At 47.1% G+C, this 51,129-nt stretch carries 46 protein-coding genes and 3 pseudogenes; 21 read left to right on the forward strand and 28 right to left on the reverse strand.

Going from position 1 to position 51,129, the window contains the following annotated elements; genetic code table 11:
- The first annotated feature begins 146 nt into the window (after positions 1-146).
- The 3 genes from CJP72_RS23515 (at position 147) to CJP72_RS23525 (ending at position 1,930) form a co-directional block, all read left to right on the forward strand.
- Positions 147-302: a hypothetical protein gene (locus CJP72_RS23515; RefSeq protein ID WP_238340155.1), complete on the forward strand. Its 156-nt coding sequence runs from the start codon at positions 147-149 to the stop codon at positions 300-302.
- Positions 302-1,234 (forward strand): S-4TM family putative pore-forming effector, encoded by a 933-nt coding sequence (locus CJP72_RS23520; RefSeq protein ID WP_162383673.1) that lies wholly within the window; start codon positions 302-304, stop codon positions 1,232-1,234. Before CJP72_RS23515 ends, CJP72_RS23520 begins: the two co-directional genes overlap by 1 nt.
- 141 nt (positions 1,235-1,375) lie before the next feature.
- Positions 1,376-1,930 carry a hypothetical protein gene (locus CJP72_RS23525; RefSeq protein WP_162383674.1) on the forward strand — a complete coding sequence of 185 codons (555 nt, stop codon included), beginning with the start codon at positions 1,376-1,378 and terminating at the stop codon, positions 1,928-1,930.
- Positions 1,931-2,162: 232 nt separating this feature from the next.
- Here the strand turns inward: CJP72_RS23525 and CJP72_RS23530 are convergent, their stop codons facing one another.
- Positions 2,163-2,474, reverse strand: coding sequence for a helix-turn-helix domain-containing protein (locus CJP72_RS23530; protein ID WP_162383675.1), 312 nt, complete (start codon positions 2,472-2,474; stop codon positions 2,163-2,165).
- A 99-nt stretch (positions 2,475-2,573) separates the two neighbouring features.
- Here CJP72_RS23530 and CJP72_RS23535 point away from each other — a divergent pair, with 99 nt between their 5' ends.
- Positions 2,574-3,143: a hypothetical protein gene (locus tag CJP72_RS23535; RefSeq protein ID WP_162383676.1), complete on the forward strand. Its 570-nt coding sequence runs from the start codon at positions 2,574-2,576 to the stop codon at positions 3,141-3,143.
- Positions 3,137-4,525: a DEAD/DEAH box helicase gene (locus CJP72_RS23540; RefSeq protein ID WP_162383677.1), complete on the forward strand. Its 1,389-nt coding sequence runs from the start codon at positions 3,137-3,139 to the stop codon at positions 4,523-4,525. The genes CJP72_RS23535 and CJP72_RS23540 overlap by 7 nt, the downstream gene beginning before the upstream one ends.
- 129 nt (positions 4,526-4,654) lie before the next feature.
- Here CJP72_RS23540 and gorA read toward each other — a convergent pair whose 3' ends face one another.
- Both gorA and CJP72_RS23550 read right to left on the reverse strand, forming a co-directional pair.
- Positions 4,655-6,010: a glutathione-disulfide reductase gene (gorA, locus tag CJP72_RS23545; protein ID WP_162383678.1), complete on the reverse strand. Its 1,356-nt coding sequence runs from the start codon at positions 6,008-6,010 to the stop codon at positions 4,655-4,657.
- A gap of 71 nt (positions 6,011-6,081) precedes the next feature.
- Positions 6,082-6,924, reverse strand: a complete 843-nt coding sequence (locus CJP72_RS23550; RefSeq protein WP_162383679.1) for a 23S rRNA (adenine(2030)-N(6))-methyltransferase RlmJ — start codon at positions 6,922-6,924, stop codon at positions 6,082-6,084.
- Positions 6,925-7,169: 245 nt separating this feature from the next.
- Between CJP72_RS23550 and prlC the strand changes: the two genes are divergently transcribed.
- Positions 7,170-9,212 carry an oligopeptidase A gene (gene prlC / locus CJP72_RS23555; RefSeq protein WP_162383680.1) on the forward strand — a complete coding sequence of 681 codons (2,043 nt, stop codon included), beginning with the start codon at positions 7,170-7,172 and terminating at the stop codon, positions 9,210-9,212.
- Positions 9,213-9,219: 7 nt separating this feature from the next.
- Positions 9,220-9,972, forward strand: coding sequence for a 16S rRNA (guanine(1516)-N(2))-methyltransferase RsmJ (gene rsmJ / locus CJP72_RS23560; protein ID WP_162383681.1), 753 nt, complete (start codon positions 9,220-9,222; stop codon positions 9,970-9,972).
- A 155-nt stretch (positions 9,973-10,127) separates the two neighbouring features.
- Here the strand turns inward: rsmJ and CJP72_RS23565 are convergent, their stop codons facing one another.
- Positions 10,128-11,330 carry an NAD(P)/FAD-dependent oxidoreductase gene (locus tag CJP72_RS23565; RefSeq protein ID WP_162383682.1) on the reverse strand — a complete coding sequence of 401 codons (1,203 nt, stop codon included), beginning with the start codon at positions 11,328-11,330 and terminating at the stop codon, positions 10,128-10,130.
- Positions 11,331-11,549: 219 nt separating this feature from the next.
- Here CJP72_RS23565 and CJP72_RS23570 point away from each other — a divergent pair, with 219 nt between their 5' ends.
- On the forward strand, positions 11,550-12,053 hold the full coding sequence (locus CJP72_RS23570) for an RrF2 family transcriptional regulator (RefSeq protein WP_162383683.1): 504 nt from the start codon (positions 11,550-11,552) through the stop codon (positions 12,051-12,053).
- A 35-nt stretch (positions 12,054-12,088) separates the two neighbouring features.
- On the opposite strand, the gene dtpB is transcribed toward CJP72_RS23570, so the two are convergent.
- Both dtpB and uspA read right to left on the reverse strand, forming a co-directional pair.
- Positions 12,089-13,561 carry a dipeptide/tripeptide permease DtpB gene (gene dtpB / locus CJP72_RS23575; RefSeq protein WP_162383684.1) on the reverse strand — a complete coding sequence of 491 codons (1,473 nt, stop codon included), beginning with the start codon at positions 13,559-13,561 and terminating at the stop codon, positions 12,089-12,091.
- A gap of 279 nt (positions 13,562-13,840) precedes the next feature.
- A complete protein-coding gene (gene uspA, locus CJP72_RS23580; RefSeq protein ID WP_162383685.1) occupies positions 13,841-14,275 on the reverse strand; it encodes a universal stress protein UspA in 435 nt (144 codons plus the stop codon).
- A 390-nt stretch (positions 14,276-14,665) separates the two neighbouring features.
- On the opposite strand from uspA, the gene uspB reads away from it, so the two are divergent.
- Complete coding sequence (uspB, locus tag CJP72_RS23585) at positions 14,666-15,001, forward strand: universal stress protein UspB (protein WP_162383686.1); 336 nt, start codon at positions 14,666-14,668, stop codon at positions 14,999-15,001.
- Between the two features lie 76 nt (positions 15,002-15,077).
- On the opposite strand, the gene pitA is transcribed toward uspB, so the two are convergent.
- Positions 15,078-16,574: an inorganic phosphate transporter PitA gene (pitA, locus tag CJP72_RS23590; RefSeq protein WP_162383687.1), complete on the reverse strand. Its 1,497-nt coding sequence runs from the start codon at positions 16,572-16,574 to the stop codon at positions 15,078-15,080.
- A 229-nt stretch (positions 16,575-16,803) separates the two neighbouring features.
- Here pitA and CJP72_RS23595 point away from each other — a divergent pair, with 229 nt between their 5' ends.
- The 6 genes from CJP72_RS23595 (at position 16,804) to CJP72_RS23620 (ending at position 25,151) form a co-directional block, all read left to right on the forward strand.
- Positions 16,804-18,000 (forward strand): aminoacetone oxidase family FAD-binding enzyme, encoded by a 1,197-nt coding sequence (locus CJP72_RS23595; protein WP_162383688.1) that lies wholly within the window; start codon positions 16,804-16,806, stop codon positions 17,998-18,000.
- Between the two features lie 142 nt (positions 18,001-18,142).
- Entirely contained in the window at positions 18,143-18,985 is an 843-nt protein-coding gene (locus CJP72_RS23600; protein WP_162383689.1) for a TnsA endonuclease N-terminal domain-containing protein, read from the forward strand.
- A complete protein-coding gene (locus CJP72_RS23605; RefSeq protein ID WP_162383690.1) occupies positions 18,972-21,098 on the forward strand; it encodes a transposase in 2,127 nt (708 codons plus the stop codon). The genes CJP72_RS23600 and CJP72_RS23605 overlap by 14 nt, the downstream gene beginning before the upstream one ends.
- A complete protein-coding gene (locus CJP72_RS23610; RefSeq protein WP_162383714.1) occupies positions 21,095-22,561 on the forward strand; it encodes an AAA family ATPase in 1,467 nt (488 codons plus the stop codon). Before CJP72_RS23605 ends, CJP72_RS23610 begins: the two co-directional genes overlap by 4 nt.
- Positions 22,562-22,605: 44 nt before the next feature.
- Complete coding sequence (locus tag CJP72_RS23615) at positions 22,606-24,171, forward strand: TnsD family Tn7-like transposition protein (protein WP_162383691.1); 1,566 nt, start codon at positions 22,606-22,608, stop codon at positions 24,169-24,171.
- Between the two features lie 44 nt (positions 24,172-24,215).
- Complete coding sequence (locus CJP72_RS23620; protein ID WP_162383692.1) at positions 24,216-25,151, forward strand: TniQ family protein; 936 nt, start codon at positions 24,216-24,218, stop codon at positions 25,149-25,151.
- Positions 25,152-25,307: 156 nt separating this feature from the next.
- Here the strand turns inward: CJP72_RS23620 and CJP72_RS23625 are convergent, their stop codons facing one another.
- Positions 25,308-25,589 (reverse strand): type II toxin-antitoxin system TacA family antitoxin, encoded by a 282-nt coding sequence (locus CJP72_RS23625; RefSeq protein WP_162383693.1) that lies wholly within the window; start codon positions 25,587-25,589, stop codon positions 25,308-25,310.
- A gap of 296 nt (positions 25,590-25,885) precedes the next feature.
- Positions 25,886-26,482 (reverse strand): annotated as a pseudogene (locus tag CJP72_RS23630) (transposase); the annotation flags it as partial.
- Between the two features lie 432 nt (positions 26,483-26,914).
- On the opposite strand from CJP72_RS23630, the pseudogene CJP72_RS23635 reads away from it, so the two are divergent.
- Positions 26,915-27,001 (forward strand): annotated as a pseudogene (locus CJP72_RS23635) (IS6 family transposase); the annotation flags it as partial.
- 119 nt (positions 27,002-27,120) lie between these two features.
- On the opposite strand, the gene CJP72_RS26420 reads toward CJP72_RS23635, so the two are convergent.
- The 7 genes and pseudogenes from CJP72_RS26420 to CJP72_RS23670 form a co-directional block, all read right to left on the reverse strand.
- Positions 27,121-27,384: a DUF202 domain-containing protein gene (locus CJP72_RS26420; protein WP_162383694.1), complete on the reverse strand. Its 264-nt coding sequence runs from the start codon at positions 27,382-27,384 to the stop codon at positions 27,121-27,123.
- Positions 27,384-27,770 (reverse strand): DUF202 domain-containing protein, encoded by a 387-nt coding sequence (locus CJP72_RS23645; protein WP_162383695.1) that lies wholly within the window; start codon positions 27,768-27,770, stop codon positions 27,384-27,386. Before CJP72_RS23645 ends, CJP72_RS26420 begins: the two co-directional genes overlap by 1 nt.
- Entirely contained in the window at positions 27,754-28,635 is an 882-nt protein-coding gene (locus CJP72_RS23650; protein WP_162383696.1) for a MurR/RpiR family transcriptional regulator, read from the reverse strand. The genes CJP72_RS23645 and CJP72_RS23650 overlap by 17 nt, the downstream gene beginning before the upstream one ends.
- A gap of 55 nt (positions 28,636-28,690) precedes the next feature.
- Positions 28,691-29,557, reverse strand: a complete 867-nt coding sequence (locus CJP72_RS23655) for an aldose epimerase family protein (RefSeq protein WP_162383697.1) — start codon at positions 29,555-29,557, stop codon at positions 28,691-28,693.
- Positions 29,558-29,559: 2 nt separating this feature from the next.
- A complete protein-coding gene (locus CJP72_RS23660) occupies positions 29,560-31,320 on the reverse strand; it encodes a sulfatase (RefSeq protein ID WP_162383698.1) in 1,761 nt (586 codons plus the stop codon).
- Between the two features lie 14 nt (positions 31,321-31,334).
- Positions 31,335-32,876, reverse strand: a complete 1,542-nt coding sequence (locus CJP72_RS23665) for a PTS transporter subunit EIIC (RefSeq protein WP_162383699.1) — start codon at positions 32,874-32,876, stop codon at positions 31,335-31,337.
- 247 nt (positions 32,877-33,123) lie between these two features.
- Positions 33,124-33,806 (reverse strand): annotated as a pseudogene (locus CJP72_RS23670) (IS6 family transposase).
- 251 nt (positions 33,807-34,057) lie between these two features.
- Here CJP72_RS23670 and CJP72_RS23675 point away from each other — a divergent pair.
- Both CJP72_RS23675 and CJP72_RS23680 read left to right on the forward strand, forming a co-directional pair.
- Positions 34,058-35,284: an anaerobic sulfatase maturase gene (locus CJP72_RS23675; RefSeq protein ID WP_162383700.1), complete on the forward strand. Its 1,227-nt coding sequence runs from the start codon at positions 34,058-34,060 to the stop codon at positions 35,282-35,284.
- 228 nt (positions 35,285-35,512) lie between these two features.
- Entirely contained in the window at positions 35,513-37,300 is a 1,788-nt protein-coding gene (locus CJP72_RS23680) for an arylsulfatase (protein WP_162383701.1), read from the forward strand.
- A gap of 457 nt (positions 37,301-37,757) precedes the next feature.
- Here CJP72_RS23680 and CJP72_RS23685 read toward each other — a convergent pair whose 3' ends face one another.
- From CJP72_RS23685 to CJP72_RS23730, 10 genes are all read right to left on the reverse strand, one after another.
- Positions 37,758-40,478, reverse strand: coding sequence for a sigma-54-dependent transcriptional regulator (locus CJP72_RS23685; RefSeq protein WP_238340156.1), 2,721 nt, complete (start codon positions 40,476-40,478; stop codon positions 37,758-37,760).
- A 392-nt stretch (positions 40,479-40,870) separates the two neighbouring features.
- Positions 40,871-41,548 (reverse strand): D-allulose 6-phosphate 3-epimerase, encoded by a 678-nt coding sequence (gene alsE / locus CJP72_RS23690; RefSeq protein ID WP_162383702.1) that lies wholly within the window; start codon positions 41,546-41,548, stop codon positions 40,871-40,873.
- A gap of 4 nt (positions 41,549-41,552) precedes the next feature.
- Complete coding sequence (locus CJP72_RS23695; protein WP_162383703.1) at positions 41,553-42,599, reverse strand: galactitol-1-phosphate 5-dehydrogenase; 1,047 nt, start codon at positions 42,597-42,599, stop codon at positions 41,553-41,555.
- Between the two features lie 26 nt (positions 42,600-42,625).
- Entirely contained in the window at positions 42,626-43,189 is a 564-nt protein-coding gene (locus CJP72_RS23700; RefSeq protein WP_162383704.1) for an SIS domain-containing protein, read from the reverse strand.
- A complete protein-coding gene (locus tag CJP72_RS23705) occupies positions 43,190-44,230 on the reverse strand; it encodes a galactitol-1-phosphate 5-dehydrogenase (protein ID WP_162383705.1) in 1,041 nt (346 codons plus the stop codon).
- A gap of 53 nt (positions 44,231-44,283) precedes the next feature.
- Positions 44,284-45,156: a PTS system mannose/fructose/sorbose family transporter subunit IID gene (locus tag CJP72_RS23710; RefSeq protein ID WP_162383706.1), complete on the reverse strand. Its 873-nt coding sequence runs from the start codon at positions 45,154-45,156 to the stop codon at positions 44,284-44,286.
- Positions 45,157-45,169: 13 nt separating this feature from the next.
- Positions 45,170-45,916 (reverse strand): PTS mannose/fructose/sorbose/N-acetylgalactosamine transporter subunit IIC, encoded by a 747-nt coding sequence (locus CJP72_RS23715; RefSeq protein WP_162383707.1) that lies wholly within the window; start codon positions 45,914-45,916, stop codon positions 45,170-45,172.
- 56 nt (positions 45,917-45,972) lie between these two features.
- Complete coding sequence (locus tag CJP72_RS23720; protein WP_162383708.1) at positions 45,973-46,455, reverse strand: PTS system mannose/fructose/N-acetylgalactosamine-transporter subunit IIB; 483 nt, start codon at positions 46,453-46,455, stop codon at positions 45,973-45,975.
- Positions 46,456-46,472: 17 nt separating this feature from the next.
- Entirely contained in the window at positions 46,473-46,862 is a 390-nt protein-coding gene (locus CJP72_RS23725; RefSeq protein ID WP_162383709.1) for a mannose/fructose/sorbose PTS transporter subunit IIA, read from the reverse strand.
- Between the two features lie 231 nt (positions 46,863-47,093).
- A complete protein-coding gene (locus CJP72_RS23730) occupies positions 47,094-47,258 on the reverse strand; it encodes an integrase core domain-containing protein (protein WP_446714988.1) in 165 nt (54 codons plus the stop codon).
- An 867-nt stretch (positions 47,259-48,125) separates the two neighbouring features.
- Here CJP72_RS23730 and CJP72_RS23735 point away from each other — a divergent pair.
- The 3 genes from CJP72_RS23735 to tal all read left to right on the forward strand — a co-directional run bounded on the left by CJP72_RS23735 (position 48,126) and on the right by tal (position 49,887).
- Positions 48,126-48,581, forward strand: a complete 456-nt coding sequence (locus CJP72_RS23735; RefSeq protein WP_162383710.1) for a hypothetical protein — start codon at positions 48,126-48,128, stop codon at positions 48,579-48,581.
- Positions 48,582-48,585: 4 nt separating this feature from the next.
- A complete protein-coding gene (locus CJP72_RS23740) occupies positions 48,586-48,879 on the forward strand; it encodes a hypothetical protein (RefSeq protein ID WP_162383711.1) in 294 nt (97 codons plus the stop codon).
- A gap of 63 nt (positions 48,880-48,942) precedes the next feature.
- Positions 48,943-49,887: a transaldolase gene (gene tal / locus CJP72_RS23745; protein WP_162383712.1), complete on the forward strand. Its 945-nt coding sequence runs from the start codon at positions 48,943-48,945 to the stop codon at positions 49,885-49,887.
- Between the two features lie 130 nt (positions 49,888-50,017).
- Here the strand turns inward: tal and CJP72_RS25890 are convergent, their stop codons facing one another.
- Together CJP72_RS25890 and CJP72_RS25895 are read right to left on the reverse strand one after the other, a co-directional pair.
- A complete protein-coding gene (locus tag CJP72_RS25890) occupies positions 50,018-50,524 on the reverse strand; it encodes a fimbria/pilus outer membrane usher protein (RefSeq protein WP_342212341.1) in 507 nt (168 codons plus the stop codon).
- A gap of 70 nt (positions 50,525-50,594) precedes the next feature.
- Positions 50,595-51,014, reverse strand: a complete 420-nt coding sequence (locus tag CJP72_RS25895) for a fimbria/pilus outer membrane usher protein (RefSeq protein ID WP_342212342.1) — start codon at positions 51,012-51,014, stop codon at positions 50,595-50,597.
- Positions 51,015-51,129 lie beyond the last annotated feature (115 nt).

A 51,129-nucleotide genomic window follows, 5' to 3' on the forward strand; every position in this document is an offset into this window, starting at 1 on the left:
CGGAACAATTTGAAAACCAGAATCTCGCTTAGGGTTGTGTCCACATTACGTGGGTAAGATCATTTCCCCTTGCGTTGCGAGCACTAGCCAGCGCTGTCCTAGGTTCTGTTTATGACCAGAAAAACTTTCAGGGAGACATAAATAACTTGAATCTAGATGACCGCTATAAAGTTTGGGAAAAAGCAACTACGGATGCTGCTCTGGCAGAGGAAGCAATCGCGTTGGAGTTCAGTGATCCGGTGGAGTCCGGTAAACGCTGGCAACAGGTTCTGGGCAATGATTTTCCGGTGGAGGCGGCGTAATGAACCATTACTTTGAAAATCAGAACCAACCCGAAATGATTAATTTGCAGGCTGCGCAGCGGGAGCTCTATTCAGTCGTGAAAAAATACCTAACGTACAGTTTTATGCTGGCCGTGTTTGTTCCAACTATGGCGTCTGCCATCTATCTGGTATTAAACTTCTTTCCGGGCTATACATTTCCGTGGCTGAAAATTTCCTTGACTGTTTACGGTTTTATTATGCTTTTTATTAATAATTTACTACTTAACCACATTAGCTCAATTAAAAAGATTGCAGCACGTATACAGGAAGAGTTTGACACTTGCTTGTTCGCGATGGAATGGAATGATGTGGTTGCAGGTAAACGTCCCAGACCGAATGAATGGGTTGAACCAAGCGACCGGCATCTGAAGAAAAACGGAAGCAGCAACCTGACCAACTGGTACCTGAACTATTCAATTGCTCTTCCCTCACCAGTAATGACACTACTATGCCAGAGTAAAAATCTTGGTTGGGATTCCCGATTGAAAATAATAATATCTAATGTGCTTTCCGTAGTTTTAGTGGTTAATGGCATCATGTTGCTGGTGCTTGCGATTATGATAAATCCACCTGTGGTTAATATCTTTTCACTTATTGCTCTGTTGGCTCCAGTTTATCAATTTTATTACCGCTATGTTAGTGAAAACAAGAAATCAGTTGCTCGTGCGGATGAACTTCGCCAGAAGGTTGAGTCTGAACTAGATAAAATAATAGAGTCAGGTGAATTTGATGAGGGACACCTAAAAAAACTTTCTAGGAATATTCAGGATCAGATATTTATCTATCGTTCATCTGGCAATCCTGTTCCAGACAGAATTCATCAGTATAACAGAGTGAAAGACGAAGAACGCTACGATAGTATATTTAATGTTTATGCAGAAAGAATGAAATTACTGACTCCTCTGATGTGAGAATATAACAATACGGTATGCTTTTCACAGCGTGTTGTGATGACCTACCCCCAGGATTAGATATAACACTCAGTTAGTAATGTCGATTTATTTGCCGATAGGCTTAAAAATTTTTAATCGTACAAGTAAGATTGGGAACAAATGGATATATTGAAATTCCTTTCAGAGATAGTTAAGTCGCTTGCTTGGCCAGTAACAATAATCGCGTTAGTTATCCTTTTGCGACAACCCATAATCGAGCTCATTCCATTACTGAGGCGCTTAAAGTACAAAGAGTTTGAGCTTGAGTTTTCTAAGGAGGTGTCTGAGCTAAAGGCCGAGGTTGAAGCCATTGCGAAAGAGAAATCCCCATCCACACCTGTAAACTCATCGCGTTTGCTTGACCTTGTTTCAGTCTCAACGCCTGCTGCAATAATGGAAGCGTGGTTTGAAGTTGAGTCAGCAGCGGTAAGTTCGGCAAGTTCGTTTTGGGGACATTCGGCAAATGACGCCTTAAAGAATATGCCAAAACTTGGTGAGTATCTGTTGCAATGTAAGGTCATTGATCGGACACAATTAGATGTTTTCAATAAGTTACGGCACCTACGCAACAAGGTTGCGCATGCACAGGACTTGAATCTTAGTGAAAATGATGCTCGTTCTTATGTCCAACTAGCATTAGATTTAGCTGATACTATTCGGGGGAGTAAGGTTTAACGAATTTTTCATTAATTTTTTAATTCAACTAAGTTAATTCTTTGATTAATCTACGATCTTTGTCCTTTAATTACAGCTAGGTCTAATCGTACCCAACTAAGTGGTAACTCCGACTGATTTTATATGAAACCGTGTAAGGAGAAGGTATGTCTGAGAGCCTTGATAAACTATCAGTTGAACACGAATACCTAAGAAGCTGAAATAACATTCAGAAATGATTCCTGTGAAAAATCTAAGACTGATTTTTCTTTAACATAGCAATCAATTCAATTTGTTGTTGCTCTGTCATTTTTGCTATCAGGCATGCTAACTCTGCAGTCGTTTCGTTCTCGCAAAAGAAGTAGTTAATTGGTACCCCAAGCTCATCGGCCATACGCTTGAGGGTATCAATGTCAGGAGTATGCCTCCCCTTCTCATAATGGTTCATGCGGCCGCTCGCTGAACTGGGTTCCATGCCAATTCGGATACCCAATTCCTTTTGAGTGATCCCAGCTTTTGTTCTGGCTGCTTTGAGCCTCTCGGGTATCGGGTTTGGGTGAGCCACGTATTCATCATCATTGCCTTAGAGTGCTTAAATTGTCTAAGTTTCGTAGGTTTCTGTATACTTAGCAATTCTAAGTTTGTTGATTTGGATTTTTTTACAATGAAGTCTGCAGTAAAGTTGCACCCCTTTATTTATAATTTATTGATAGAAAAAGATTTTGATGAGTTTGGTGCTACCCATCTCAGGGATGCTTTGCTGAAGATTACAGATGAGTATGCTGATGTGGCGGAAGCCAGAAAGTTCATCCGCCGACAACTTCTCAGGCTGGAATCCCTTGGCTTCATAGATAAAATTGAAACTAGTGGTGGGCGCTCCAAGACCTTGTACAAGAAAACAGAAAACTTTTATTCAACCACTTTCATACCAAGAAAATTGCCTAAGAATTCGCGCCTTATAGCTTTACCCACAAATGTGAAACCTTCCGTTTCGGATGTTGATCTTTTCCTGGTTGATCTGATGAAAGAAAAGATTGTTCATGAAGCCAAACTAGCCGTGATTCTTAGCGAAATTGAAGAATACCAGTCCCTTATGGAACGTTTTCCAACCAAAAAAAGATGCTTGATGGACCTCTTTCAGCAGGCAAAAAATCAGTCAGCAGAATTGCTTGGCAGAGTTACTGCTTTATCCAAAGTGCTTGGGCATCATAGTGATGAGCATCCAGTATGCTGAGAGAATGGCAGAAAGAATGTACTGAAACTGCGCTAAAAAAATATCAATCTGAATCGCGGCACTTTCTATGCCTTGCTAGTCCAGGTGCGGGAAAAACTGTGATGGCAGCCGAGGTTGCCAGGAGAATGCTTGAGCTCGATCTGGTAGACCTTGTCATATGCTTTGCACCTTCGACGGCTGTGGTCTCATCTGTAAAAAGTACCTTCTCACGCATTCTGGAAAGAAATTTTGATGGTGGCCTTGGGGCGGTTGGCGCTGCGTATACTTATCACAGTCTGATGTATTTCGATAAGAGCTTCTGGGACTCTTTGAAGCGGCATCGGGTATTGGCTGTTTTCGATGAAATACATCATTGCTCCGGTGATTCTTTGGAAAATGCCAATGTTTGGGGTGGGGAAATACTTACTCAAGTTCAACAATGTGCCAGTTATACACTGGCATTAACAGGAACTCCATGGCGAACGGATAATACACCAATAGTGCTTTCAAATTACACTGATCCGGATGGGGCTGTCAGTTGCGATTATGTATACGGTCTACGTGAGGCTATCGAAGATAATGTTTGTCGTAAACCTAAAATTGTCCTGATAAATAGTAGTGATTTGACTTTTTCATCAGATAAGATAATAAAAAATTTTGGTTCTATAGCAGATTTTCTGAGTGAAAGCATAGCTTCGTATCAATCAATAATTTGGCATCCTGATGCAATGAAATATGTAATCAAAGCAGGATGTGAAAAGCTTCGTGAAATACGAAAAGTTAATCCTGATGCGGGTGGTCTGGTTGTTGCTTCATCAGTCGAGCATGCGTACGAACTACTGAGTATTTTAGAGAACGAGTTTGGCCAAACCGCAACCATTGTGACGTATCACGATAGAAACGCCCTTTCTAAGATTGTGCATTACCGACATGCTGCTACTGAGTGGATCGTCAGTGTTGGCATGATCAGCGAGGGCACAGATATCCCCCGGCTTCAGGTTTGCTGCCACCTAAGCACTGTAAAAACTGAGCTTTACTTCAGGCAAGTACTGGGTAGGATTTTACGAGTGAACCAACACAAATATCAGGAAGCCTGGTTATTTACAATGGCTACTGATGAACTGACTTTATTCTCCGGTCGACTGGCTGAAGACTTACCAGAGGACTATAAAATTTTACATACACAACAGGATGAATGGTCATTACCCGTACATGAGGCATCCTCTGTATCTCAGGGCTTCATGCAAAGAAATGGTATAAAGAAATTCGGAGAAACAGATCTTAAAATGGAATTCATTGAAGCGGGTACATCTTCTTTTTCTATTCCAGATCATGCGATGAATTTAAAGATTGGCTCTTTGTATAAAAAAGTGATTGATGCATTTTTGTTTTCACCTGTTTAATCTTGGGCTTAATATGATGTAGAAAACAACGTAAAAGTAGAATATTAACCACTATTAATAGAAATAAAAAACTGGCTTGTTACGGCCAGTTTTCCAGAGTTACAAAGGTGTAGGTATGAGTTTTCTACACTAACCTCTCATAGTAACGAACTCTTCCGACGCGGTAGGGTGGATGGCGACAGTGTTGTCGAAGTCTTTTTTGGTTGCGCCCATTTTCAGCGCCACTGCAAAGCCTTGCAGCATTTCATCCATACCAAAACCGATACCGTGGATACCGACAATCTTCTCTTCCGGTCCCACGCAGACCAGCTTCATGCGGCACGGCTGACGGTGAGAGGTCACCGCCGTGTACATCGCGGTAAATGACGATTTGTACACTTTTACCTGCTCATCGCCGTACTGTTCGCGCGCCTGGGGTTCGGTCAGACCCACGGTGCCAATCGGCGGGTGGCTGAAGACCACGGTCGGGATGTTGCTGTAGTCCAGATGCTCGTCCGGTTTGTTATTAAACAAACGCTCAGAGAGGCGACGGCCCGCCGCTACTGCCACTGGCGTCAGCTCAACGGCACCGGTGTTATCACCCACTGCGTAAATGCCATTCACATTCGTGTTCTGGAATTTATCGACGACGATGTAACCTTTTTCATTGGTTTTCACGCCCGTTACCGCCAGATTGAGGTTATCGGTGGCAGGTTCGCGACCGATAGCCCAAATCAGACAATCCACGGTTTCGCTACGGCCATCTTCCAGTTCAAGGGTCAGGCTGCCATCGGCGTTTTTGACTACCGCTTTCGGAATGGCGTTGGTGTGAAGCTGAGGGCCTTCGGCATTCATCACTTCAACCAGCGTCTCGGTGATCATCGGGTCAAAGCTGCGCAGCGGCGCGTGTTTACGCACGAACAGATGCGTTTTCGCGCCCAGACCGTTGATCACACCCGCCAGTTCAACCGCGATGTAACCTGCTCCGACGACCGCAACACGTTCCGGCAGTGCGGGCAGTTCGAAGAAGCCGTCAGAGTCGATACCGTATTCCACGCCCGGAATGTCCGGATGGCTCGGACGGCCGCCGGTGGCGATCAGAATGTGGTCGGCAGTGATTGTTTCGCCATTCACTTCAATGGTTTTCGCATCAACAAAACGGGCAAAGCCTTTGATCACATCCACCTTATTTTTACCCAGCACGTTATCGTACGAGGTGTGGATACGGTCGATGTAAGCGCTACGGCTGGCGATTAACGTGTCCCAGTTGAATGCGTTGATCGTGGTGTCAAAGCCGTAGTCCGGACCATACAGGTGGATCGCTTCGCGAATCTGCGCAGCATGCCACATCACTTTTTTCGGTACGCAACCGACGTTCACGCAGGTGCCGCCCAACTCTTTGGCTTCAATTAGCGCACATTTTTGGCCGTACATGGCTGCGCGGTTAATGGAGGCGATACCGCCGCTGCCGCCGCCGATAGCGATGTAATCATAGTGTTTGGTCATGACTTTTGTCCTTAATCGTTGATTGCTGCGATTGTAGCGTGAGACGTAAAAGGTTCCACCGATGGCTGTGATTACTCCGGCACTACCCAGTTTACCGAGGTATGACCGGTGCCTGCCGGAACCAGTTTGCTGTGCAGCCACGGCAGCACGCTATTCATCTGCTGTTCCAGCTTCCACGGCGGGTTGATCACAATCATACCGGATGCCGTCATCCCACGTTGATCGCTGTCCGGACGGACGGCCAGCTCAATTTGCAGAATACGGCGAATACCGGTGGCTTCCAGCTCTTTGAGCATGCGTTTGATTTGCGCACGCAGGACGACCGGATACCACAGCGCGTAGGTGCCGGTGGCAAAACGTTTATACCCTTCACTGATCCCGCTGACGACGGCCTGGTAGTCCGTTTTCATTTCATAAGGCGGATCAATGAGGATCAGCCCGCGACGGGAGACCGGCGGTAATTTTGCTTTCAGCTGTTGATAGCCGTCGGCGCGTGCCACACGGGCGCGCTCATCTTTCTGAAACTCAGAGCGCAGCAGGGGGAAATCGCTCGGGTGCAGCTCGGTCAGTTGCAGGCTGTCTTGCTCACGCAGCAACTGACGGGCAATCAGCGGCGAACCTGGGTAATAACGTAGCTGACCGCTGCGGTTAAAATGCTGCACGACGGAGATGTACGGCTCCAGCTCAGCCGGTAAATCATCCTGCTGCCAGATGCGCGCGATGCCTTCCAGATACTCCCCGGTGCGCTCGGCATGCTCGCCACTCAGTTGATACCGGCCAGCACCCGCATGGGTGTCCAGATAGAGAAACGGTTTTTCTTTCTCTTTGAGCGACTCGATGATCAGGCTCTGAACGGTGTGTTTAAGGACGTCGGCGTGGTTGCCAGCGTGATAGCTGTGGCGATAACTGAGCATGGGTAAAGGAGTTCCAGGTTAAAAGCGTAGGCACGATAAGCGAAGCGCCATCGGGCGAAAATAAAGCATATCGCCACAGTATACAGAAAAGTCACCCTCGCCGCGAAAGGACAACGCGCAGCATTGAAATTCACTACACTTAACCCCATGCTACTGAGTATTACGCGCTGGATAAGGTGTCAGCTGCCCTCCGGCGAAAACGTGTATACGCGTTTCGTTCCCCTTTTTTAACCAGGACTGTGCATATGACGAATCCATTACTGACTCCCTTCGAACTGCCGCCGTTTTCCAAAATTCAGCCCGAACATGTCGTTCCCGCCGTGACTCAGGCGCTGAATGACTGCCGCGAAAATGTGGAACGTGTGGTAGCACAGGGCGCACCGTACACCTGGGAAAACTTATGCCAACCGCTGGCGGAAGTGGATGACGTGCTGGGACGTATTTTCTCGCCGGTCAGTCACCTGAACTCGGTGAAAAACAGTCCGGAACTGCGTGAAGCGTATGAACAAACCCTGCCGCTGTTGTCTGAGTACAGCACCTGGGTTGGACAGCACGAAGGGCTGTATCAGGCATATCGCGACCTGCGCGACGGCGATCACTACGCCACGCTCTCCACCGCGCAGAAAAAAGCCGTGGATAACGCGCTGCGTGATTTTGAACTCTCTGGTATTGGTTTGCCGAAAGAAAAACAGCAGCGCTACGGTGAAATTGCTACCCGCCTGTCTGAACTCGGAAACCTGTACAGCAACAACGTCCTTGATGCCACGATGGGCTGGACGAAGTTAGTGACGGATGAGACCGCGCTGGCCGGGATGCCGGAAAGCGCGCTGGCAGCCGCCAAAGCTCAGGCCGAAGCGAAAGAGCTGGAAGGGTATCTGCTGACGCTGGATATCCCGAGCTATCTGCCGGTGATGACCTACTGCGACAACCAGGCATTGCGTGAAGAGATGTATCGCGCCTATGTGACCCGCGCCTCCGATCAGGGGCCAAATGCGGGCAAATGGGACAACAGCCCGGTGATGGAGGAGATCCTCGCCCTGCGTCATGAGCTGGCGCAATTGCTGGGCTTTGACAGCTACGCCTTTAAATCACTGGCTACCAAAATGGCGGAAAACCCGCAGCAGGTGCTCGATTTCTTAACCGATCTGGCGAAACGCGCCCGTCCGCAGGGTGAGAAAGAACTGGCGCAACTGCGCGCTTTCGCAAAAGCGGAATTTGGCGTTGACGAGCTACAGCCGTGGGATATCGCTTACTACAGCGAAAAACAGAAACAGCATCTGTACAGCATCAGTGACGAGCAACTGCGTCCGTACTTCCCGGAAAACAAAGCGGTTAACGGCCTGTTTGAGGTCGTGAAACGTATTTATGGCATTACCGCGAAAGAGCGTACGGATGTGGACGTGTGGCACCCGGAAGTGCGTTTCTTCGAGCTGTATGACGAAAACAACGAACTGCGCGGCAGTTTCTATCTCGACCTGTACGCCCGTGAAAACAAACGCGGCGGGGCATGGATGGATGATTGTGTGGGTCAGATGCGTAAAGCCGATGGCTCGCTGCAAAAACCGGTCGCTTACCTGACCTGCAACTTTAACCGTCCGGTCAACGGTAAGCCGGCGCTGTTCACCCACGACGAAGTGATCACGCTGTTCCACGAGTTCGGTCATGGCCTGCATCATATGCTGACCCGTATTGAAACCGCTGGCGTTTCTGGTATTAGCGGTGTGCCGTGGGATGCAGTCGAACTGCCGAGCCAGTTTATGGAAAACTGGTGCTGGGAGCCGGATGCGCTGGCGTTTATTTCCGGTCACTATGAGACTGGCGAATCGTTGCCGAAAGAACTGCTGGATAAAATGCTGGCGGCGAAAAACTACCAGGCGGCGCTGTTTATTCTGCGTCAACTGGAGTTCGGTCTGTTCGACTTCCGCCTTCATGCCGAATTTAGCCCAGAACAGGGGGCGAAAATCCTCGATACGCTGGCAGAAATCAAAAAACAGGTTGCTGTGGTGCCGGGGCCGTCATGGGGCCGTTTCCCGCATGCATTCAGCCACATCTTTGCCGGTGGTTATGCGGCGGGTTACTACAGCTATCTGTGGGCCGATGTACTGGCGGCTGATGCCTTCTCTCGTTTCGAAGAAGAGGGCATTTTCAACCGCGATACCGGGCAGTCGTTCCTCGACAACATCCTGACCCGTGGTGGTTCTGAAGAGCCGATGGAGCTATTCAAACGCTTCCGTGGCCGCGAACCGCAACTGGATGCGATGCTTGAGCATTACGGCATCAAAGGTTAGTCGTTACGTGAAAATCTGCTTAATTGATGAAACGGGCGCCGGAGACGGCGCCTTATCTGTTCTTGCCGCCCGCTGGGGGCTGGAACACGATGAAGATAATCTGATGGCGCTGGTGCTGACGGCGGAACATCTGGAGTTGCGTAAGCGCGATGAACCGAAACTTGGCGGCATTTTCGTCGATTTTGTCGGCGGGGCGATGGCGCACCGTCGCAAATTTGGCGGCGGTCGTGGCGAAGCAGTCGCGAAAGCGGTCGGCATCAAAGGCGATTATTTGCCGGATGTGGTGGATGCCACGGCAGGATTGGGTCGCGATGCCTTCGTGCTGGCGTCGGTGGGTTGCCGCGTGCGGATGCTGGAACGTAATCCGGTGGTTGCGGCGCTGCTTGATGACGGTCTGGCGCGTGGCTATACCGACCCGGAAATCGGCCCGTGGTTACAGGCGCGTTTGCAGCTGATCCACGCGTCCAGCCTGACGGCGTTGACCGATATCACCCCGCGCCCGCAGGTGGTTTATCTCGACCCGATGTTTCCGCACAAGCAGAAAAGCGCGCTGGTGAAAAAAGAGATGCGCGTGTTTCAGTCGCTGGTGGGGCCGGATTTAGACGCCGACGGGCTGCTTGAGCCCGCCCGACAACTGGCGACAAAACGGGTGGTGGTGAAACGTCCGGACTACGCGCCGCCACTTGCCGATGTCGCAACTCCCAACGCGGTCGTCACCAAAGGACACCGGTTTGATATTTACGCGGGGACGGCGGAATAGCGTTGTCGCCGCCGGATCGATCGCGCCGTCTTCTGTAAGCGGGAGAAGGCGCTTGCGCCGCTATCCGGCAATGGTGCAAAAATTGCCGGATGGCGCTGCGCTTATCAGGTCTACAGAACCGTGCTCGTTGTAGGCCTGATAACGCGTTGACTTAGCTACACAAATGGCGCGTACGGGTCCGCCATCTCAAATGCCACCGCTTTTTCTGCCTTCGGCGGATAAATCAGCGCACTGGTAATCGACATCTTCAGCGTCTTGGCTTCTTCGCGCGTCAGTTTCACCTGCTGATCCCAGCCTTCGGTATAGACCGCGCCCCACGCGCCGAGATCCAGACAGGTGACGTACATCTCCTGGCGATATGGCGACGGTGCCACCTGCAGCAAACTGGCTGCCGCATTGTTCCCGGCGAATTTACCCAGCAGAATTGCATGCTGACAGGTCATCAACGCGTGATTGCCTTTGTCATCGGTCGCCGCGTAGGCGACGTCGCCAGTGGCGTAGATATCGTCATAGCCTTCCACTTGCAGATTTGTATTGACGTGCAGACGACCCTGACGATCGCGCGGGGCGGTGATCTGCGCCGTCAGGTCGCTGGCCTGGACACCCACGGTCCAGATAATGGTTGAAGAGGCAATTCTCTGCCCATCTTTCAGCGTCACGCCCGTAGCATCAACCGATTCCACCTCCGTATTCACCAACCACTCCACGCCCAGTTCGGCGGAGGCGTCGATGATGACATTACGCAGTGCTTCACTGTAGCGCGAGCCTGGTTGTGGACCGCGTTCAACTACGACTACTCTGGTCTTAGAATTTGAACCGAGGATATCGCGCAGGCGGCCAGGCAGTTCCATCGCCATCTCAATACCGGTAAAGCCACCGCCGCAAACCACGACCGTATTGCGCGCCTCGCTTTCTGGCTGGTTGGCCAGTGACTTCAGCTGTTTTTCTAATACGGTGGCGCTTTCCAGCTGATCAAGGTCGAAGGCGTGTGCCTCCACACCCGAGACAAATGAACGGTTTACGTGGCTGCCGCTCGCCAGAATCAGGCGGTCATAGTGGTGTTGATGGGTTTCGCCGTTGGCATCTTTCCAGCTCACACTGTGTAAGTCGGTATGGATGCTGGATACAGTGCCGCGCAGGAATTTCACGCCGGTAACGTCAAACAGTGGCTGTAACGGAGAAACCATTGTTTCAACGCGATTCTCATAAAAACGCGGGCGTACGCGGAGCTCCGGCTGTGGTGCAATCACTGTAATATCAATGGCCTGGTTGTCATGCTTGTCTGCCAGACGTGCCGCACTCAGGGCGGCCCACATGCCAGAAAAACCAGCACCGACGATCAGAATTTGTTTACGCATCGTTTCTTCACTCTGTTAACTCCGATTAATTGACTCGGATTTTATTGGTCGTAGTTTTGAAATGCAACGCGAAAAATGATGATGTCGATTGTTTTGCGTTTATCGCATTGATTAGTCGCTATTTATTTATTATTCGGAGTCTATTTTGAAGGAACTGTATGGTATGGAGAGAGTGAAATAGCTACAATAACTCAGAATTATTTTGGCTGAGATTAGAGAATGGCATTTTACAGTTCTGGGGTTGAGTACGGCATTCATAGCCTGATGTGTATGGTCGACAGCAAAGGTGATGCCCGCGATATGAGTGTGCGGGAGATTGCCGCACTGCAAAGCGTTCCCTATGACTACCTGGCCAAAATTTTTACGCGTTTATCAAAGGCCGGACTGGTGCGCAGCATTGAAGGTAAGGGCGGCGGATTCCAGTTGGCAAAGCCTGCTGAACACATCACGGTACTTGATGTGGTCAACGCGATTGATGGTGACAAACGTATTTTCGAATGCCGCGAAATTCGCCAGCGACTGGCCGTGTTTGATGAGCAACCGCCGCAATGGGCGTGCGAAGGTATTTGCGGTGTACGTTCGGTGATGGATTCGGCACAACAGCGGATGGAAGAAGCGCTCAGCCAGCATACAATCCTCGACCTTGCGCGAAAAATGTACCGCAAAGCGCCGGAGACTTTTGTGGTTGAGGTTCAGGAGTGGATTGCCGCACGGAAAAGCTAACCTCAGCCAGCGTGGACTGACTGAGGTTACGGTCGTTATTTGCTGCTGTCCGGCGTATTGATCATCCGGTTTAGCCACGGCACCATCATTGCCATCACTATCGTTACGGCCAGCGTTACCAGCCCGATTTTGCTGAACACGCCTGTGTAGATAGGCAGCGTCTGCAACGGATCGGTAATGTTTTCCGGTACGGCAGTGAATGTTGCCACATATCCCCCCATCAGGAACGCTGCAGCCTGCGTCAGGAACCACATCCCAAGGATAAAGCCCATTAGATGTTGCGGTACCAGCGCGGCAACCATGGCCAGCCCCAGGGCGCTTATCAGTAACTCGCCCAGACTCTGGAACAGATAAACCAGTACGATAAACCACGGTGATGTCAGCCCCTGCGCATCGGCAAACCACATTCCCGCAGCGGCGGCGGTCAGAAAGCCCAGCGCACACAAGAACATACCGAGCGTAAATTTCATCGGCATGGTCAGGTCTTTGCCCTTGTTCCCCAGACGAGTATAGATGGCTGCCAGTACCGGACTGGCGAGCACTACCCAGAATGGGTTCAGCGCCTGAAAGCTGACAGGGTTAATGGTGATGCCGAGGATCTCATGGTGTACGTTGTTGATGGCAAAGAAGTTGAGAGAGGTCGGCATCTGTGCGTACAGAATATAAAACAGCACCGCTTCCAGCATCAGAATAAAGGCGACAAACATTTTGTTGCGCCCGGTTTTATCCAGTTTGAACGCTTCACGGAAGAAGATAATCGTGACGACAATCGACAACACAATCAGCACGATGTTGGCGATCTTGACGTTGTGCATCAGCCAGGCGCACAGGAACACCATCGCCACGGTACCGACTAATACATACAGCAGGTTACGCAGACTCAACGGTTTGTGGTCAGGCTCTGAACCGATATCTTTCACCATACCGCGGCAGGCGAAATAGACCAGCAGAGCCACGATCAGGCCTGCGCCGCACAGGTTGTAGGTGACGGCATAGCCAAATTTTTCGGCAATCACTGGCGCCAGCGATAGCGACAGCAGGGAACCGATGTTAATCGACATATAAAACAGGGTAAATGCGCCATCAAGACGGGCATCTTTCGGCGGATAGCATTTTGACAGCAGGCTGGCCGGGTTAGCCTTAAATAACCCGTTGCCGACGGCAATGGTGCCAAGTGCGATAAAAATCAGATCGGGTTTGAGCAGTGACATCCCCGTCATGAAGTAACCCAGCGCCAGGACGATCGCGCCGAGCACCAGCGTACGTTTGGTTCCCAACAGGTGATCGCCAACGTAGCCGCCAATGGAAATCAGGCCATAGACCAGGGCGGCAAACGCGCCAAAGGTGATGAACGCCTGTTCCTGAGAGAACCCAAGCTGTTTAACAAAAAAGACGGCCAGGATGCCCTGAACGCCGTAATAGCCAAATCGTTCCCATAATTCTACAAAAAAGATCATGAAGAACGGACGAGGTTGCTGCAGCAAACCCGTAGGTGCAGTTGTATTCATATTCCTTCGCCTTTCAATGCCATCCCGAAAAGTATGAACGCGTATGCTAAAACGCGCCGAAAAAGTCTGACTCTGTTATAGACTGCGGTCATTAACCGGATGTGTAGACTATTATATTGAGTTATTTCGATCTAACTAGATGATCACACTATTTATGATTTGTTGGATGGAGTGATGTACTAATCATTTAAATAAACAGAAATAAAAACGCCCGCATAAGCGGGCGCGATGAGCGATGTTGTTGACGATTTACCGGATCAGGCGTCCGGTACCGAAGTCTTATTCTTCTTCGTCACGCAGTGGAACAATCAGCATGTCAACGTGAACGGTGTTGATCAACTGACGTGCGGAAGACATCAGCTTGCTCCAGAAGTCCTGGTGGTGACCGCAGACGACCAGATCCATGTCGTATTTCTTGATAGCATCAACCAGCACCTGGCCCAGATCGCCGCTACCGCTCAGCGTTTCAGTGATCGGGTAGCCCGCATTGCTGGACAGTTCGGTCAGTGCATGGTGGGTTTCTTCAGAAATGCGTTTCTGCATATCGCCGAGATTGACGTCGATAAGCCCGGTGTAAAGGTCAGAGTAGTTCACGTCTACGTGGATGATGGAGACTTTCGCGTTGTAAGGACGCGCCATAGAAACCGCTTTTTCTACCAGAACTTTGCTTTCCGGGGAAAGATCAACCGCGATAAGAATGTGTTTGTAAGCCATAGTGTTACTCCTTCCATAAAGTTGTCGATGACTAGCCAGCTAGCGTTTCTTTGCCGTCGCGTCACCCGCGTCCTGCGAACAATATGCGCGGGGCTAGCCCAGCCGTAAGATGGATTGTTTAGACTATCATTACATTATAGCGACCAGGATAATCCGTCAATCCGCCTTGGTTGCCAACCAGTTAAACAAATTTTTCTGTTAAATGCATTGATAGCGGTTAACCTTCTGGCAAAAAAATTAACTGATCTCCTACAATATTTAAAGAGCCGTTTGGATGCAGAATATCCTCATCATGGCTTGGTAGGACTTTTTCACTGAACTGTCTGGCAGGGTATCGGGGAGCGATTGCCGCGGAGAGGGGCTCCGAGGGCGGGTCGCCGGGGAGGTGGTATGATTAGCACCGTCGCATTGTTCTGGGCGTTATGTGTCGTTTGCATTGTGAATATGGCGCGTTATTTCTCGTCATTACGTGCACTGTTAGTGGTACTTCGTGGTTGCGATCCATTGCTCTACCAATATGTAGATGGAGGTGGTTTTTTTACCTCGCATGGCCAACCCAACAAGCAAATGCGTCTGGTGTGGTATATCTATGCTCAACGCTATCGGGATCATCACGATGATGAATTTATTCGCCGTTGTGAACGTGTTCGCGGCCAGTTCATCCTCACCAGCGCATTATGCGGTCTGGTGATTATCAGTATGGTAGGGTTGGTGATTTGGCATTGAGCCATTTGGACGTATCGCACAGGCAAAAAAAAGCGGGCCAGTTTCCTGGACCCGCTTTTTTTACAGACTAACCGACTTAGATCAACTTCAGGGAGAGCCAGTACAGCCCACCAGAAAGCACAATCGCCGCAGGCAGAGTAAAGACCCAGGCCATCAGAATGCTGGTGACCGTTTTACGCTGCAGACCGCCACCGTCGACGACCATCGTCCCCGCAACGGAGGAAGAGAGTACGTGGGTGGTAGAAACAGGCATACCGGTGTAACTCGCCAGACCGATAGACACCGCGGCAGTCATTTGCGCGGACATCCCTTGCGCATAAGTCATGCCTTTCTTACCGATCTTCTCGCCGATAGTGGTTGCCACGCGACGCCAGCCGATCATCGTACCAAGACCCAGCGCCAGTGCGACGGCCATGATAATCCAGACCGGTGCGTACTCAATGGTGCTCAGCATATCGGTTTTCAGTTTCTTCAACAGGCGCTTATCGTCAGCGCTTACGCCAGGCAGCTTCACCACTTTATCGGTGGTGTCAGAGATGCACAGCATAATGCGACGTAACTGACCACGTTGCTCAACGCTTAACTTGTCGTAAGTTTCCAGATTTCCCAGCATGCCCTTCGCACGATCAAGCGCATTCAGGGTGTTTGCCGGGTGGCAGTGGAACTCCGTCGGTGTCGTTGTCGCAGCGACCGGAGACGGAATCTGCTGATCGACGCCGGTCACTTTCTTCAGCAGATCAGGATGCTGCTGGAAGTAAGTTTCGACGTTGTTAATGGCGTCACGGGTACGGGTGATTTCATAGCCGGAAGCGTTCATATTGACCACGAAGCCCGCAGGCGCCACGCCAATCAGAACCAGCATCACCAGACCAATGCCTTTCTGTCCATCATTAGCGCCATGGGAGAATGCAACGCCGATGGCAGACAGAATAAGAGCGATACGCGTCCAGAATGGCGGCTTTTTCTTGCCGTCTTTCTTTTCACGTTCCGCTGGGGTCAGGTGAATACGCGCCCGTTTCTTGGTGCCGCTCCAGTAGCGACGCAGCAAAAAGATCAGACCGCCAGCAAACACCAGGCCGACAATGGGGGAAATAATCAAAGAACCGAAAATATTGATAACTTTCGGTATGTTAAGTGCATCCACCACCGATGTGCCGGTCATCAAAGCATTGGTTAAACCAATACCAATGATAGCGCCAATCAGTGTGTGAGAACTGGAGGCCGGAAGACCAAAGTACCAGGTACCCAGGTTCCAGATAATTGCCGCCAGAAGCATGGAGAACACCATGGCGAGACCATGTGAGGAACCCATGTTAAGCAGCAGATCCGTGGGCAACATATGCACAATGGCATACGCTACGCTGAGACCGCCCAGCAAAACACCAAAAAAGTTGAAGACCGCCGCCATGACAACCGCTAATTGCGAACGCATTGCGCGGGTATAGATCACGGTTGCGACTGCGTTTGCCGTATCATGGAAGCCGTTAATCGCTTCGTAGAACAGCACAAAAGCCAGAGCAAGCAATAGTAAAAGCCCGGTATGCAAATCCAGGCCAGCAAACAAATGTAGCATAGGACGTTACGCCATTTTGAGGACATGAACGCGGCGCATTATCAGGGACTTTGGCGACGCGGGCAAAGTGAAATATAGACTTTTTTTGATTTGTCTCCTGAATAGTTTCCCCCACTAAAGAATTATCTTATAGATTTCAACCAAATACTTGTTTCTCACGATCTTGTCACTGGTACGGTCACTGAGGAAACTTTACAATTCACACCCAGATTTAAGAGAGGATCGCAAAGTGGATAGGTTTGATACCGTTATTATAGGCGCTGGCGCGGCGGGTATGTTCTGCGCCGCACAGGCAGGGCAACGGGGTAACCGCGTGTTGCTCATTGATAATGGTAAAAAGCCGGGGCGCAAAATCCTCATGTCTGGCGGGGGACGCTGTAACTTTACTAATCTTTATGTAGAGCCCGCGGCGTATTTAAGTCAAAACCCTCATTTCTGTAAATCAGCGTTGGCGCGCTATACCCAGTGGGACTTTATCGATCTGGTCGGTAAACACGGAATTGCCTGGCATGAGAAAACGCTCGGCCAGCTCTTTTGCGACGATTCCGCCCAACAAATCGTCGACATGCTGGTGGCAGAATGCGAGAAAGGCGGCGTCACCCTGCGGTTGCGCAGTGAAGTGCTCAGCGTTACCCGTGGCGATGAGGGGTACACCCTTGAGCTGAACGGTATGACGGTCAGTGCGCCAAACCTGGTAATTGCCAGTGGCGGACTCTCGATGCCGGGTCTGGGGGCAACGCCGTTTGGTTATAAAATTGCCGAGCAGTTTGGCCTGAATGTGCTGCCAACGCGTGCGGGTCTCGTTCCTTTTACGTTGCATAAACCGTTGCTGGAACAACTCCAGACACTGTCAGGCGTATCCGTTTCTTCTGTGATTACAGCGCAGGACGGCACGGTATTTCGTGAAAATCTGCTCTTTACGCACCGTGGACTTTCAGGCCCGGCTGTTTTGCAAATTTCGAGTTTTTGGCAGCCTGGCGAATTTGTCAGCATTAATTTATTACCTGATATCGATCTGGACGTTTTCCTTAATGAGCAGCGTAGCGCGCACCCGAATCAGAGTCTGAAAAACACCCTTGCGATGCAGTTGCCAAAACGTCTGGTGGAATGCCTGCAAGCGTTAGGGCAAATCCCCGAGCTCTCTCTGAAGCAGCTCAACGCACGCGATCAACAACTGCTGGTGGAGACGTTAACAGAATGGCGCGTGCAGCCTAACGGCACTGAAGGATATCGTACGGCGGAAGTCACGCTGGGCGGCGTGGATACCAATGAGCTTTCCTCCCGCACGATGGAGGCGCGTAAGGTGCCAGGCCTCTACTTTATTGGGGAGGTGATGGACGTGACCGGCTGGCTGGGCGGGTATAATTTCCAGTGGGCGTGGTCAAGTGCCTGGGCCTGTGCGCAGGATTTGGCACCTGGTGAATGACAATAAAGTTGTATGCCAGACGCTAAAGTTGTATACATAATTTACAAATTGACAATAAAGTTGTATATTTAATTAGGGTGTCCTTCTTTATTCTTTATTGCCGGATCAAGGTTATATATCATGTATTTCCTGAGTTGCCATCATGGGTAGGGGGCGGCGTTTTACTTCCTACCGGGACTACGAAAAAGCCTTGAGTAAGGGGGTTGGTATCGGGCATGCTGAAAATTATCAACCCTGGTTTCGTGCACAGGATGTTAAATCAAATGGTAACCGCTCGGTTATTTTCGGCTTGACGACCCGCCGTAAACATCATTTTCTTTCTTCTATTGAAAGCGACTTTTTTTATCTGGCGGAATTCAACGACTCAGTCGTTGATATTCGTGAGCAATTTCCGCTGTTCCCTCTTAGCCTCACCCGGCAAATTGCAGAATACATTGGCGTACAACACCCTCTAGTCAAAGGCATTCCGGGCAAAGATTCATCAGTTTTACATGTCATGACTACCGATTTTGTTTTAACAATGAAGAAGGCGGATGGTAGTTTTCGCTATAAGGCCGTGGCAGTAAAACCAGATAAATTGATCACAGCTCGTGAGGCTGAAAAACTTGAGATTGAACGCCTGTTCTGGACGTTACTTGGTGTCGATTTCCAGATTTACGTTGGCTCAAAACAGAACAAAATTCAGAGTAACAACATCTGTTGGGCGACATCAGCAATCAGGATGGACCCTGATTACTATGAGTCTTTGCCTTATGATCATGTTTTAAGTGTGCTGCGCCCAGGCGACTACCCTGTTGATGAAATTCTGGACTTGCTTGCTGAAGTACTTCGTATCGAGAGAGATGAAGCGATGATTATGTTACAGGTCATCATAGCGAAAAAACTCATTAGGGTAGATTTGACTTACCCAATTATTGAAGTTGGTTTACTTAGAGTATTGAGCAATGCATATGACGTGAGGGCATCAGCAAATGAACATTGTTAGAAATACTGTATGGCGTATAGATAATTTCGAAGATATGACCGAGGGTTTATATCGGGTGCTGGAGTTTAACGTTGATCTGGATGTAGTTATTCTTTTTGAACTACAGAATAAAAGAATGAGTAAACCATTTGTTTTTTCTTTCAAAAAATTTTCGTTAATGGTGAAAGCCAGAGAGGTTATCAGCGCAGAATACGCAAACCCACCTTATATGTTCATTGATGAAAGTAAAATAAATGAAAGTTCAAGGGCGAAAAGAGATGAAAACTTCCAGTTGATTTATCCTCTGATAAGTAATTCTCAATTTCTCATTGAGTACGCCATGTTTCCTCGTTCAACTACAGTAAAAAAATATGCGAAGGAAAACAATACTGACCATCAAAAAATCAGGATGCTTTTAACGAAGTACTGGCGGTATGGCCAGGATCTATATGCGTTACTTCCTGCATATCCCAATAGTGGAGGAGCAGGAAAACAAAGAAAATCTGGGGGCATATCTTTAGGGAAAACAAAAGTAAACAGAGTATTACCGATGGAAAGAAATCAGCCTTTTATTCTCAGTGATACTGATAAAACCAATATGGTCAAATCGATCAAAAAACATCATCTCAAGGTTGGGGGACTCTCACTGGAGAAGACTTATGGAAAGTACATTAAACGCTATTTTCGACATGAGCTTGAGCGTGCTGATAAAGCGGGTATCCCTCCTTATATTCCTTCGAAGCGACAGTTTCGCTACTGGAAATTGAAGCTTATTTCCAGAAACGATGATATTACGTCGAAGTCGACGAAAACACAGTATCTACTGACTCAGAGAGCCCTCCTTGGAAGTGCTGCAAATAAAGAAACTTTACCGGGGGACGTTTTTGAAATTGATGCGACAGTTGCAGATGTACACCTCATATCGAGTTTAAATATGAGTAAAGTCATTGGGCGTCCGACCATTTATACGGTCATGGATCGGGCAACGAGAATGATTGTGGGTATGCATATCTCGCTTTACCACGCTTCCTGGCGGGCGGCCAGGCAAGCACTGGCCAATTGCTTTATGCCGAAGAAGGAATACTGTCGTCAGTTCGGTGTTAAAATTACGGAAAGAGAGTGGCCTTGTTCGCACATCCCACTTAAGCTGATGTGTGACAATGGGGAAATGATAGGCTTGAAGCCTCAGGACGTTGTCACGCCAATGACAGCTTTGGAATTTGCACCCAGCAACAGAGGAGACAGGAAAAGTATTGTTGAGAGTCGTTTTCACATTTTAAATCAGGAAGCGATTCACCCTTTGCTGGGAACAACACGTGGAGGGAAAATAGTGAGAGGAGAACCTAATCCCACCTCGAGAGCCTGTCTGACGCTAACAGAAGTCACCAAAACGTTGATCCTGGCAGTACTGGAACATAATCAGAGCATTTTTGAAGAGGTAGCATATATCAATCCACTTTTGATTGCGCATGATTTGAAAATGTCGCCGCTGAATAGCTGGAATATCAGTCTGAAATTTGGCCGTTTCAGTGCTCGCAAGAGCACTGAAGATGAAGTGATTTCGCGTTTATTACCACCTGAAAATGTCAGCATTACGCCACGTGGTATCCAGTACAATAACCTTTACTATGACTGCGATGAGGGACTGGCTTCTTCGGCTCGGGTTTTTGGGCACATTCCCTGTGAGGTTCGAATTGATGAAAACTGTGCTGATTATATCTATGTGCGTTTAGATAAGAACAGTGTGTTCACGAAACATTTTTTACTCGAAAAGCGCAATATTTTCTATGGACGGCCCCACATGGAGGCTGATGTGCTTGCCGACTGGATCGATTTACAAAAAGAATTGTCTCCGGTGACAATGAACTCCTTTGTTGTTGATGAACATTTAGAAGCATTAAATAAGAAGGGGCGTCTGCGTCTTGATGAATTAAAACCTCATAACAATAAAAGAACTAAAGGTATCAGGCAGAACAGAAAAGAGGAGATTGATGCGCTAAATGGTACCGCGGAGCAGGAAAAGAAAAAAGAATTTACGCTGCCTCCGGTAGAAAATGTTGTGCTTTTACCCGGACGAGAAGCAAAAGAAAAATGGCTGGCAACTAAGAAAAATACTTACGATCCGGAAGGATAAGCACAATGAAAAGCGTTATTGCCCATTACAGCGAAGCTGTCCTGCCTGAGCAACGTGGAAACCCGTTGATTGAAGCATTACCCGTACTACTGTCAGATCACGACGTGTTGCTGGCATTAAGTCATTTTCCTGAACTTGATGAGCACATACGGTGGGATGCCCCTGCCGTCGTCAGAGAACAATACGTTGATCGAATTAAACAATTTCGCTGTCCTCAGGAAAATTATATAGAATGCTATAAATATATTTCCAGGGCATTGAGAGACGGTTATTCTTCCCGTAATCCATTGAAAAGCAGTACTGTGCAATATCTGCATTATTACACGAACGAACGCCCGGATATTGAGCCGGTAGACGGTTATTTTCAGTCGTGTGCGGATACAGTTACTATTGTCGGGGTGAGTGGCTCTGGCAAAACTACTATGTTAGAGCAGGTTTTAGGTTATTTCCCGCAGGTTATTGAGCATGTTAATTACAAGGGGGCATTCCCTGGATTCAATAAGCAGGTCGTCTGGCTAAAAGTAAATTGCCCTTATAATGCCAGTGTTCGGGACTTGTGTGAGGCTATTCTAGGTGCTCTGGATAACGTGTTAGATTCCGGCGTCACTATTCCTGCAAGCAGAAATGGTTCGCTTGCACGGCAAATAGCACAGAAAATAAAATCTTCTTTCCTGGGTGTGCTCGTCATTGATGAGATGCAGAGGTTGAAATTTTCCCGGACAGGTGGTGAAAATACGTTAATTGATTTTCTTCATGAAATTGTTGATTCGCTGGGCGTGCCGCTGGTATTTTGCGGTAATCATCCATTTGATGAAACATTGACCAGAAAGCTACGTATAGCCAGACGCGCAGAGTCTGGTGGGTATATGAAAATTTCGTCGCCTGAGTATAATTCTTCCGACTGGCAGACATTTATCAATTATTTGTGGCCGCTGCAATGGACTAATGTTGAATCGCCTTTAACATCAGAACTCAATGAGAAACTGTTTATACTATCAAAAGGTAACATTGGTCTCGCTCAGGCTATATATAAAAGAGCACAAATGAAAGTGATTGGCAGCGGTAATGAAACGATAAATTGTGCTGTGCTTGCATCCTCAACCCCCCCATTATCCAGTAATTCCGAGGAATTTATTAATGAGTTAATACCAGGTACTCAGGGGAGAAAAAAATTACTAATATCAGATACACCAATGGTCGGTGAGCATCAATATCCATTTGAGCAAAAAATGTCTGTATCAGGGGGAAGAACTGTAGAAAAAAACTCCGTTATTCCTGGTGACTTTAACCGCCCACAACATGCTGAATTTTCGAAGGTCATTACAGGTGTCTTGAATAATTTAAATCACAGTCTTGTTCATATTGAACACTCTGGAGTGATTCGCTCTCTTGCTCAGGAGAGCTGTACTTATAGTCAGTTGAAAAGATATGGCCTGCTTTGTACCGATCCACTGAATGAATAATCTCCTATACTTTGCTTAGCATGAAGTACGGGACAGGTGTCGAAATGTTCATCATGACAGCGCTTCCTGAAGAAACACTCTATAGCCGGATTTGCCGGACATTAACCGTTTACGGTATGAGTCCAGCATCGTTATTAACTCTGATTTTTAACAGACCTGACGTCAGCATTCATCCCACACTTAATGCCGAACTGAACAAGATTGCTCATAATACCGTCGAATCAGGATCTGAACTTTGGGTTAAACAAACGCTTCTTCCGCTGTTTGCATGGGCATTACCTGGTTATCGTGCAGAACTGATGAATCTCGATACACCCTCGACAAAATTACTGAGAACGTGTCAGTTATCGAGCTTTGCTGAAAGACAAATGATGCTGCTTAAATTTTGTCCTGCTTGTGTTCGAGAAGATATCGCAAAATTTGGTGTATCTTACTGGCACCGGCAGCATCAAGTTTATGGTGTTTCATCATGCCATCGTCATCCGGTAAAACTTGAATACTGCAATGTCCCAGGGCAAACGCATATTAGATCTGGCTTATATCCACCCACAGGTTGTATTGCTCTACCTGCCAGCCCCACTGATGTTGAATTTGCAAGATTTGCGGATGAGATTATGAGAAATATTAGCAGGGGAAATATTAGCAGGGGAAATATTAGTCACCCTGAATACAGAACGGTTCTCACAGAAATGGGATTTAATTCCGTGAACGGGAATTTGAGAAAAAACATCCTTCTTCCAGAGCTCTACAAAATTGTCAGCAGGCTTGAAAATATCGATGGCGTGTTCCTTCCATCCTCTGTAACGGATTACCACTACTGGGGCACATTATTACATGATTCAGGGGCGCAGCATCCATCAAAACATCTTCTACTCTGTTACTGCCTTACTGTATTATCTGCATGGAATTATAAAGCCAGTCAGAAAAACAAAAAAACAACAGAAAATGGTGAGTTATTACTTTGTATTGACAGACTTTACAATGAGGGGCGTTCTTTTAGTGAAATAAGTCGACTGACGGGGAAGAGTCGGTGTTTTATTAAATCAGAGATTTATAAACGTCATGGTTTGGATGTTAAACGCAATAAGGTTATTAATCAAAACGTGATAAAAACTGTGCATGCTCTGGCTCAAAAGGGGTTTAGCAGAGCTGCAATAGGTCGTCATACGCAGGTATCTATCGGCAGCATAGAAATGATTATTTCTGTTACCCCCGGTCTGGTTGCCTGGCGGAAAAAATGTAAGAGCCAGTCTTTAAGACGACGCTACAAGTGCCAGATTTTAAGATATCTTTCTCAGAATCCAGATGTGCTCAGGCGTGATGTGAAAAAACATTGTATGGCTGCTTTTTACTGGTTGTATAATCATGAAAAAAGCTGGCTTGAAGAACATCTTCCTATAAAAGAAAAACCAGCACAGGTGCAAAAGGTTGACTGGCAGGAACGAGACAAACAGGTAGCACTAATACTACAGGAGGCTTTGTCACGCAGGTATTTATTGCAATCGCTAAGCGCGATTGATCAGCTAATCGGGGGGCATGGATGGTTGATAAAGAACAAAGATAAATTTCCAATAACTCTGGCATGGGTTAATTCTTTACAGAAAAAATGATGTTTTTTATATTTTATGGCCATATGAATAAAGGATGTCAACCAGTGATTTTCGAAGATGAACTTTTGCATAGTTTTCTTTTTAGGACTCAAAAGGTTTTTGGCTTTTCTGATTTCAGGAATGTTATTTCTAATGCAGGGTTGCTGAGGTTTGATATTTTCCCTCTGGCCGAAATGCTTGAACTCTATCGATGCTTTGATCAGCAATCATTGTATGATGTCATATCACGAACAGGTACGTATCTAGTTAATCGGTGCAGCTTTGATACGCCGAAGGATACGGTGTCAAAATTCTTTGTTATGCATAAGCAAACTCCTGAGTATAAAAGAAATCAACTCAGGAACTTGAAAAGAAAATATAATTTCCCCAGTGTTAATTTTTGTGTTTCATGTCTTGCAGAAGATGTCAGAGAGAAGGGAGTTGGGTACATAAGATATAGCTGGATTCGTCAGTTTTTTTGCCCCCGACATAAAATCTGTTTGCATAATAAAATTTTTAGTAATTATAGTGATACTGTTGTTTTTTTTAATGATATTACTTCAGGGAAGATCCCATCTTATACGTTTCAAAATCCAACTGATCATTTAAATTGCGCTGCTGATGTATTGAGTCATACTCCTGTTTTTTTAATGCCTTGTGTGTTCTCAAAACTTAAACCATGGGTTGAAAAAAACAAAAAAGAAATAGCAGAAAAAGCATATCGCTCTTTTGGGTTCAAATCTGCCTATGTATTTTTACCTGGTATTCAATATATTGTGGGTAATGAACTTCTTTTGAATAATTTATACACCACACTAATTAATGAAAACATAGCAGGATTTTATTTATTCTTAAAAGAAAACTTTGAAACAACATCTATGGAATTTCAGGATAAAACACATGGTTTTTTTGATGCTTGCGTGATGAAGACAATAAAACACTCCTGTCAGGTGTGCGAGCACACAAAAAAATATGACTGTACGAATCGATATATTATGTAGTTCTCTGAAGCACTAAACAGTATTCATCTAAAAATAAACGACCGGTCGAACTGTAAATAGACCCGTTTTAGCGACCCTGGCCCAAAATCCTGCGCCATTCAGAAACAGAATTCCGGCATGATGAACACTCCCTGAACGGAGGTGGTGCCGGGCCATTCACCACTCAGGTTTTAAATTCGTTAAACGCTTGCGTCCTTCTACATTTTGTAACGGGGCTTCAAGCTGTTTAAGGAACTCCAGGTAACGGGCATCATCAAGGAGGATGATGCCTTGACTAAGAATAATATTCTGCGCCTCATGCACAGCAGTATCAATAATGAAAGCGTTTCGACTTTTGTTCACCAGACTGGCGGCAGTGTCGATAACTATGAGTTCATCTTCGGCTACACGTATGCGGATCCTTTTATCGCGTGTGAGTTTGCAAACCTTATTCTTCATAGCGCCCTCCAGACAGCAACAAATTGCTATATCTCAGTAACAGACAGGATAACTGAATACCGACAGTCTACATCAGTGTGTCGCTGGTAAGGAAATGGGAGGCACCCGCTTGTGCCTCCTCGTCGCAAGCCTTGATGGAATAGCATGTCCACAAAAAGTTTTGGTTCTGAAATGGAATCACTTCCGCTGCAATGAGCTATGTTGTCGATATCACCGTAGGAAGTGGACTGACCCCACCCCGGTAGACGATCGATCCTGCCCTATAGTTTGAGCATAGCAACTGTCTTCGAGCCCGATTACGAAGCATGTTGGTGATACAACGGATCCCATGCTTCATTATTTTTCAGCATTGCGTTCAGGATGGTCAGTAGTTTTCTGATGCAGGCGGTCAGTGCAACCTTTTTGGGTTTCCCAGCGGCAACGAGGCGTGTATAGAACTCTTTAATTACTGGGTTGTGCCTCGTCCCGACCAGGGCTGACATATAGAGAGCTGTTCGGACGGAGGCTCGCCCTCCGAATACCGTTCGGCGACCGCGCATCGTGCCGGAATCCCTGTTTATTGGAGCAACCCCAATAAGCGCACTAATTTCACGTCGTGACAACGTTCCAAGTTCCGGAACCTCGGCCAGCAGCACGGCAACAGCCGCTGCACCAACACCTTTAACGGCGCTCAATAATGCAGATAATTCACTGAAATTTTTCGAAATATAGGCTGACATTTCAGCTTCTACACGAACCATTTCACTTTTCAATACCGAAATTATAAATCTGATACTTTCATGATTCTGAGGATGCGATGGATGCAACCTGTTCCGCTCAGCTGTAAGCATGATCGTTAATTGTCGGCGTCTGACCACCATTGCTGCCAGCAACTGCCTGTGAACATCAGGTAGCCTGGGCGCTTACGACGCGGCAACAGACGTTCGCGTCGTAAGTCTCTACAACAATAAATTCTTTAAACAATCACTTATCTGGTTTTGCGAATACTGATCATTGATGATACAAACGGCCGACCGGCCTGTTGAAGAACCTGTATATCGGAATGGCTCATCTGAAGCCGTATAATTTTTCTGAGGTTCATCAGGCGCGGAACTCATTGTGGCGCGATTCAGACGCCGGACAGATTTAAGTAAGCCAATGATATCGTCGAAAATCAGTGTTGCAAAAACGGGAGTGACCATAGATTCGATATCCAAACTGACCCCTTGATGAAAGACGTGCGTGAGGTTCTTGTTCGTTAAGCGGATACGTATATCCTGTACAAGGTTTGTCGCATTAAGGAGTCGTCAAGTAACATACTGTTTTATTTGTGATGTTACCTGACCATGCCGTTGTTCCAAAAAGCCTTCAAACGCCTGCGTTATCCCGTCTATGTTATTGCGCAGTGTGTTCGCGGGTATCTTGCCTGCGCAACCGGCAGCTTCATCATCCGCAGGGGGACGGGTTGTCGCCGGCAGAACAATTTTATCTGCTGGCTGCCTGAAAACAGGTTCCCGATTTTATTGTCTTCTCTCCCTTAATGCGACAGAGTCTAAATGTTAAAGGTAGTCATTAATAAAATGACAGTACCGCTGATCATTACATTCAGTGATATCAAGTAGTGTCGCCCATGACCCAAACCACAAAACATTGCAAATGATCCGCCCATCAACAATATCCCTGCCAGCACGTATAACGCATTTCCGGTATGACTCCATCCCCGCAAGCATAGCAACCCCGGCAATAGCATCGACCAGCCCGTTCTGCGCCAAGACAAGTGAGTGCGCTCTGGCTGTAAGCCAGGATCTCTTTTCATTATGGTTTCCCTTGCCAGAGCAGTATTCCCAGCAATATTGCGAGAATAATCATAAGTGTCGCCAAAATTACCAACGCACGGGTATAAGGTAAATTGCTTTCAATACGCATGGCATATTCATTCCGACGCCAGCGTTGCCAGGCCATATACCCCATGGTGGATGCGGCTAGCAGAAGCATGGTTGAGATGCCAATACGCAGGTCTGCTGAAGACTGTTGGGGAGAAAACTGCTCAATCCCGACAGCACCGGCCATCAGTGCCAGCGCAGTGCGTATCCAGGCGAGAAACGTTCGTTCGTTGGCGAGCGTAAAACGGTAATCGGGTGTTTTGCCAGCCAACCACCATTTTCCCTGTGGACCTAGGTGTGAATTATCCTGTTGACTCACGTTTGATCCTTTCTTTTATCAGCAATTCTTTAATCGACAGTCCGTTTGATGAGCAGTCACGCAGGTTGTGGCGTGTGACTTCCGTGCACAAAAACTCAATCATGAACAGTTGTGAAATGCGGGTGGCAATAGAGTCACCTTGATACGGCCCTGCACTGCCGCAAGTCGGCAGCCAAGCGTCTGCCAGCTCTGTCAGTGGTGACTGTGGACTGTGGGTAATAGCCAGACACTGTGCACCCACTTTTTTGGCCAGCCGGAAGGCATTAACCACTTCCGGTGTTTCCCCGAAGTGAGAAAATGCAACCACCAGGTCTTCAGGCTTCAGGTTGGCGAGTTTCAACGTCATGGTGAAGCGATCGGTATATGCTTCCGAATCAATGCCTAGGCGGTTCATTTTGTCGCGCGCTTCCATCGCCGACAGACCAGAGGCACCGAACCCCACGAACAGAACGCGGTTTGCAGCAAGAAATCGCTCCACCACAGGGTTAACCACTTTCATATCCAGCAGGTCTATGGTTTCCTTCATGGTGGTTTCCACCGTCATGGCAATCTTCTGAGCCACATCGTTGCGGGTATCGTCCAGGAATATATCCGGGGATGACGGCAACAGTTGTTCGCGTTCGTCCAACAACTCACGTTTGAGGGCTGCTTTTAGTTCCAGTAATCCGGTATAACCGATTTTTTTGCAAAAGCGCACGATAGTTGCTTCGCTAACCGACATGGCTTCGGCCAGCTTGCATACCGGCATCTGCGCCACTGTCGCGGGCTGCTCTAGAATAAACCGGGCAATATGCTGGTCAGTTTCACTGAGGCCACCCAGTACATTACTGATATAAACCCGCACATTTTCGCGATTAATACTCATCGCTTCACCTGACCTTATTGCATGAAAAATAAAGGGCATTATTTCAATCCTCAGCTCATACGTCCACCGTAAAACGCAGTCTCACCGTGAACGTCTGACTCTGACCTGGAGCAAGCCGCCGTATTCCACGTTTATTCTCTGTCTCACCATCAAAATCCGGAGCATCGGTCGTCCCGGCGAGCGGCTCAATACAGAGAATATCAGCACCAGGGACGCCCCAGAGTGCCAGCCAGTCATGTTCAGCCGTTTCAAGCGTCATGATGGTTTTTCCATCGGGTGAACAGACCCTGACCTGTCGTTGCTGACAGTCACCGAAATAAACGGCACCAGATCGAAATGATGACTCTGTCAGTGGAAAGGTCGTGGTTGTCTGTGTCTTACCGTCAGTAACCAGCATTCTGTTACGGGTCGGAAATGGCCCTCTGACCTCCTTCTCACCAAACTGAACATGCCAGCCTGATTCGCTGGCGACAGACAGTGCAAACCCAGGATGCCAGCCAATGGAGTACCAGAATGAGCGACTGTCATCATTAAAGACATGCTGTGACACACTGAGCCCGTCCGAATGCAACGTGAGCTGAAACTGAACCCGCCAGCACCATGGCCACGCACTGGTGGTTTCAGGTGTAGCCCGCGCCTCCAGCAGCAGATGGTTCATGCCTTGCTCAATGCAGGTAAACAGCTGACGTCGCAGAAAACCGTGTGCCGGTAACAACAGGAACTGCCCGTCCACCCGAATACCCTCATGGACAAGGGCACCGACGACAGGAAACAACTGTGTGGCCGAGTTATTCCAGACGTCTGGCTGCGGTTGCCATAACCATTCACGACCAGTGAGTTTATCCTGGATTCGGGATAACTCGCCGCCAGTAGTGTTCACTGCCACCTGATAGCGGTCATTCTCAAGCTGCCAGACGTTCATGGTTATTCTGTCCTCAGCAACAACCGAGTCTGATAAACTAGAGCCTTGTGCAGATCCCCTGTAAAGCCGGAATCAATCAGCGTGAAAATGTCCATTTCAGCCAGCAAATGTTCAGCAGGGAAGTGCTTCATTATCTCTTCCTGGGACAACCCCTGCTCTTTTGCGACACTAAGGACAAAACGCAATGCCTCTTCCACACCATGATGCTCATACTGATACACTTTCCCCTTCCACCGGGTCTCTCTGGTCCGGAGTTCGACAAAGGTCTGCTCACGCTCAGGCGTCAACCTGTCCAGTTCAAAGCGGGAGTAAAGTTCATGTGGTGAATCATGTAGCTGCATCAATCCTTTCATCGCACGGGCATAATGAAACGTACGTTCACTGTCGTGCAGGGGACACATCTGCTGTGGGTCAGATTTGAGATCGAATAGTTTATCCCCAAAACGCCACGGATTCAGGTAACTGTAGGTCGCTGGTATTTGCATGACCTGCGCCCCCTGGGTGAAATCAAAGCCGGGATGAATGTTAATGTTCTGGAGTTCGCTCACTTTGAACATACTGTCGATACGGGTTGGCATCAGGGTGTATTCGTATAAATTTCCCTTTACTTCCTCCCGCGGACAACGCATGTAAACGTAGTCACCATCGGTAATATTGATGTGGCCACCGAAGTAACCAAACATCGCATAATCCCTTATCGGGGTGTCATTTTCCACCGCAGGAAGCAGAGGTTTACCGGTCATTGATGGCGGACGTGGAACATCGAAATACTCCAGCAGGGTGGCCGGAATATCAACGGTCTGCGCCAGCGCGCTTCGGCGAACCCCTTCTGCTTGGCAGCGCGGATCGCGAATAAAGAACGGTGTGTTGGCGATTTCGTTGTACACCGGCATTATGTTCTTGCCCCACCACTGATGCTCTCCGAGCAGAAAACCGTGATCGGTGCAGACGATGAACAGCGTGTCCTCCCACAGATTCAGGGCTTTCAGTTTATCCATCACCTGCCCGAGATAGTCATCACACATGGTGATGAGTGCCTGGTAGAACTTCCTGACTTTATCATCATCTTTGCCGCCTGGCGCACCGCAGTAATAAGGCACCCAGCCGTCAAATTCATCAGGGGTACAGCCATACTGTACGAGGTATTTTTCCGGGACAAAGAAGGGTTCATGGGGATCGAAACATTCAATCTGCAGGAACCAGTTGTCCTGATGCTGGTTGGTTTCCAGGAACTCTATACCAGCACTGATGGTACGGTGAGTAAAATGTTCTTCCTGGGTTGGCATGGCCGCACGGTTGATAAGATCCTGGGTCATACGTCCACTGCGACGGCGCAGCGTCTCTTTATCTTCCATGCCCTGCCAGTTGATGGCTGGTTTCTCGACCTGACCTTTCCAGCAGTCTCCTTCCTGACCCCGGATAAACTCAAAAGTGGAGTAACGGGTATGGTAGGTCGCCCCACCATCACGCCAATAGTGTTTATGGTCGGTTACCATATGGGTATGGACACCAGCCTGCTTCAGTGCCTGGAACGTTGAGAAATCGAACGGCTCCAGCGGCCCCCAACTACGGTGTAAAAAGTTATAACGCCCGGTATGCATTTCGCGTCGTGCCGGCATACAGGGCATGCTGCCCACATAGAAGTTATCAAACTGAACAGACTCGCGGGCCAGCCGAGTAAAGTTGGGAGTGATGGCATCGCCCCCATAAGGGGCGAGATGGTTACGTGTCAGCGTATCAAACATCAGCATTACAGCTTTCATAAGACTTCTCTTCTTTATGAACCGATAAATTCTTCAACTTCATTTTTAATCAGGGTCACATGTGGCCCGTAGACTACCTGAACGCCTTCTCCACGGATAAATGCGCCACGACTGCCGAGTTGTTTAAAGGCATCCACTACTACGTTTTGCGGATTTTTAACCGTGATGCGAAGGCGGGTGGCGCAGCAATCCACATCAATAATATTGTCCCGACCACCCAGCGCCTGCACGATCCCCGCGGCACGCTCATTGCCACTGACGGTCGCAGCTGGAGTTTCATCGTCTGTTTCGTCTTCACGGCCCGGCGTTTTAAGCTGACGCCATTTGATAAGGAAGCGGAAAGAGAAGTAATACAGGCAGAACATCACGGCACCGATCGGAAGCATCAGCAGCCAGTTGGTTTTGGCATTGCCCTGAAGGACACCAAACAGAAGGAAGTCGATAAGTCCACCAGAGAAAGTCTGTCCGACAGTGATTTGCAGGATGTGTGTGAACATAAACGCCACACCGGTCAGCACAATGTGTACGCCATACAACAGCGGTGCGCAAAACATGAATGCAAATTCCAGTGGCTCTGTAATGCCGGTGACAAACGCTGTCAGCGCGGCGGACAACATCAGACTGGCGACTTTTTTCTTGTTTTCTGGACGAGCGGAATGGTAAATGGCCAGTGCCGCCCCTGGCAGACCAAACATGAAGTCTGCGAAGCGCCCTGCCATGAAACGGGACACACCGATGTAGTACTGGGTCACAGAAGGGTCTGCCAACTGAGCAAAGAAAATTTTCTGCGTCCCCTGCACCAGATGTCCGTTCACCATCTGCTCGCCACCCACACTGGTCAGCCAGAAAGGCAGATAGAACAGGTGATGGAGACCAAGAGGAATGAGGCATTTGAGGATCATGCCGTAGAACATGGTGCCGATATAGCCGGTCTTCTCAACCAGTCCACCCAGATGAGTAATGCTTGTCTGGATATGTGGCCAGACCCAGAACAAGGCCACACCGAGGAAGATTGCGAAGAAGGAGCTGACAATAGGCACAAAACGGGAGCCACTGAAAAAAGCCAGCAGGCTTGGCAGCTCGGTTTTCCCGAACCGCTTCTGAACCCAGAATGCCAGCAGGCCACTCATTATCCCGCCCATAACCCCTGTCTGCAGGGTGGTGATCCCCATAACGCTCGCCTGCCCAGCTGCGGCCAGGTTCTCCGTAGCAAGTGTCCCGGATAGCAGTAGTGAAGCGTTAATGGCCTTATTCATGACGATAAAACAAAGCACAGCCGCAAGACCGGCAGTCCCTTTGTCGCTGCGGGCCATACCGACCGCAATACCCACAGCAAACAGTAGCGAGAGATTATCGAAAACCACGCTGCCACACAGCTTCATGACGGTAAAAATCGCCTGAATCACCTCATTGTTGAGGGCAGGATATGTGGATATGGTAACCGGATTGGTGAAAACACCGCCGAATCCCAGAAGCAGACCTGCAGCAGGCAGGACGGCAATCGGCAGCATAAAAGATTTACCTAAGTTTTGTGCTCCGGCAAATAATTTGCTCATAAAGACCCCTGATGTTGGTGTTATGAAATTTATATTTCACAATATAATCATAAGAATGAAATATATGTTTCCATCCTTTTCGGTCAAAGTCAAAAAACATTGATAAAAAAGTGAACAATGTCACTAAATTTCATGTGTGATTTATTTAGGAGTAACCATGAAAAAAATTTGGTTCTGTTGCGTTAACAACAGTAAGGGCTCTGTCGCATTAACGGCGAACAGTCGTCAAAACCTGCACTGCCGTTTTTTAGGCAATCAGCAAATAAAATTTTTCCGCAGGTGATAATCCATCACCTTGCAGATGCTGATATTGCCCTTTGCTTATAATATGTATCAGTTCGATGCCTGCCAGGATGGCCTGTGCCCGGCGAAATGATTTAAACCCCAGCTTCGAGCAGGTCCAGCGTTTTATATTCCGGTGGTCCTGCTCAACCAAATTATTCAGGTATTTGCTCCGCCTGACAGTCATCATTTTTTCTTCTGGTTTACTGGCATTGAGCGTAGCCAGTGCCGCGGTGTTATCCCCACTTTTATCGATGGTCACAACCTCCGGCTCACCGTGATGGCGAATAGATTTGTGAAAAAAACGCAGTGCAGCTGCCGTATCCCGCTTAGCGGTCAGCAGGAAGTCGATAGTCTGGCTTGCCGTATCGACCGCACAGTACAAATATTTCCACTGTCCTTTGATTTTGATGTAGGTTTCATCCATGTGCCACCGGCGACCCATCTTGCGTTTATGCCGGTGAAAGACTTTACCCAGTGAAGAACCCAGCGGTGAAGTGTGGAATAGTCAACGACGATACCGCGTCCGACCATCATTTCCTCCATGTTGCGCAGGCACAGAGCACAGGCAAGAGACCCACGAACACACTGCGCAATAACATAGACGGGATAATGCAGGCGTTTGAAGGCTTTTTGGCTCAACGGTATGGTCAGGTAACATTACAAATAAAACAGTATGTTACCTTACGACTCCTTAATGCGACAAAACCAGATTTTGTGCCCCAGCGAACAGTTTACACATAAATACCTCTGGCATTATCAATGAGTAGTTTATAATTCACCACCAACATAAAATCATGAAATATTTATTTCTAATGTTAATAAGTAAAGTCAAAAACGGATACTGAAAAGTGATCAGTGTCACTATTTACTGATACAGAAACATGTCCGGAGGTTATATGAATCGTCCTTTTCATTTGATGGCTAAACCCGTCAGCTATCAATGCAATATCGCCTGTGATTACTGCTTTTACCTTGGAAAAAAGGGAGTGGTAAAACCCTGTAAAGAACAAAGACATATGGACGACGCAACGCTGGAAGCTTATGTACGTCAGTACATTGAAGCCAACCCGATGTCCGAGATCGAGTTCACTTGGCAGGGGGGAGAACCCACGCTGGCGGGAATCGAGTTCTACAAGAAAGCGCTCATGCTGCAACAGAAGTATGCAAGAGGCAAAACGATCACCAATAGCTTTCAGACCAATGGTGTACTTATCGACGATGAATGGGCTTCTTTTTTTGCCCAACATAAATTCCTTGTAGGCCTTTCTATCGATGGTCCAGAGTGGCTTCACGACCAATACCGTAAATCAAACAGCAATAAATCGGTATTTAATAAAGTCATCAGGGCTATGGATGCACTTCAACGACACCGAGTTGAAGTTAACGTATTAACCGTCGTCAATAACATCACAGCCAATCACCCTCTTGAAATATATAATTTTTTAACCCAGGAGCTGAAAGCCGAATTCATTCAGTTTATTCCGGCAGTGGAACAGCGCCCAGGTACTGAAAAGTTCGGTGAGCTCCTCTATCCGCAAACATTATCCGGAGGGGTGGTTACAGAGTGGTCCGTATCGGGAAAACAGTACGGTCATTTTATCAATACTATTTTTGACCATTGGGTCCGCCATGACGTTGGTCGCGTATTCGTTCAGCTATTCGACAACGCTCTGGCCGCCTGGGCTGGTGAACCCCCCTCGCTATGCGTTATGCGCTCCTCCTGCGGCAGAGGGCTTGTTGTCGAGCAAAATGGAGACGTCTATAGCTGCGATCATTATGTCTATCCCTCGCACCGACTGGGTAACTTACACCATGATAACCTGGTCCAGATGGCAAACAGCAAACAGCAGCGCAAATTTGGACTGGCAAAAAACCAGCTGTCAGTCGAATGCGAGCACTGTCAGTGGCGTTTTGCCTGCCAGGGAGGCTGCCCGAAGCACCGTATCCACAAAACGAGCGAACGCTGGCATAACCATTTATGTTCAGGATATAAGGCCATTTTCAGCCACATAGATCCCTATATGAAATTTATGGCACACCAATTAAAGCTACGCCTCCCCCCTGCTAACGTCATGCATACTGCAGCGACCATTGCGGCGACCCAAACAACCTTAAAGAAATAAAAGAAACTGAATGCTTCCTGCATAAGGTGTGACATATCCGACCTTATGTTCACGATAAGGTTGATTCATATTATTAAATGTAATATTTGATTCATGAGGTTTAAAAATAATGAAATAAAAATTACAAAGCAAGTTTTTCAATCATACACCTGTAATAGGTTCAGACACACTCAGAGAGTTCAATGTAATACATAAACTAATTATGCTCTTAAAAACAAGGAGAAACACATGAATAAAGTCCCCTCAACCCACAGTTCGTACCCGCTATCGTTGCCAGACAAACTGTTTCAACGAACCAAGATTACCGCTATTGGAGCGCTTGTCCTCGGGGCCATTGCAGCGACACCTTCTGCTCTTGCTACCTCGCACACGGCTTCGAATGAAAAAGATAATGTTCTGGTGATTTTGCTTGATGATGTCGGTTTTGCTGACCTCGGAGCTTTTGGATCAGAAATTAAAACCCCGAATATAGACGCCCTAGCCAGCTCGGGTGTCAGATATAATCAGTTCGATACGAAAGCCATGTGCTCACCATCAAGAGCGTCTCTGTTAACCGGTCGAAACAACCATAGGGTAAATATGGCTGACCTCCCTCCGAAAGGGAAACTGGCACCATCGCAAGATGTTCCGCTGGGTTCAGGGCCATCTAACAGTGGAGAAATACCGCTGAATGCGCAGAATATAGCGCAGGTCCTCAAGGCCGACGGATATTCAACTTATGCGTTTGGTAAATGGCATATGGCTCCTTTGTATAAAGACAATACAGAGCGGAATAAACCCTTTTACCCACGGCAACGCGGCTTTGACTATTTTTACGGTTTTCTAAGCGGCCACACAGATCAGTATCGTCCTGACCTGGTAGAAAATAATACTGTTTTACCAAAAGTTGAACAGCCGGTCGGCTACCATTTTTCTACCGATATAGTTAATCACGCTATTGATGTAATAGAAAAAGATGTAAAAAAACCTAAGCTTGTATACCTAGCATTCGGCGCCGCTCATGCACCTTATCAGGTACCTGACACCTTTATTGATCAATATAAAGGATTATACTCACAGGGCTGGGACGAACTACGGCGCCAACGTTATGAGCGCCAGATAAAAATGGGCATTATCCCTGCCAATACCAAATTACCGCCGCGGGAAAACGGCGATGCGGCCTGGAGTTCGTTGAACCCAACCGAAAAAAGGGTTTATTCAAAATTTATGGAGACTTACGCGGGTTTCCTCACCCATACAGATCATGAGATTGGTCGGGTAATTGATGCGCTTAAAAAAACTGGTCAGTACGATAATACAATGATCGTCTTTTTAACCGATAACGGCGCGGCTTCAGAAGGAGGCCCACATGGGGGGTTCCAAGTCGGCTATAATGATAAAACGCCGGTTGAGGAAATGGACAAACGTCTTGACGAAGCCGGTAGCGCTTCAACATATATGCTGTATCAGCGTCCTTGGGCCTATGCCGGTAGCACTCCGTTCCGCAGATATAAGCTCTGGTCACATTTAGGTGGAGTCAGGACGCCATTAATTATTTCCTGGCCTCAGCATATTAACAACCCAGGGGCTATCCGACATCAATATGTCAACATCATCGATTTGGCACCGACTATTTTACAGGCAACCGGAACCAAATTCTCTGCATCCGTTGATGGCTTGGAGCAACTACCAGTTGACGGGAAATCCATACTTGCTACCTTAAATTCCGATACGGCGAAAACTCGCGATATCCAGTACTTTGAGTTACGTGGACAACGCGCTATCGCTTGGGGGAAATGGCGCGCAGTCGCCATGCATGAAGTAAACACCGACTTTTCTCAGGACAAATGGGAATTGTTTGATACAGAAAATGACTTTTCCGAATCCACTGATTTGGCAAGCCAGCACCCGGAAATCCTGTCAAAAATGAAGGAATTGTGGCAACAAGAGGCAGAAAAATACAGTCAGCCAGTGGCATTTCAGCCTGATCCCACTCTTTATAAAAACAACAGCATGCAGGATGGCATCGTAAAGTGATGTCATTAAATCTTACTATAACGCTGTAACTGCAATAATAAGGGGCGACTCGTAAATTTCGTTCATTTTACAGAAGCCCCATTTACTATACGGCACGTACTTAACTTGTGCAGTAAAGATGATTAGCCCCCTTTCCTGCTGTGCATCAGATTGGTTCTAAAAATGGCAGATAATAATATGGGCACTGTTGCAAAGATCGCAGCGCTGATAAACTTTGCTGCCATTCTCACCAGTGACGCTACTCATGAACGTATTCAAGGACCGACATTTCAGTCGTGACATTATCCTGTTGGCAGTACTCATCCTCATCGGCTTCTGCGCTGTAACACGCAACACGGGGCTGGCTCTGGCCACTCAGGCGTTCATAAATATTGGATCGTGTCACCAACAGTGCCTGCGTTCTTCGAATGAGGAGATATCCTATCGGTGTTAGCATTGCTGCGGCCTTTTTAGTTTTTTATCTCTTTTCAATCATATCAACAACGTAGAGTAATTCGCCATCACTCAGGCAGATACCGACTTTGTCTGCCAGTAGGGCATTGGCTTTCTGATAAATGTAGAATATCTCACTGTCTATGATTTCCTGACGGTTTTGCTTGCTGTACTCAATAGTTTCATTACGCAGTGAACGCTCTAGCGCCATACAGATATGTACGCAAATGTTCAGTAAATTAGGGCCGAAATCATCCAGTTCACGCAACTCCTTCAGTCTACAGATAAAGGACATCACAATCGGGACGATCTTCCTCGGGTTCAGGAAAACCAGGAAATCCTGCAAATACTCTTCGGCAAGTTTGGTCAGCGTCACTGGCGTTTCCTGCGTCTGGTGAGACGGGTATTTCCCGCCGATAATGCTCTGGAAGGCCAGTTCTCCTTTGGGAGAAAAGAAGTCGGACAGGGGAATATGTGTGACATTGAGCTGGGGATCGATCACCCCTACAGAAAGAAGTATCTGGTATTCGGTCAGCAACTGGTGCTTGTCCCGCAGCACATCTTCAACTGACAGGTTAATGATATGAATATCTTTTCTGTCCATATCATCCAGCACAGATCGCAGGAACCCCTGCAGTTTTTTTGCGATCCCTTCACCAGTGGAGCAGATGGACAAAATGGCCTGCGGGCGCTCACTGGGTGTTAGATAATCCGGTTTATTGGCACCGTATCCCCTGAAATGCTGAAGGCTGAGGTGGATTTCATTGAGGTCGGCATTCAGGATCATGGTGCGGCGGAGTGCCTCAATGACCAGTGGCGTGGAGACCATGTCGAGTGTGCGGACTGGGATGTTACAGTCCTGGGTTATAATCTCGCCGGCCTGAGACAGCGACCCCATATCAACTAGCAAAAGAAACCCGAGGGTATCCATGGTGGACATCACAGTCTTTTTGATTTCTTCAATAGCCTGATTGGGTCTGATATCCAGCGGCATGTTTACTGCGGAAATGTTCGTTTCCCCAATTAGCTTTTTCGCGATATCCACCATGTTACTGGCGATCATATCACCGTGTGTGGCCACAATAACATGTACCATCTTCCCACGTTCGTGAACGACCAGGGAAGCCAGTAAGATCGTCAGGTAAGCGACCTCGTCATCACTGATAGCAATATCAAATTCTTCTTGCAGACGTTTTTTAATCGTCAGCGCGGAGTCATACTCTTCAAACATGCGCGTTTCATAACTCCGGGTCCATGAATTAATGCGATGAACACTAGGGTTCTCAATGATGTTCTGGAGATGATAACCTAGGAATAGTTTGAATTTCTGCCCCAACCCCTTACCAAGTTGCAGTGAAACTTCATTTTGAATGGCTTCACAGAAATCCATGGTTCTCTTACTTATGCCATGATCGAGGTCTTGCTGGCTTTTGGGTATGGTAAAGGATAGATAATTATTGATCTCCGAAGTTATATAGCGACCAACCTCTTTGTCATTCAGTTTTTGCTCAAGAACAAAATGCATCTTGTTATCAATGAAATCGTAGACCTTAAACGGGGTGTCGTGCTTATTCAGGTCCTGGTAGCAATGATTAGAAACGGCGTAATAAGGGTAATCTGGTGACACGAAGATTTTATCGCCGATGGCATGTTGTAGCCGCGCCTGATAATCACTGTCGCGGTTGAGGTTGAATATTCCTACTTTGGTCTTTAGGTCGAGATGATAAAAGTTGATGGAGATACTGTCATCGTCATCCATTTTCTCAATAAAGAAATTCGCGCAGACCGACTGAATGGTGGATTTTAATTTACCGACGTTACCTGTGAACGAAGAGCCGATGATCGCTTTGGCACTGTCAAGATCGATGCTGATGGCACAATTAATGCGTTTTGACTCGATCTCAAACAGGAATTTCAGCATTTCAGCTTGGTCTTCCGGCGAACGCTCGGACAAGCTGGGGAGATTGATGGTGATTGGTATCCTCCGTAAAAAGGTCGACAGAAGAGCTGAACCTGGTTCTTCCGTGGTGGCGCAGACCAGCAGAATTTCGGACTTCTTACTACGCTGGGTTTCTCCAAGGCACCCGTAAGTCCCGGTATCCATGAAATAAAAAATCATTTCCTGGCCTTCTGGTGGCAGACGATGCACTTCATCCAGAAATAACATGCCGCCATTCGCCTCGCTGATCAGACCTGGTTTATCCCTGTCCGCGCCGGTAAAAGCCCCCCGAGCATGACCAAAAATATGGGAGACCAATAGTTGAGGATTACTCGCGTAATCTGCGCAGTTAAATACAATGAATGGTGCATCTTGCTCAAGCTGCTGCATATGCACTGCATGTTTATACATAAGGCTAGCAAACAGGCTTTTTCCCACTCCAGTATCACCGGTTATAAGAGTATGCAGACCCTTTGGTGGATACATCACCGCTGCTTTTGCCTGATTGATTTGATTTTTTAGGCTGCCGTTATAACCCAGTAAATACTGAAATGGTTCTTTATTAACTTCAGCCGTATTATTAACCTTTAAGGTAATGGTTTCCCTAGTACGATATAATACTGGACGGGTGGCGAATTTTTCAATTACACCTTCTTTAGCTAACAGGTTAAGATAATTACTGACATTCGCCCGCGATATATTTGTCTGCTCGGATATCTGATCTGTTGTCACCCCAGCAGCATTTATCTGACAAAGTTCGTGAACTTTTTGTAGAATCCTATCTTTTCTGTTCATCTTAATCTGCATTCATTCAATACCCGATGCTCATACTCTACATGTTTTTTATTTTTTAACTGTGATCCTCATCTTTCATCCATATCATAAATTTTATAATATGATTAAAAATACAGACGGTTCAATTATTTCTCTGGTTGTTCTGGACATTCAGGTTATGCATTCAGCCACTTAGAGCTTGGGAGGATTCTTCTGATGAGGCTTGAAGTAAAATTATGGCGTTGTAGGGAACGTTCACCAATTGTGAGTATTGCTTATGATTTGCCAATCAACCCATTAGATACTTGGCCAGCTTGATGTTAATCGTCAATGACGATGAACTACTTTTTAGTATTGATATGCTCGAAAAAGCATGGGCATGGATTGTTAGGCGTCGGAAAGGCCTCCCCGACGCCTGGGGAGGGTTAAGCCAACACTTCAGCCAAGTCTTTCTCCATGATCTGCCATGCCTCGCTGATATTTTCTGCATGACCAAACAAACCGCTAGAACCGACAATCAATACCTCTGCACCTGCGTCAACCAGCGCTGCATAAGTCATTTTATTGCAAGAACCATCGACCTCAACTAAATACCCCAGCTGATTCTGCTGACGGTATTCTGCAAAAATAGTTATTTTCTTCAGCATTGCAGGGATGAACGACTGACCGGCAAACCCTGGATCGACGGTCATAATGGTCACCTTATCCACACGGTCAAGATACAAGGTTACTGCTTCAAGCGGTGTTTCCGGATTCACCACCAGTCCGCACTGCATTCCCTTTGCCCGAATAGTTTCAATCAGACGAAATGCTTGGCCGTTGGCTGTTTCGGCATGGAAACTGATCATGGTTGCTCCCGCATCAGCCAAAGTACATACATAATCCTGCGGGTTAGTCACCATCAGATGGCAATCAATCGGAGCATTCGCCACTCGCTTAAGCTGTGAGACAAAAAAGGGTGACAGCGTCAGGTTGGGAACAAAGTGACCATCCATGATGTCGACATGGAAATAACCAATTTTGTCGTTAAGAAAACTCACTTGTTCTTCGAGGCGTAATAAATCCATGCACATTAAAGAAGGTGCAATCAAAAGGTTTTGCATTATATTACTCCCTAGTGATCATCATACCTTTACAGGTAAATTCGCTACGATGGTGGAATGTGTTAAAAAGATCTACAACATTATCGATTTCAACTTGATGAGAAATTAAGTCATTGACCTGCAATTTTCCTCTACTGATAGCATTTGCGGCATCAACCCATTCATCGTGTGGCATTTGTTTATAAACGGAGTTATAAACACTGGCGATAATCAGTTCTTTGCGCATTGCTTTGTCATAAACATCACGGGGTATTTGCATATCGTCATGGGGATTTCCCATTAACATGACTTTGCCGTAAACGCGGCAAGTCAGCAGAGCCTGTGCTAATCCTGTGCGTGAACCACTACCTTCGATCGTAATGTGCGCCCCAAAACCCCCCGTGTTTTGCAATACCCACTCAACCGCATCTTGTTCAGTGGCAAGACAGACATGCTCAAAACCCAATTGGCGACAGAATTCGATTTTTTTCGCATCAATATCAATCAGCATGACCTTTTGAGCACCCTGAAGCTTTGCCCAGCGTGCCGCCATCAGCCCAATCGGGCCAGCGCCAAAAATAGCAATATTGTCATTAAGATCCGGCTTAGCGCGACGAATCACATGCAAAGCAATTGTTGCCGGTTCAAGCATTGCTGCGGCGGTGTAGCTGACGTGATCTGGAAATTCGACCAGATTAAATTCCGGTACCGTTAAATATTCACTAAAACCACCGTCGCGGCGGGACCCGTAAGAGCTATAGTTAAGGCACCGAGGATAGTGATGCTGCTGACAAAATTCACACGTCTTACACGGCACAATTGGAAATACGGCCATCCTTTTGCCAATTAATTCCGGGTTGCCGCCCGGACCGACCGCTTCAACGCGGCCGGCAAATTCATGTCCCAGCACGCGTGGAAAACCTAGTGTCCCAGTTTGATATGCTCTTGGAATATCCGAGCCGCACACGCCTGAAGCCATAATTTTAAGCAGTACTTCACCTTCAGCGGGTATTGGAATTGCGCGTTCCTGTAATTCAAGATGGCCAATGGCTGTTAATGCAACGACTTTCATTATGCTTTTCCTTCTTTCAGTGGTGATTATTCCAGGTTGGCATGATTAAGTTTCACATCTGCAAACGATAATTTCCTGATCGCCATAATCTCGAGGCAGATAAGATCGCCAAACAGAACCAGAGATTGTTCAAATAATGTGGTCATCGGCTGGATTGAACTATGTTTCCCTTCCCCGCCTTTTGATCCACAGTGAAAATCAACCACTACATCCGAGAGTTGGGCAATCGAGCTAGTCGGACTCGATGTCAGATGAATAATTTTTGCGTTATAGCGTTTGGCACAAACAGCAATATGTTTTGGGTAAATTGATTCTCCAGAACCGGATCCCACGACCAGAACATCCCGGGGGCCAATCGGTGGCTCGTTCACCGCGCCGACTACACAGGCATTGATACCCAAGTGATTGAGTCGTTTTACGGTCATTTCCAGAGCGAGTAAAACGCGTCCCACGCCAACGAAGAACACTTTTTCGGCCTGCAATAAGACCGAGATATAGGCCGAAATTTGCTGCTCACTCAGTCCGTTCAGTACCTTTGAGTATTCATTTCCTGTAATTCTGACGTTTTCTCTGAAATTCGCTGTATCCATTTACATCACCATCATGCCTTTGCAGTAAGGAACTTTGTTTTCGCGAATCAGATCAATTAAGTCAGATAATTGCGCCATGGGAACAGCATGAGTAATTAGGTCGCTGACTTTGAGCTTGCCAGACTGAATGGCTGCAGCAGTATCTTTCCATTCATCATGTGGATGCTGGGAATAAATGGAGTTAAAGACCCCGAGGATCTGTGCCTCTTTTCGCATAAATTTGTCATAAGCTTCACGTGGAATGCTAATATCAGCGTGGGGATTGCCCAGCATTAATACTTTTCCAAATACCCGGCAAGACAGCAGTGCATTAATGAAACCAGTGGATGACCCGCTGCCCTCAATACATACATCAGCCCCATAACCATCGGTATGCAGCATAACCCACTCAACAGGATCTATCTGGCTTGCATTACAGATATCGGTAAAACCAAGCGAATGGCAAAACTCGATTTTTTTCTCATCGATATCAATCAGCAATACTTTTTTAGCCCCGTAGAGAGCGGCCCAGCGGGCAATCATTATCCCGATAGGACCAGTTCCGTAGATTACCACGGTATCATTAAGATCTAGATGCGCGCGCCGCATAACGTGTAATCCTACGACAGCCGGTTCGAGCATTGCGGCTTCGCGCAAGTCAGCATCATCATTCAATAATACGAGATTAAATTCTGGAACGGTCACATACTCGCTGAAGCCACCGTCCTGGCGCGAGCCAAAATAACTATAATGGGTACATTTAGCATAATGACGCTCTTTACAAAAATCGCACTTATTGCACGGAATCAGCGGGAAAATAGCTGCTTTCCGACCAATTAATTCTTTTTTAACTCCTGTGCCAGTTGCAACAATCTGACCTGAAAATTCGTGACCAAGAACGATAGGATAATGATAAGGACCATTGACAAATGCTCTTGGAATATCAGAGCCGCAAATACCAGCAGCGCCAACTTTAAGTAAAACCTCTCCTATGCCTGGTTCAGGAATAGGCCGATCCTGCAACTCGAATTTACCGAGTTCCGTTAAGGATAACACTTTCATATTTTTCCCTCACAGACCAGTGCCAGTTGGCACTGGTATTAATGGTTTGTCAATTATTTTGCTACGGGTACCGCCAGCACCCCTAAATAAGAGGTGATAATGCCAACTATAAAGATGATAGCTATGACCGTATTAGGTTTCATCTTCTTATTAACCATTTTCAGTATCCCTAATGTGATCACTAAGGGAATTAACGATGGTAATAAAGTGTTTAAAATATCCTGAAATATTACGGTTACACCATTTAAGTTAATAGAGGCCGGTGTGATTATATTCACCCTAGAAGCGGCCATACCACCTACTACCATCAGCCCAATAAGTCCGAAGGCATCAGTTAATTTATCCATCAAACCTTTTTTTAGAATGTCGAGAATAACTGTTCTACCTTTACGATAGCCGAGGAAGAACATGTTTAGGCTACAAAATATCATGATGAACTTATAAACAACTTCAAACAGGATTGGTCCAGCTATATTTCCCTGAATGGCAAGATTACAGGCTATCGCTGCCAGAATAGAGTAAACAATAGCCTGAAGAGTATCGCCAATACCAGCGACTGGTCCCATCAGTCCTGAACGCAGAGACGTGATGGCTTCCGGCGGTAGTTGAGCGCCATTTGCTCGTTGTTCTTCCATGGCAACGGAGACTCCGGTGATCACATGCCCACAAAATGACGGCTCTGTATTAAAAAAGTTTAGGTATTTCTTTAATTCCTGTACTTGTTTGGCTTTGTCATTTGGGTACAGTTTACGAATAACTGGAACCATCGCACTGGTCTGCCCGAGTGCCTGTAAGCGTTCATAGTTATAACAGGTTTCGGAGGAATAGTTTAAAGCCCATGTTTTCAACAACTCTTTACGGGTAAGCGTCGTAGCACCTTGGGTTTCTTTAAGCGGAACATCACGCTGCGTTTGATATGTAGACATGACAATACCTCCCTTATTCCTTAATAGACACTTTTTGATCAGCGTTAATATTCATAATCACTGCGGCAATCACCGCAAAGACGGCAATGGCCATAATCCCGAGGTTCAGATAGGCTACTAAAAAGAAGCCTAGGAAGAAAAATGGCATCAGCCGTTTTTTCCCAAGGAATGAGACCAGCATAGCAATACCGAGTGCAGGCATAATACCGCCAATAACTTCAAACGCATTAACTAAGCTTTGTGGGATCATCGCCAGCATGTTTTTCATAAATTCGGCGCCAAAGTAAACCATGCAAAATGCAGGTATCCCCACTAGCACCATATTTACAAAGAATGAGGGGATATAGTTCATCATTCGCATGCCGGTGATATTGCCACGATCAAGCATCGCTTCAGCTTTGTGAACCCATAAGGCGTTAAAACACATTGATGCCTGGAAAGTTAAAATACCCAGTAGAGAGAATGGCACAGCAAATACTACAGCAGTTGAAGGCGCTGCCCCACTCAGAATAGTCATAGCAGTACCAAACACAGATGCAACAGGAAGGTTACCCGGCATTGTGCCGCCCACGGTCATCCAACCGAGATAAGCAAGGTTAATATAAGCTGCCGCTTTCATCCCTTCTATAGGGGAATCAAGTGCAAGGGCGACAAGAAATCCTGATATAATGGGATAAAGCCACGACCGGGTCAGCAAGTGGCTAACCCACCAGTTGCTAAGGATAGCAATCAGGGCGACTAAAATAGCTGAAATTAGCATAATAAATTATCCTTTATATTTTTCGGGAACATCTTTGCTATTGTGCCTATGTGTTGTTATAAATAAGGCATTAATTCCATTGGTGCGTCGCTGGGTAATACTCTTATATTAATGGATAACCCTAATTTATCTATTTCCCTGAACGCTGTACGCTCACTCTCTGATGCAGCCAGGTTGCGATACAGGCGCGAACGTTTTTCATTTACCCCCATCCCGCCAACAATTAATTCGTTAAAACTGACACCGCGTTGTATCAAGGACAGTACCGGTACTGGGCTTTTTACAAGGATAATAATATTGTCATCATTCCCATCATTTTTAATGTCGCTGAGCACTTCTGTTGCCTGCTCGATGTTATAAATTTTCAACGTCATATGATTAGGCACAGCCATCTCCAGAACTGAGATCATAAAATCATCGTTCACCAATTCATCATCAACTATAATAATTTTAGAAGCGTTGATATGTTTTACCCAGCCAGTCATTACCTGACCGTGGATTAATCTATCATCAATGCGAAGTAGGGAAATTGTAGACATTTTCTGACCTCTCGATCTCATAGTGATTTAATTGAGTTTTGCCCTGAAATAACAGCAATATCAGCGAGTTCGTCAAGAGTTGAACATTCTTGACGTTCCAGAAAGATATTCACTAGCACAGGAATATTTACACCTGCGATAATTTTTGTATTTTTCCTATGCTTGATAAAGTAAGTGGCTGCATTAAAAGGGCTGCCCGAAAACATATCGACCACGAACAATACAGGCATCTCTTCTGCTAAGAAATCCACAATATTTTTCATTTTTAAGATAAGCGTTTCGACATTTTCCCCGGGCATAAAGTCCAGCGTCCTGACGTTGTCATATCGCCCGACAAGCATAGAGGTTGTCTCAATCAGTTCGTTTGCCAACTTTCCGTGTGTTGCCACAATAACCGTACAATCCATCTTACTGCCCCCTTAATATTCTTCACTCTGCCTGGCTCACCAGATTTATGACCTGTGGATAACGATGCTGCACGTATCTTGTTATGCATGATTTGTGCCATTATTTTAATTTTCATATATATCAATTATATAAAAGACAGTGTTTCGCAGGGTGCAGTGTGTATTATTTAAAGCAGTCACTGTGTTTCGACTATTCTGTATCGCTGACCCGAGCGCAAAATCAGTGCTAAATCAGAGATCTTCGTCATTGCGGAGACTTTGGATGAATTCAGCCGGAGCCATGTCATTTAATGATGAATGCTCCTGCTCATGATTATATTCTCTGCACCAGTTGTTGAGTTTGTCCTGAGCATCTTCCAGTGACAGGAACCCATGGATGTTCAGGTAATTGTCCATGAAACGACGTAGCAGAGTCACTCACATTGCAGGCGTGCTATATCCAATGACTTCGAGCTTAAATTCTGGTGAAAACTGTTGGTTATTTTTTTGTGTCATTTGTTACCCCAGTGTTTATCGCGACGTTATTAGCTGACTCGTGCGGTGCCTTGGATTAGTAAACTACTGCCACATGGGGTACGCTCGCATCGCATTATCGGTCTTTGTCCAAAAACTAAGTCACCAGGGGACTCACGGATTGGATAGTCGGGGGATGTCAATGATCCACCCGGGCGGTGGCATGATGTGCTAGTCATCGCTTCGGTGAGTCCATTTTTAAAAATACCTCTCGCTATACTCCCTGAAGTACAGCACCTGTCTGACCCTTTTGCGTCCTCGCCGGAAAGCAGCAGTGCACTACTGTTTGACGTGATCGTAGATTGTTGACTGCGATAAAAAATTAGGCATGCGGGATCTGTTCCATTCAGTCGATGATCACGCAATTTGAATAGTCTCTGCTGATTTTCGGTGGAAATAATGTACTGGAAATGAGTGTTAGTGGAACAAGCTTCAGCGCGGCATGCCAATCTCGAGTGATCCGCAAAACTCGGCGTTGCTCTAGTTCTCCTGTCTAGACAGGAAAATGTTTTCGCAGATTAAACACCGTTTTAGAAATGTGAAACACTGATACGAAAGGTGAAACACTTTAATTTAATTAACTGAATTTAAATGTTTTTATTTTTATGGCACTCGTATTGCATTAAGCAGCATTGAACGAAATTCTTTCCCGGAACTTGATTTTCTGCGGGGGGTTTTGAAGATACTTCGGGCAGTCCGGACGGGTTGAAAAATTAGTTTACACCAATTTGGCTCAGCACAGGTAAGCGTATGCCTTTCAAAGGAATGATATTTGATTTAAATGGCACCCCAGCTGATTCACTGGGAGCAGTTGAGCCAACATGGGGAGTCAGGGCAGACAGTCAAGGTCTGGACAAGGCGGCGGTGCAACATTTCAAGCATAGTAAACCGATCCTCAGAATGCTCAGGTATTTCATGCCGGAGGCTAGCAGCGAAAAGATCTCGAATAAATTTGCGCAGCATGAAGCCTGTGAAACCAGCCATACGGACGGCATCACATCGATCCCTGACACCGTAGGGTTTCACAGTCACCTGAACCCGCTTTCATTTCCCTGGCCAATCGTTACTTCCGATTTGCTGAAAGTAGCGGCCGCATGGATCAGACAAATCGGTCAGTCTTTTTCCAGCGTGCTGATCGCCAGGAAAAACATTCAACAAGCGAAATCCGGCCAGCCCCTACAGGCTGGCCATCATCAGGTAAATTAGTACCATGGTCAGTGTCCGTAAAGATGAGGTCGTGTCTTTAAATCATTTCTATTATTGCCTTCTGATTGCCCTGAAAATCAGGGTCCGGCGTTATCCGGGAGAGACAAAATCAGCCAGGAAAAAATACATTGAAAGATGGCTTCGTTCCGCCCAGAAAAGAAAACTGTTCAGCAGTGTAATTTTTCCTGAGGTGTTGTGGTTATTGGATGAGATATCAAAAGGACAGTTCAATCCTGAACGGTTTGAATACACTATCGAACGAATTTATCTCCTTTCACTGGAAATGATGACGGACTGAGCCTAGTGCAGGTTTGCTTTCCCGTAGAAATATCTCCACGTATTACTGAAAAAGGTCTGATTTATGAACAGTTTTGAAAGGTTGAGCGCGCTTTCCTCGATTGTGGTGGACAGTGGTGACATTGAGTATGTGCTGAAATATCAACCTGTGGATGCAACAACCAATCCTTCTCTCATTTACAAAGCTGCTTGCCTGCCGATCTACGCTTCACTTATTCCTGAAGCTATCAAAGCCTGCCTGGCAGCAAGTGTGCCTCATGGGCAGCGACTGTCAGCCATCTGCGATCACCTTTCCATTCTGATCGGGAAACAGATTGAGGCTCATATTCCCGGTGTTATTTCGACAGAGGTTGATGCCCGTTTATCCTATGACACCGACGCCTGTGTGAAGAAAGCGCGCGAGCTTATTGCGCTGTATAAGTCGTACGGTGTGAGTAAAAATAAGGTGCTGATTAAACTAGCTTCGACTTGGGAAGGGATCCGAGCGGCTGAGGTGCTGGAAAAAGAAGGGATCCGCTGTAATCTCACCCTGCTGTTCTCGTTTGCTCAGGCTAAAGCCTGTGCGGATGCCGGCGTCACGTTAATTTCACCTTTTGTAGGGCGTATAACTGACTGGTATAAAGCAAAACAACCTGAAGTACTTTACCACTGCGATCCGGGAGTGGACTCTGTCCGTAATATCTATCACTACTACAAACAGCACGGTTACCAGACCATTGTCATGGGGGCGAGTTTCAGAACCCCTGAACAGGTACTTGCCCTGGCTGGATGTGACAAACTGACCGTGTCACCAGCAGTACTGCAGCAACTGGTTAACAGCGATCTTCCGGTCAGCCGGGCGTTGGCATTCAGCGGAAGCGTGAGCGGGAAACCAGAAAAAATGACCGAAAGCGCGTTCCGCTGGGAGCATAACAGTGATCCGATGGCCGTTGAAAAGTTGACTGAAGGTATTCGCCTGTTTGCTGCTGACCAGCAAAAACTTGAGGAAATGATTGTCGATTATCTATGAGGCCGTTCCCGGAAACAAACGAATCGGGGATATCTGACGAAATAAGAAGTACATACTGATCGCACTTCCTATTTTCAACCGGGTGGTATTCGCCGTCACCACCCGGCACCATTTATTATTTTTCCATGTATTACTTCATTGCTAACTTAATCCATACATAGCCAAGGCTCAGCCCGATACCTTTAAGGGGGGTATTCCAGTTTATGGATACCGATGTCTGCTCTCCGTCACGGTCATGAAACGTTTTCTTCGACGCACTCAGCCCTACTGAACCAAACGTATCCCCCAGACGTTGAGTCAGGGATCGCTGCAATTCGTTGCGGGTGCGGCCACTGACCACGGTCGTAGTTACCACACCGTCATCCGTAATGGTGATGTCGTCGTCATCCTCATCTTCCTCACTTCTCAGCGCATAGGCATCACTGAATGACCAGTAACCACCGGAGGTATTGTGAAGCGCTGATACGGCGAGGGTGGAATCTGTTTCTGCTATTGTTTTTGAGTAACGTGCCCGCCAAGACTGCCCGGAATCGATCCCTTCTTTATCATCTCCGGTAATTGCTGCACGATCTGATTTTGTATATGTAAGGTCCACAGACACAGCCCCGAGGATCCCCATCAGGGCTCCTAACCCGATACTTCCTGCCTGATTTCCTGACTCTTGAGCATACCGCCATAGACCGTCATATCATGGGGTAAACCATAAATCAGGGTTCCCAGAACAAACTCGGGCTCACGGGAGTCTGTCCCAGTGCTGCGCAACTTCCCCCGGCCACGGCATAGCGTAACTGGCCTTGCCTTTGCATTACTGCTACCGCGGAGTTGCCCTGAATAAACATGTGTTCTTTTCCGTCTGACTCCTGGACGGTAACGTAGAAATCCCCGCTCTGGGACGATGCGGGGATATCTGTAATCGTGAACGGCCCTGGGGCAACGGTTGTCTGGTAAACCACGTTGCCGTTCTGGCGGATAATAACCTGTGCATTAGTGGAGGCTGTACCGCGAACCACCGGCGCGAACTCATTCAGGTAGTCAGGGTTCATCTCCTCATCGGAGGCCAGTTGCCCCCCCCCCCCCCGGAACTGAATACTGTCGAACACGTCGGAGGGGGTGTAATAATCACCGATTGCTCAGCAATCCCTTGATTTGCGGAATCGCGCGTTCTGATCCTACCCGCGTAATCCCTCGCCACTGGTCACGGCGGAAGCGCTGAACCAGAGCTGGTCTGTCGATTTTATGCAT

This window comes from Citrobacter sp. NCU1, from assembly GCF_010231475.1.
GTDB lineage: Bacteria > Pseudomonadota > Gammaproteobacteria > Enterobacterales > Enterobacteriaceae > Citrobacter_D.

Coding starts and splice junctions, on each gene's coding strand:
- CJP72_RS23520 (WP_162383673.1), top strand. CDS start 302: ATGAACCATTACTTTGAAAATCAGAACCAACCCGAAATGATTAATTTG.
- CJP72_RS23525 (WP_162383674.1), top strand. CDS start 1,376: ATGGATATATTGAAATTCCTTTCAGAGATAGTTAAGTCGCTTGCTTGG.
- CJP72_RS23535 (WP_162383676.1), top strand. CDS start 2,574: ATGAAGTCTGCAGTAAAGTTGCACCCCTTTATTTATAATTTATTGATA.
- CJP72_RS23540 (WP_162383677.1), top strand. CDS start 3,137: ATGCTGAGAGAATGGCAGAAAGAATGTACTGAAACTGCGCTAAAAAAA.
- gorA (WP_162383678.1), bottom strand. CDS start 6,010: ATGACCAAACACTATGATTACATCGCTATCGGCGGCGGCAGCGGCGGT.
- CJP72_RS23550 (WP_162383679.1), bottom strand. CDS start 6,924: ATGCTCAGTTATCGCCACAGCTATCACGCTGGCAACCACGCCGACGTC.
- prlC (WP_162383680.1), top strand. CDS start 7,170: ATGACGAATCCATTACTGACTCCCTTCGAACTGCCGCCGTTTTCCAAA.
- CJP72_RS23565 (WP_162383682.1), bottom strand. CDS start 11,330: ATGCGTAAACAAATTCTGATCGTCGGTGCTGGTTTTTCTGGCATGTGG.
- CJP72_RS23570 (WP_162383683.1), top strand. CDS start 11,550: ATGGCATTTTACAGTTCTGGGGTTGAGTACGGCATTCATAGCCTGATG.
- dtpB (WP_162383684.1), bottom strand. CDS start 13,561: ATGAATACAACTGCACCTACGGGTTTGCTGCAGCAACCTCGTCCGTTC.
- uspA (WP_162383685.1), bottom strand. CDS start 14,275: ATGGCTTACAAACACATTCTTATCGCGGTTGATCTTTCCCCGGAAAGC.
- uspB (WP_162383686.1), top strand. CDS start 14,666: ATGATTAGCACCGTCGCATTGTTCTGGGCGTTATGTGTCGTTTGCATT.
- pitA (WP_162383687.1), bottom strand. CDS start 16,574: ATGCTACATTTGTTTGCTGGCCTGGATTTGCATACCGGGCTTTTACTA.
- CJP72_RS23600 (WP_162383689.1), top strand. CDS start 18,143: ATGGGTAGGGGGCGGCGTTTTACTTCCTACCGGGACTACGAAAAAGCC.
- CJP72_RS23605 (WP_162383690.1), top strand. CDS start 18,972: ATGAACATTGTTAGAAATACTGTATGGCGTATAGATAATTTCGAAGAT.
- CJP72_RS23615 (WP_162383691.1), top strand. CDS start 22,606: ATGTTCATCATGACAGCGCTTCCTGAAGAAACACTCTATAGCCGGATT.
- CJP72_RS23625 (WP_162383693.1), bottom strand. CDS start 25,589: ATGAAGAATAAGGTTTGCAAACTCACACGCGATAAAAGGATCCGCATA.
- CJP72_RS26420 (WP_162383694.1), bottom strand. CDS start 27,384: ATGAAAAGAGATCCTGGCTTACAGCCAGAGCGCACTCACTTGTCTTGG.
- CJP72_RS23650 (WP_162383696.1), bottom strand. CDS start 28,635: ATGAGTATTAATCGCGAAAATGTGCGGGTTTATATCAGTAATGTACTG.
- CJP72_RS23655 (WP_162383697.1), bottom strand. CDS start 29,557: ATGAACGTCTGGCAGCTTGAGAATGACCGCTATCAGGTGGCAGTGAAC.
- CJP72_RS23660 (WP_162383698.1), bottom strand. CDS start 31,320: ATGAAAGCTGTAATGCTGATGTTTGATACGCTGACACGTAACCATCTC.
- CJP72_RS23665 (WP_162383699.1), bottom strand. CDS start 32,876: ATGAGCAAATTATTTGCCGGAGCACAAAACTTAGGTAAATCTTTTATG.
- CJP72_RS23675 (WP_162383700.1), top strand. CDS start 34,058: ATGAATCGTCCTTTTCATTTGATGGCTAAACCCGTCAGCTATCAATGC.
- CJP72_RS23680 (WP_162383701.1), top strand. CDS start 35,513: ATGAATAAAGTCCCCTCAACCCACAGTTCGTACCCGCTATCGTTGCCA.
- CJP72_RS23685 (WP_238340156.1), bottom strand. CDS start 40,478: ATGCAGATTAAGATGAACAGAAAAGATAGGATTCTACAAAAAGTTCAC.
- alsE (WP_162383702.1), bottom strand. CDS start 41,548: ATGCAAAACCTTTTGATTGCACCTTCTTTAATGTGCATGGATTTATTA.
- CJP72_RS23695 (WP_162383703.1), bottom strand. CDS start 42,599: ATGAAAGTCGTTGCATTAACAGCCATTGGCCATCTTGAATTACAGGAA.
- CJP72_RS23700 (WP_162383704.1), bottom strand. CDS start 43,189: ATGGATACAGCGAATTTCAGAGAAAACGTCAGAATTACAGGAAATGAA.
- CJP72_RS23705 (WP_162383705.1), bottom strand. CDS start 44,230: ATGAAAGTGTTATCCTTAACGGAACTCGGTAAATTCGAGTTGCAGGAT.
- CJP72_RS23710 (WP_162383706.1), bottom strand. CDS start 45,156: ATGTCTACATATCAAACGCAGCGTGATGTTCCGCTTAAAGAAACCCAA.
- CJP72_RS23715 (WP_162383707.1), bottom strand. CDS start 45,916: ATGCTAATTTCAGCTATTTTAGTCGCCCTGATTGCTATCCTTAGCAAC.
- CJP72_RS23720 (WP_162383708.1), bottom strand. CDS start 46,455: ATGTCTACAATTTCCCTACTTCGCATTGATGATAGATTAATCCACGGT.
- CJP72_RS23725 (WP_162383709.1), bottom strand. CDS start 46,862: ATGGATTGTACGGTTATTGTGGCAACACACGGAAAGTTGGCAAACGAA.
- CJP72_RS23730 (WP_446714988.1), bottom strand. CDS start 47,258: ATGGACAATTACCTGAACATCCATGGGTTCCTGTCACTGGAAGATGCT.
- CJP72_RS23735 (WP_162383710.1), top strand. CDS start 48,126: ATGCCTTTCAAAGGAATGATATTTGATTTAAATGGCACCCCAGCTGAT.
- CJP72_RS23740 (WP_162383711.1), top strand. CDS start 48,586: ATGGTCAGTGTCCGTAAAGATGAGGTCGTGTCTTTAAATCATTTCTAT.
- tal (WP_162383712.1), top strand. CDS start 48,943: ATGAACAGTTTTGAAAGGTTGAGCGCGCTTTCCTCGATTGTGGTGGAC.